The sequence below is a fragment of the Vibrio sp. D173a genome, from assembly GCF_030248475.1.
This window is the reverse complement of the sequence record NZ_JAHGAH010000136.1, coordinates 1-57,671: the sequence shown is the minus strand read 5'-3', so window position 1 is coordinate 57,671 and position 57,671 is coordinate 1. Positions and strand designations below refer to the sequence as shown.

The 57,671-nt window shown below is 42.1% G+C and carries 46 protein-coding genes and 2 pseudogenes (1 of these 48 running past the window's edge); 29 read left to right on the top strand and 19 right to left on the bottom strand.

Going from position 1 to position 57,671, the window contains the following annotated elements:
* Both KIV40_RS15140 and KIV40_RS15135 read right to left on the bottom strand, forming a co-directional pair.
* Positions 1-268 carry the 5' portion of an HlyU family transcriptional regulator gene (locus tag KIV40_RS15140; RefSeq protein WP_285350006.1) on the bottom strand. 14 nt of this gene lie to the left of the window's left edge, so only the first 268 of its 282 coding nucleotides appear in the window; its start codon is at positions 266-268; its stop codon lies beyond the left edge, outside the window.
* A gap of 64 nt (positions 269-332) precedes the next feature.
* Positions 333-701: a late competence development ComFB family protein gene (locus KIV40_RS15135; RefSeq protein WP_285350005.1), complete on the bottom strand. Its 369-nt coding sequence runs from the start codon at positions 699-701 to the stop codon at positions 333-335.
* Between the two features lie 255 nt (positions 702-956).
* On the opposite strand from KIV40_RS15135, the gene KIV40_RS15130 reads away from it, so the two are divergent.
* Positions 957-2,201, top strand: a complete 1,245-nt coding sequence (locus KIV40_RS15130) for a GGDEF domain-containing protein (RefSeq protein WP_285350003.1) — start codon at positions 957-959, stop codon at positions 2,199-2,201.
* A gap of 124 nt (positions 2,202-2,325) precedes the next feature.
* Here KIV40_RS15130 and KIV40_RS15125 read toward each other — a convergent pair whose 3' ends face one another.
* Positions 2,326-3,285 (bottom strand): diguanylate cyclase, encoded by a 960-nt coding sequence (locus tag KIV40_RS15125; RefSeq protein WP_285350017.1) that lies wholly within the window; start codon positions 3,283-3,285, stop codon positions 2,326-2,328.
* A gap of 244 nt (positions 3,286-3,529) precedes the next feature.
* Here KIV40_RS15125 and KIV40_RS15120 point away from each other — a divergent pair, with 244 nt between their 5' ends.
* Positions 3,530-3,967, top strand: a complete 438-nt coding sequence (locus KIV40_RS15120) for a DUF3069 domain-containing protein (protein WP_005427129.1) — start codon at positions 3,530-3,532, stop codon at positions 3,965-3,967.
* 85 nt (positions 3,968-4,052) lie between these two features.
* Here KIV40_RS15120 and modC read toward each other — a convergent pair whose 3' ends face one another.
* From modC to KIV40_RS15100, 4 genes are all read right to left on the bottom strand, one after another.
* Positions 4,053-5,159 (bottom strand): molybdenum ABC transporter ATP-binding protein ModC, encoded by a 1,107-nt coding sequence (gene modC, locus KIV40_RS15115; protein WP_285350002.1) that lies wholly within the window; start codon positions 5,157-5,159, stop codon positions 4,053-4,055.
* Positions 5,156-5,845 carry a molybdate ABC transporter permease subunit gene (gene modB, locus KIV40_RS15110; RefSeq protein WP_005427085.1) on the bottom strand — a complete coding sequence of 230 codons (690 nt, stop codon included), beginning with the start codon at positions 5,843-5,845 and terminating at the stop codon, positions 5,156-5,158. Before modB ends, modC begins: the two co-directional genes overlap by 4 nt.
* 12 nt (positions 5,846-5,857) lie before the next feature.
* The gene (gene modA, locus KIV40_RS15105; protein WP_285349999.1) at positions 5,858-6,610 is read right to left on the bottom strand and encodes a molybdate ABC transporter substrate-binding protein; all 753 of its coding nucleotides are present in this window, start codon (positions 6,608-6,610) and stop codon (positions 5,858-5,860) included.
* A gap of 90 nt (positions 6,611-6,700) precedes the next feature.
* Positions 6,701-8,152, bottom strand: coding sequence for a cobyric acid synthase (locus KIV40_RS15100; RefSeq protein WP_285349997.1), 1,452 nt, complete (start codon positions 8,150-8,152; stop codon positions 6,701-6,703).
* A gap of 164 nt (positions 8,153-8,316) precedes the next feature.
* Here KIV40_RS15100 and KIV40_RS15095 point away from each other — a divergent pair, with 164 nt between their 5' ends.
* Together KIV40_RS15095 and KIV40_RS15090 are read left to right on the top strand one after the other, a co-directional pair.
* Positions 8,317-8,688 carry a YgiW/YdeI family stress tolerance OB fold protein gene (locus KIV40_RS15095; RefSeq protein WP_045376716.1) on the top strand — a complete coding sequence of 124 codons (372 nt, stop codon included), beginning with the start codon at positions 8,317-8,319 and terminating at the stop codon, positions 8,686-8,688.
* 166 nt (positions 8,689-8,854) lie between these two features.
* Positions 8,855-9,391 (top strand): hypothetical protein, encoded by a 537-nt coding sequence (locus KIV40_RS15090; RefSeq protein ID WP_285349995.1) that lies wholly within the window; start codon positions 8,855-8,857, stop codon positions 9,389-9,391.
* 118 nt (positions 9,392-9,509) lie between these two features.
* Here the strand turns inward: KIV40_RS15090 and KIV40_RS15085 are convergent, their stop codons facing one another.
* The 3 genes from KIV40_RS15085 to KIV40_RS15075 all read right to left on the bottom strand — a co-directional run bounded on the left by KIV40_RS15085 (position 9,510) and on the right by KIV40_RS15075 (position 12,400).
* Entirely contained in the window at positions 9,510-10,187 is a 678-nt protein-coding gene (locus KIV40_RS15085) for an ATP-dependent zinc protease (RefSeq protein WP_134977097.1), read from the bottom strand.
* A 12-nt stretch (positions 10,188-10,199) separates the two neighbouring features.
* Positions 10,200-11,387: an amino acid aminotransferase gene (locus KIV40_RS15080; protein ID WP_285349992.1), complete on the bottom strand. Its 1,188-nt coding sequence runs from the start codon at positions 11,385-11,387 to the stop codon at positions 10,200-10,202.
* A gap of 155 nt (positions 11,388-11,542) precedes the next feature.
* Positions 11,543-12,400 (bottom strand): AraC family transcriptional regulator, encoded by an 858-nt coding sequence (locus KIV40_RS15075; RefSeq protein WP_134977095.1) that lies wholly within the window; start codon positions 12,398-12,400, stop codon positions 11,543-11,545.
* A gap of 155 nt (positions 12,401-12,555) precedes the next feature.
* Between KIV40_RS15075 and KIV40_RS15070 the strand changes: the two genes are divergently transcribed.
* Positions 12,556-13,941: an MATE family efflux transporter gene (locus tag KIV40_RS15070; RefSeq protein WP_285349989.1), complete on the top strand. Its 1,386-nt coding sequence runs from the start codon at positions 12,556-12,558 to the stop codon at positions 13,939-13,941.
* Positions 13,942-14,089: 148 nt separating this feature from the next.
* Here the strand turns inward: KIV40_RS15070 and nrdG are convergent, their stop codons facing one another.
* Together nrdG and nrdD are read right to left on the bottom strand one after the other, a co-directional pair.
* Positions 14,090-14,560 (bottom strand): anaerobic ribonucleoside-triphosphate reductase-activating protein, encoded by a 471-nt coding sequence (nrdG, locus tag KIV40_RS15065; RefSeq protein WP_285349988.1) that lies wholly within the window; start codon positions 14,558-14,560, stop codon positions 14,090-14,092.
* Positions 14,561-14,645: 85 nt separating this feature from the next.
* On the bottom strand, positions 14,646-16,766 hold the full coding sequence (gene nrdD, locus KIV40_RS15060; RefSeq protein ID WP_045376731.1) for an anaerobic ribonucleoside-triphosphate reductase: 2,121 nt from the start codon (positions 16,764-16,766) through the stop codon (positions 14,646-14,648).
* A gap of 308 nt (positions 16,767-17,074) precedes the next feature.
* Here nrdD and KIV40_RS15055 point away from each other — a divergent pair, with 308 nt between their 5' ends.
* Positions 17,075-17,938, top strand: coding sequence for an endonuclease/exonuclease/phosphatase family protein (locus KIV40_RS15055; protein WP_285349986.1), 864 nt, complete (start codon positions 17,075-17,077; stop codon positions 17,936-17,938).
* Between the two features lie 33 nt (positions 17,939-17,971).
* Here the strand turns inward: KIV40_RS15055 and KIV40_RS15050 are convergent, their stop codons facing one another.
* Genes KIV40_RS15050 through KIV40_RS15040 form a run of 3 tightly spaced genes read right to left on the bottom strand, consistent with a single transcriptional unit; the run spans position 17,972 to position 19,148 of the window.
* Entirely contained in the window at positions 17,972-18,412 is a 441-nt protein-coding gene (locus KIV40_RS15050; RefSeq protein WP_285349984.1) for a YeeE/YedE family protein, read from the bottom strand.
* A 14-nt stretch (positions 18,413-18,426) separates the two neighbouring features.
* Positions 18,427-18,828 (bottom strand): YeeE/YedE family protein, encoded by a 402-nt coding sequence (locus KIV40_RS15045; protein ID WP_050905247.1) that lies wholly within the window; start codon positions 18,826-18,828, stop codon positions 18,427-18,429.
* A gap of 26 nt (positions 18,829-18,854) precedes the next feature.
* The gene (locus KIV40_RS15040; RefSeq protein WP_005435229.1) at positions 18,855-19,148 is read right to left on the bottom strand and encodes a helix-turn-helix transcriptional regulator; all 294 of its coding nucleotides are present in this window, start codon (positions 19,146-19,148) and stop codon (positions 18,855-18,857) included.
* Between the two features lie 151 nt (positions 19,149-19,299).
* On the opposite strand from KIV40_RS15040, the pseudogene KIV40_RS15035 reads away from it, so the two are divergent.
* From KIV40_RS15035 to KIV40_RS15010, 6 genes and pseudogenes are all read left to right on the top strand, one after another.
* Positions 19,300-19,407: pseudogene (locus KIV40_RS15035) on the top strand (pyridine nucleotide-disulfide oxidoreductase); the annotation flags it as partial.
* Between the two features lie 144 nt (positions 19,408-19,551).
* Positions 19,552-21,255 (top strand): FAD-dependent oxidoreductase, encoded by a 1,704-nt coding sequence (locus KIV40_RS15030; RefSeq protein ID WP_285349981.1) that lies wholly within the window; start codon positions 19,552-19,554, stop codon positions 21,253-21,255.
* Positions 21,256-21,993: 738 nt separating this feature from the next.
* Entirely contained in the window at positions 21,994-22,743 is a 750-nt protein-coding gene (locus tag KIV40_RS15025) for a hypothetical protein (protein WP_285349980.1), read from the top strand.
* Positions 22,744-22,810: 67 nt separating this feature from the next.
* Positions 22,811-24,295, top strand: coding sequence for a relaxase/mobilization nuclease domain-containing protein (locus KIV40_RS15020; protein WP_285349979.1), 1,485 nt, complete (start codon positions 22,811-22,813; stop codon positions 24,293-24,295).
* Positions 24,296-24,654: 359 nt separating this feature from the next.
* A complete protein-coding gene (locus KIV40_RS15015; protein WP_285349978.1) occupies positions 24,655-25,425 on the top strand; it encodes a hypothetical protein in 771 nt (256 codons plus the stop codon).
* 127 nt (positions 25,426-25,552) lie between these two features.
* Complete coding sequence (locus KIV40_RS15010; protein WP_285349977.1) at positions 25,553-25,810, top strand: helix-turn-helix domain-containing protein; 258 nt, start codon at positions 25,553-25,555, stop codon at positions 25,808-25,810.
* Between the two features lie 188 nt (positions 25,811-25,998).
* On the opposite strand, the gene KIV40_RS15005 is transcribed toward KIV40_RS15010, so the two are convergent.
* Positions 25,999-26,856 carry a hypothetical protein gene (locus KIV40_RS15005; protein ID WP_285349976.1) on the bottom strand — a complete coding sequence of 286 codons (858 nt, stop codon included), beginning with the start codon at positions 26,854-26,856 and terminating at the stop codon, positions 25,999-26,001.
* Positions 26,857-26,865: 9 nt separating this feature from the next.
* On the bottom strand, positions 26,866-27,096 hold the full coding sequence (locus KIV40_RS15000) for a hypothetical protein (protein WP_285349975.1): 231 nt from the start codon (positions 27,094-27,096) through the stop codon (positions 26,866-26,868).
* Here KIV40_RS15000 and KIV40_RS14995 point away from each other — a divergent pair.
* The 17 genes from KIV40_RS14995 (at position 27,095) to brxL (ending at position 56,885) form a co-directional block, all read left to right on the top strand.
* The gene (locus KIV40_RS14995; RefSeq protein ID WP_285349973.1) at positions 27,095-28,003 is read left to right on the top strand and encodes a WYL domain-containing protein; all 909 of its coding nucleotides are present in this window, start codon (positions 27,095-27,097) and stop codon (positions 28,001-28,003) included. The two genes, KIV40_RS15000 and KIV40_RS14995, sit on opposite strands and share 2 nt — an antisense overlap.
* Before the next feature lie 9 nt (positions 28,004-28,012).
* Positions 28,013-28,612: a DUF1819 family protein gene (locus KIV40_RS14990; RefSeq protein ID WP_285349972.1), complete on the top strand. Its 600-nt coding sequence runs from the start codon at positions 28,013-28,015 to the stop codon at positions 28,610-28,612.
* Positions 28,612-29,175: a DUF1788 domain-containing protein gene (locus tag KIV40_RS14985; protein WP_285349971.1), complete on the top strand. Its 564-nt coding sequence runs from the start codon at positions 28,612-28,614 to the stop codon at positions 29,173-29,175. Before KIV40_RS14990 ends, KIV40_RS14985 begins: the two co-directional genes overlap by 1 nt.
* An 86-nt stretch (positions 29,176-29,261) precedes the next feature.
* Positions 29,262-32,960 carry a BREX system P-loop protein BrxC gene (gene brxC, locus KIV40_RS14980; protein ID WP_285349970.1) on the top strand — a complete coding sequence of 1,233 codons (3,699 nt, stop codon included), beginning with the start codon at positions 29,262-29,264 and terminating at the stop codon, positions 32,958-32,960.
* Positions 32,961-33,060: 100 nt separating this feature from the next.
* Positions 33,061-35,181: a RecQ family ATP-dependent DNA helicase gene (locus tag KIV40_RS14975; protein WP_285349969.1), complete on the top strand. Its 2,121-nt coding sequence runs from the start codon at positions 33,061-33,063 to the stop codon at positions 35,179-35,181.
* A gap of 13 nt (positions 35,182-35,194) precedes the next feature.
* Entirely contained in the window at positions 35,195-36,691 is a 1,497-nt protein-coding gene (locus KIV40_RS14970) for a DNA-processing protein DprA (protein WP_285349968.1), read from the top strand.
* Positions 36,692-36,732: 41 nt separating this feature from the next.
* A complete protein-coding gene (pglX, locus tag KIV40_RS14965) occupies positions 36,733-40,425 on the top strand; it encodes a BREX-1 system adenine-specific DNA-methyltransferase PglX (RefSeq protein WP_285349966.1) in 3,693 nt (1,230 codons plus the stop codon).
* 76 nt (positions 40,426-40,501) lie between these two features.
* Complete coding sequence (locus tag KIV40_RS14960; RefSeq protein WP_285349965.1) at positions 40,502-41,566, top strand: hypothetical protein; 1,065 nt, start codon at positions 40,502-40,504, stop codon at positions 41,564-41,566.
* 98 nt (positions 41,567-41,664) lie between these two features.
* On the top strand, positions 41,665-42,831 hold the full coding sequence (locus KIV40_RS14955) for a YecA family protein (RefSeq protein WP_285349963.1): 1,167 nt from the start codon (positions 41,665-41,667) through the stop codon (positions 42,829-42,831).
* A gap of 44 nt (positions 42,832-42,875) precedes the next feature.
* Positions 42,876-44,972: a DUF262 and DUF1524 domain-containing protein gene (locus KIV40_RS14950; RefSeq protein WP_285349961.1), complete on the top strand. Its 2,097-nt coding sequence runs from the start codon at positions 42,876-42,878 to the stop codon at positions 44,970-44,972.
* Between the two features lie 29 nt (positions 44,973-45,001).
* A complete protein-coding gene (locus KIV40_RS14945) occupies positions 45,002-46,846 on the top strand; it encodes an ankyrin repeat domain-containing protein (RefSeq protein WP_285349960.1) in 1,845 nt (614 codons plus the stop codon).
* A gap of 114 nt (positions 46,847-46,960) precedes the next feature.
* Positions 46,961-48,424 carry a hypothetical protein gene (locus tag KIV40_RS14940; protein WP_285349959.1) on the top strand — a complete coding sequence of 488 codons (1,464 nt, stop codon included), beginning with the start codon at positions 46,961-46,963 and terminating at the stop codon, positions 48,422-48,424.
* A complete protein-coding gene (locus KIV40_RS14935; protein WP_285349958.1) occupies positions 48,414-50,189 on the top strand; it encodes a hypothetical protein in 1,776 nt (591 codons plus the stop codon). The genes KIV40_RS14940 and KIV40_RS14935 overlap by 11 nt, the downstream gene beginning before the upstream one ends.
* Positions 50,190-50,304: 115 nt before the next feature.
* Positions 50,305-51,045 carry a DUF3944 domain-containing protein gene (locus KIV40_RS14930; protein ID WP_104040820.1) on the top strand — a complete coding sequence of 247 codons (741 nt, stop codon included), beginning with the start codon at positions 50,305-50,307 and terminating at the stop codon, positions 51,043-51,045.
* A complete protein-coding gene (locus KIV40_RS14925; RefSeq protein ID WP_285349955.1) occupies positions 51,045-51,923 on the top strand; it encodes a hypothetical protein in 879 nt (292 codons plus the stop codon). The genes KIV40_RS14930 and KIV40_RS14925 overlap by 1 nt, the downstream gene beginning before the upstream one ends.
* A gap of 165 nt (positions 51,924-52,088) precedes the next feature.
* A complete protein-coding gene (gene pglZ / locus KIV40_RS14920; RefSeq protein ID WP_285349953.1) occupies positions 52,089-54,806 on the top strand; it encodes a BREX-1 system phosphatase PglZ type A in 2,718 nt (905 codons plus the stop codon).
* 39 nt (positions 54,807-54,845) lie between these two features.
* Complete coding sequence (gene brxL / locus KIV40_RS14915) at positions 54,846-56,885, top strand: protease Lon-related BREX system protein BrxL (protein ID WP_285350015.1); 2,040 nt, start codon at positions 54,846-54,848, stop codon at positions 56,883-56,885.
* 70 nt (positions 56,886-56,955) lie between these two features.
* Here brxL and KIV40_RS14910 read toward each other — a convergent pair whose 3' ends face one another.
* Positions 56,956-57,147 (bottom strand): hypothetical protein, encoded by a 192-nt coding sequence (locus KIV40_RS14910; protein ID WP_285349951.1) that lies wholly within the window; start codon positions 57,145-57,147, stop codon positions 56,956-56,958.
* A 273-nt stretch (positions 57,148-57,420) separates the two neighbouring features.
* Positions 57,421-57,671 (bottom strand): annotated as a pseudogene (locus KIV40_RS14905) (hypothetical protein); the annotation flags it as partial.

The window sequence follows — 57,671 nt, the reverse complement described above, 5'->3', positions numbered from 1 at the left end:
TTTCACCCATTTGGTCGATAAACATCTGCGATTTTTTCAACATCAACTCGTTGGCATCTTGCTCTGACCCCAACAAATCCGATCGGATAAAACGGTGTGATTTCACTTCTCCGTCGAAGTCTTTTTCGATGCGTCCAGCAATGCGGTATTGACCGCCTTCTGAAAGGCTTTCTTGATAGATCAGGTAGCCTTTGTACTCTACTGGTTCGACGGTTTTTACTTCAGCAGTTTTATCACTGCCACCAAACAAGCGCGAAAATAATCCCACGGTTCCTCCTTGGGGACGCCCACTCTTCTGTATATTGATTCTTATATACGGTAGCGAACATCAATTACTTTATGTTGACGTTGAGGATCGGTTTTTCGAACCAATCCAGCTCTTTGTCTTCATCATAACTGGTATGCGACAAAATTACAGGCACATCATTATTACGATTTTTGCGTCTGTCTTCTTGAATCATTGTCGCTGCATTCTCAACAGCGACATCAACACTTTGTTTGAACTGTGCCAATCTGCGTTCCGGGAGTGCCGACAGAAAATCGATGTCATGACGAATATAAACAGGCTTCAGCTGGATCAGAGCTAAACACGCGATATCCGCCAGTTGTTCGTTGTCGAATTGAGCTACGTATTGGTCTGAAGCGAGCACCTGTCCAACCAAGGTTTCCATGTAATTGTGTACGTCTGAACTGATCTGCATCGATTTTTCTCCTTTGTTCAACACCTTGAAATTATAGCAGTCGAACTCGCTCTGCAACTCGTTGATTGCTCTTAATTTAATCAACCTCTCTCTTTTTGTCAGCGTTCGCTGTAAAACACTTGGAAAATTCCGAAATACACGTATTCTTGTTAGTTTTGAAAGCGTCTGAAATTATACTGTTTACGCACAGTATTAATTGAATGCTTAATGTAACCCTCTAGATATACTTAACTATTTTCAGGTAATTTGTAGTAGATGGCATCATCTTTAATGACCTCCCCAGGCTTCCGCTTCCTATTCCCAGTCTTGTTATTGGGCATGGTCAGTTTGGGTATGGATAACATCATTCAGATGACCCAATCTAACTGGGGAATTGCTGCAAACTTGCCCTACATTTTGCTCGGTTGTGCGTTGTTGATGTGTTACTCGTTCAAGCAAGGCCGAGAGTCCATGGTGTGTATTGCCATGTTGCTCGCCTACTTTGTGATTCAACATCGTTTACAGGTACCACTGCAAACTGGCACGGCGCTTTTAGAGCTCACTATTTTAGCAAGCCTCCTTCCCGTTTCGTTCTTGGCCGTGTTCCTCTTCAATAAAGAGGGCTTCGATTCCAAAGCGACACTCACTTATGTACTTATGTTGAGTATGTTTGTGTTTTGGTCTTACGTAACCTTGACCTACTACGTTGAGGGTAGGTTTGAAGAGTGGACCAATGGCATCTTGTTTATTGTTCCAACCGTTTCAAAGTTACCATTGGTTTTAGTGCTGTATTGCATTGGCATTGTGTGCTTTTTGGGCATTTTGGTCTTAAAGAAAAACAAGATCATTCATGCCATGACATACTCAGCCATGGTATTGGCATCAGCGACATTTATCTTCTTCGATGTTCAATACATTTCGAGCACCATGTTTACGCTTACGGGTTTGCTGATCATCATCTACTCGACATCAGCCAGCCACCAACTGGCTTTCACCGACAGTTTGACGCTCATCCCTAGCCGTCGCGCATTGGATCTCGACCTTAAGCATATGGGACGCAAGTTTACTATTGCGATGCTAGATGTTGACCACTTTAAGAAGTTCAACGATACCTATGGCCACGATACTGGCGACGATGTACTCAAAATGGTCGCTTCTCGATTGATGAAGACACAAGGCGGCGCAAAGGTTTACCGATTTGGTGGTGAAGAGTTCACCATCGTGTTTAAAGGTAAATACACCGAAGATTGCGAATCTCATTTAGAAGAAGTTCGTGAGCTTATTGCTCAGTATGAAATGATTCTACGTGACCAAGACAACCGTCCTGACGACAATAAACAAGGACGCAAAAAACGCGGTAACGCAGAATCGAAGCAGAAAACGGTATCTGTAACAGCCAGTTTTGGTGTTGCGGATAGCCGTAGCGCGCGTAACCCTGCTGATGTGATTAAGCTGGCAGATGATGCTCTATATAAAGCAAAAAAAGCGGGCCGTAACTGTGTGAAGTACTGCCACGCGTAATTCTTTCTTCCCAATTCTTTAAAGCTTGTTTTTTGGTTCTAAGACTTCTCAAGCCTTACCTTAGAAAAACACCCCCAAATAAGTGACAGTGCCACTATGATGTAGATATTTCTATCTTCATGATTTAAATAGCATTTACTACAGTGTAAGTATTTCTTCCCAAGGATTTAGACGTATATAACGCCCTGTCTGCTGTTGCATACAAATCGGCGACTTTATCTTTCCCCGTTGGTTGGAGCGCAAACACACCCTGTGACACTGTCACTCTATTTGCCACGCTTGAATATGCATGTGGGTAATCTAAGAAGTACAATGCTTCTTGAATCCTCTCCGCTTCTCTTTCTGCGGTTTGCGCGTCGGTACTATTTAGAAGGATGACAAATTCTTCACCACCATAACGGCCGACATATTCTCCAGAACGACAGAAGGTTGCTTTAAGTTGATTTGCGATGGCTTGTAGGCAGCGATCCCCTTCTATATGGCCGTAGTTGTCATTGAATGGCTTAAAGAAGTCTACATCCAAAAGAATCAACGCCATTGGCATATGATGACGTCCATGCCACGCAATCATGGTTTCTAGCTTTTGGTCTATATAGCGACGGTTATAGAGCTTGGTCAAACTATCTTCGTTGGCTTGTTCTTGCAATAGAGAGTTCATTTCCTCTAACTGTGCAGTCGCTTGCTTGAGCTCACGACGCATATGCGCAATACGCTGCATTGCCATGAGCTTAGAGTTGAGAACAAGTTTGTCGACAGGTTTGATCAAGTAGTCATCACCACCTGCTTCTATTGCTTTTGCGATCATTTCGGGCTCTTCGTGACTACTCAAGAAGATGATTGGGATCCAATCTGGGAAGGTTTCTCTGATATGAAGTGAGACTTCGAAACCATTCATGTCTGGCATCGCGATATCCAGCAGTACGAGCTCTGGGTCGAAGCTTTCATAAGTGTTCAGTGCTTCTATCCCGTTGCCAACGGCTTTTACAATGTGACCTTGCTGTTTTAATCGTATAGCCAACTGCATTCGGTCTAGTTGTACGTCATCAACCAGGAGAATGCGCATAGAGGTCCCTGTCGGTTGCATAGCGCGTTCCATTTTTTTCTCAGTCTTTACTAAACATATATCATACACGCACGGTTGTTGCATTACGCGACAAATTTCGTGCTATATTTTTTTGTTGAACGGTCACGTAATCAAATAGTTCTTATGGTAGCTATTTGATGCATTTGGTATTAATATTCCCGCCTTTTGTAGCAAGAGCCACTCGAATCTCGTTACAACATGCACTATAAATAATGTGCGCTTTTATGTACTAACAGGACTCACCATGTCAGAAGCAACTAACAACGAAAGCAAAAAAATCGATCTAGAAACTATTTCTCCAGAACTACGTAAAGTTATCGAATTTGACGAAGTTCCTGAGCAAATGTTTGAGATGGTTACCTCTATCCATGAAGTGTCTGAAGAAGCTGTTCGTGAATCTTGGAATGAAATGCCAGCAAGTGCACAAAACATTCTGGACAACTTCGAGCAATTCCACGCTCTAGTATCTGTAGGCCAAGCTTTCGCTGGTCTAAACGTAATGGAAGAATTCCCGACTCTTAACCTGCCAGAAAACATGACAGATGAAGATAAAGAAGATTACCGTGCTCAACTGCTAGACAATGTTCTACACAACTGCGTGAAAGACATGGTTAAGCAACTTAAGAAAGCACGTCGTGATCCTCTTCTTAAGCGTGAATTCAAAGAAGTATTCGTGAAGTAATTCCGAGACTCTCTTTAATAATAAAGGCCGCACCTGCGGCCTTTTGTGTATCTGTGGTCTTTTGCGTATCTGCGGTTTAGTCAATTTAATGGTGCGCCAAAGCAATATCGCGTTGTGTGACACTCACACCTTTAACTTGCGCATAAACCTTATCACCGACTTTTAAGTTCAAGTCATCCAATGCCCACGGTGTTATCGTCGCCCATAAGTGGCATTCTTCATCTAACTTAAGTGAAACGGTGATACTTTGCTTGTCGTCGCCCGTAGTCAGCTCTTCTATAGATGCAACGGTCGCTGGTAGCACGTTACGAATCGACGTAGAGACCGGTTTTTCTAACGCGATAGAAACATCGTTTGCACGCACTTGAAGCCGGATTGGCGTATCTGGCTCGCCATCGACTTTTTGCACCCACAGACAAGCGTTTGGTGCGAGCTTCACACACGTCAACGCGTATTTCTCGTGATGAGTCGCGATCTTTCCTTCAAACAAGCTACTGTGGTCCGAGAACGACTGCCAAGGGCGCATGGCATGAGAAGCCCACACCTCTTCTAATTTACCCGACGTCATGATTCTGCCTTTATCGAGAATCGACAGGTGCTGTGCTAGGCGAAGGATCTCTTGCAAGCTATGAGTAACGTAGACGATTGGAATGTTGACCTGCTCAGACAACTCCTCCAAAAATGGCATCACTTCGCGCTTACGTGGCATATCCAATGATGCCAATGGTTCATCCATCAATAGCAGGTTAGGTTTTGAGAGCAAGGCTCGAGCGATGGCGACACGTTGTTTCTCACCACCGGACAAAGAGATTGGAAAGCGTTTCAGTAGCGGTTTAATAGCGAGTAGCTCTGTCACTTTATCGAAATAATCATCATCTTTTTCGACTACGCCGTAGAGTAAGTTGCCTTTCACGGAGTAATGCGGAAACAAACGAGAGTCTTGGAATACATAGCCAATCTTGCGCTTGTGTGTCGGTAAATTAATTCCGGCATCACTATCGAAAAGAACGTGTTCACCAATCGACACTTTACCTTGCTTTGGCATCACCAACCCGCTGATAACGTTGATTAGTGTGGTCTTTCCGGCGCCAGAACGGCCAAACAACGCGCTTATTCCGTTACCCGGTAACGATAAAGCGATGTCAAAATTAGTTTCACCAAGTGATTGTTTAAATTGAATTTCTATGCTCATCGCTTAGCTCCTAGACGCGCTGAAGCTTTGCGATTTAACCATTCTGATATCATTAATGTCGAGAGAGCCAAAGCAATGGAAATGATGCACAAGCGCGCGGCTTCCATCTCTGCTCCCGGCGTTTCGATGAAGTTGTACATCGCCAAAGGAATGGTTTGGGTCTCTCCGGGAATGTTAGAAACAAAACTGATCGTTGCTCCAAACTCGCCCAAGCTGCGAGCGAAAGAAAGCATAGTGCCAGTGATAATGCCTGGGATCGTTAAAGGCAGCGTGATAGTAACGAATACCTTTAAAGGTGATGCGCCTAACGTTGAAGCGGCGTGTTCTAGTTTAGGATCAACATTATCTAAGCTAAGGCGAACGGAACGCACCATCAAAGGCAGCGCAACAACGATACAAGCGATAACCGCCCCCTTCCAGTTGAAGCTGAACACCAAACCAAAGTGTTCATAAAGCCAACTGCCAAGAACCCCCTGTCGGCCTAATGAGATCAGCAATAGATAACCAATCACCACAGGCGGCAATACCAATGGTAAATGGATCAGACTGTCGAGAATAGATTTACCGATAAACTGTTTTCGAGAAAGTAACCAAGCCAGAGCAATGCCGAGTGGTATTAACCAAACAACGGTATAAGCGCCGACTTTTAGGCTTAGTATTAAGGCTTGGTATTCAAGTTCTGTCACTCTGTGCCCTTTTTATTGAAATCCGTATTGCACAAATACTTGTTTGGCATCGTCGGATTTCAAGTATTCAAAAAACTGCTTAGATTGCGTTGAGTCTTTTACGATTGCCGCTGGATAAACAATGTCCGCGTGGGTGTTATTGGCAAACTCACCGACCACTTTTACTTTATTCGTTAAGAGTGCATCGGTTTTGTAGACAACGCCAAGTGGTGCCTCACCGCGTTCAACTAACGCTAATGCAAGACGAACATTTTTTGCTGGCGCCACTTGTCGCTCAAGCTGCTTCCAAACGCCAAGGTTGGTAAGAGATTCACGAGCATACATACCAGCAGGCACCGAGACCGGGTTGCCAAGCGCAAGGCGATTACCTGCTAATGCTTGACTCCATGCATTGGCATCTGAAAAGTTGAAAGAAGTAACCGTTGAAGCTTGTGGTGCAATAAGAACGAGACTGTTGTGAACTAATTCAGTGACATTGTCACTCTTTACTGCTTTTGATTTTACTAGATAGTTCATCCACTTAGTGTTTGCAGAGATAAACACATCAACTGGTGCGCCGTTTAGAATTTGGCGAGCGATGGATGAGGAGCCTCCGTAAACCGGCGTGATTTTTACGTCATACTGTTGCTCAAACTTTTGCGCGATATCATCAATCGCGTTAGTCATTGACGAGGCCGCGTAGACTTTAATATCAGTCGTTGCGTTTGCTGCTGACGAAACGCTCAATATTGCCGCTAGGCAAGCATGAATCTTCCATGCTTTCATAAAAACACTCCAGTGCTAGACAGGCAGAAAAAGAAAATGTAGAGCACAATGCCTACTTTTATTTATGCTTCAAACAGTTAAAAACTGGTTTTATTTGAACAGAAAGTCAAGATTCATATGTTGTTCTATCGCATCTGCAATGCGATTAATGCCCTGTTCTTTGAGCTGTTCAAAATCTTGCTGTTTGATTTGAGTGCCGTTTACCCATTCAGACACGAGGCTTAACACATCGGCCTCATCGAAGAACCCGTGTAGGTAGGTTCCCATAATTTGGCCACAATCACTGATCGCACCCTCTATCTCGCCAGAACTTAACTTCAAAGGTTGAGCGCCCTGCACTTCACTTCGTCCCACATGGATTTCGTAACCTTTCACATCCGCTGTTTTACCGTTTAAGCAAAGCTGTGCCTGTGTGTTGGTCAGTTGTTTGCTGTCGGTTAGCGTCGTAGTAATGTCTAGCAACCCAAGTCCTTCACTCTTCCCTGGACTACCTTCCACGCCATTGGGGTCGTCAATTAATTTGCCAAGCATCTGGTAACCACCACAAATGCCAATGACTTTGCCGCCCAGACGAATGTGACGTTGAATGTCTTTATCCCAGCCTTGGCTGCGCAAATAATCTAAGTCATCACGAACTGATTTGGTTCCAGGCAGGATCACTAGATCGGCTTTGTCGATCTTTTCGCCTTTGCCAACGTAGCGTAGGTTAATGTCTGGGTTAAGACGTAACACATCAAAATCGGTATGATTACTAATGCGCGTTAATACTGGTACCACAACATTGAGTTTCACTTGTGAAGACAGCTCTTGCTCTGCCGTTATGGCGTCTTCTGCCTCTAGGTTTAAACCGTGCAGAAACGGCAATACCCCCAACACTGGTTTGCCTGTCTTTTCTTCTAACCAATCAAGGCCAGATTCAAGTAAACCGATGTCACCACGGAAACGGTTAATCACAAAGCCTTTAACGCGTGCTTGTTCTGATTCGGATAATAACGCCAAAGTGCCATATAAGTGCGCAAACACACCACCACGGTCGATATCCGCGATGATAATAACGGGGACGTCAGCTTCTTCAGCAAACCCCATGTTCGCGATGTCATTTTCTCTTAAGTTGATTTCCGCAGGACTACCAGCGCCTTCAATCATGACGGATTCGTATTCATCCGTCAGTTTTGCAAATGAATCCAGAACCGCTCCCATTGCCACTCTTTTGTAATCATGAAACCCAACAGCGTCCATATTCGACAATGCTTTGCCTTGTAAGATGATCTGAGCACCTGTATCGCTGTTAGGCTTAATCAGAACAGGATTCATGTGAACCGTAGGCTCAACATTGCAAGCTTGTGCCTGAACGGCTTGAGCACGCCCAATCTCTCCGCCATCTTTGGTTACTGCACTATTGAGGGCCATATTCTGTGGCTTGAATGGGGCAACCTTTATCCCTTTTCGGACTAAGACACGGCATAAACCTGCCACAAGGACGCTTTTTCCGGCATCTGAGGTGGTGCCTTGAACCATTAATGATGGGATTGGTGATTTCATGAACGTTTAATACGAGAAAAAAGAAGGTGAACAATCATAACGTTATCTCAGCATAGGACTCAAGAAAATGAATCGAATATGAATGTTCAAATCAGTAATGGTTCAAATAAGGTTTGTTTTAATAGCACCATCAAAAACGAACACCTATATAGAGAAACCAAATTATGAAAAACACTGTTATCGCTACTATCGCTGCACTTGCTATCGCTCCTACTGTTGCAATGGCGAAAGACCACAACCACGGCCAATCAAGCATTCAATTTAATGGCCCTGTTACGGTTGAGAAAGTCGATGCACTGATTAAAGACGCAAGTATGTTCACCGAAAAAGACGTGGTTGTAGAAGGTAACCTACTTCGTCAAACGCGCGCGGATCAATTTATCTTCAGCGACGGTTCTGGAGAAATCATGGTTGAGCTAGATGATGATATTCGACTAACGACGCCAATCGACCAAACGACAAAAGTACGTCTGTTTGGTGAGTTTGAAGGTGGCAGCAAGCCTGAAATTGAAGTAGAACACCTCGTTGTTATGTAATCTGGCTTCTTAGCCGCTGAATTGAGCAGCAAAACATTGCTCAGTTAGAACTTTGTCCTAGTGCATTGGGTGACTATAAACGTCTAAAATGATATTTTGTAAATCTTGGTCTGCATTTTGCAGACCTTTTTTTTCGTTCGTATTATTTTCTTGCCCGGAGACACCCATGCTAGGTAAAGCTCTAAAGGTTGCAGCCTTTGGTTTGTGCGCTGTTTTGCCGCTTTCTGCACATGCAAACAACTTCAACTACAACATGATGGAATTCCGCATGGGTACCAGCCCTGGTACGTTTGGTGGTGAAGTCACAACTTACTTCACCGAGAACACCCATTTCATTGGTCGTGCCGACAGTGAATTTAGCGGAGATTGGGACCTTGCCGGTGGTATTGGTTTTAACGGTCCTGCTGGACAGTTTGCCGATATTTACGGCCAAATGCTGGTTCACAACATCAAAAAAGAGAGTGGTGATCTTGTCGGTGACAAATGGAAGACCGAAGTTAACATCGGTACTCGTGTTTGGTTCATGCAGAACATTGAATTGCACGGCCGTATTGGTCAGTTAATCGATAATGATGACTCTGAGACCGTCTATAACCTAGGCGCCCGCTTCCACTCAACACAACAGTTGTCACTTGGTGCCGATTTAAAAAACAACGGTACTTACGGTCAGCAACTTGTGTTGTCAGCGCGTTTCGCTTACTAAGTTTAACTGGCAAAGCTCATGCACTGATACTGAGCTAACCAATTGAATAAACTAAAAAAGCCTCTCAGTTGAGAGGCTTTTTGTTATTCGATACGATATTTAGCGTCCAAGTATTGGATTACTTACCGCTTGGTTTGTTCTGAACGTATTTCTTAGATACATCCACAACCGCAACGTCACGGAAGAAACTACGACCCAACAAGATTGGGAACTTCATATGACCACGCTCAGTTAACGTAAACTCGGTTTGTTCTTTTAAGTCGCCAACTTGGATGTAGGCAACCACAACTGGGCGCTTGTCGACGTCTTCTGAAGAAGATTGACGAATTTTAGCCCAGCGCTCAACAGGCAGTTTGAACTCTTTGCTCGCCTTACCGTTGATGTCAATTTTGAACTGAACCCAATCTTTACCGTCACGCTCAAATGGAACCACTTCAGTCGCACTGATTGAAGATGTTGTTGCACCTGTATCAACGCGGCCTTTGAAAGTCTGGTTAATAGCAGGAATGTGCACCCACTCTTCCGCACCTAGAATCAGCATGCCATCAGGTGTTTTTTGTACCTTAGCTGGCTTTTTTGGTTTAGGCTCTGGCTTCTTCTCAGGTTTCGTTTCCGGTTTTGGTTCCGGCTTCACCTCAGGTTTTGGTTCTACTTCAGGTTTTACTTCCGGCTTTTCAACCGGTTGCTCCACGACTGGTTTTTCTGGCTCAACAGGCTCAGTGGTCGTCGGTGTCGACGTACAAGCGATAAGACTACCGCTCATCATTAGCGGCAGAATCAGTTTCCAGTTCTTCATTAACTCTCCCAATTAACGTTGAGATACTTTTTGGATCGCGTCAGCAACGTAAGGAATATGAGTTTCGGTCAAACCAGCGATGTTGATACGACCATCACCGACACCATAAATGCCATAATCTTCACGTAGTTGCGCCATTTGGTTTTCACTAAAGCCTAGCACAGTAAACATGCCTTTGTGACTCTCAATGAAATCAAATTGATCTGTATTATGGTTGTTTCTCAATTCGTTACACAAAGTTTGACGAAGATTCAGCAAGCGTTGCTGCATTTCGTTCAATTCTTGTTTCCAAACTGAAGTAAGGTTGGCATCTTGAAGAATGGTTTTCACCAATGCAGCACCGTGATCTGGCGGCATAGTGTAAGTTGAACGAGCTAACGTAAGAAGCTTACCTTTTGCATTCGCCACGTCTTGCGTGTTTTTACCGATCACAATTGCAGCACCAGTACGTTCACGGTACAAACCAAAGTTCTTAGAACACGAGGTTGTGATCAGCATTTCTTCAACGTTGTCAGCCATAAAGCGGAGACCTCTTGCGTCTTCCTCTAGACCATCACCAAAACCTTGGTAAGCAATATCCACAAATGGGGTAAAACCGTTCTTTTGTGAAAGCTCTGTAATTGCTTGCCACGCAGAGAAATCAATATCTGCACCCGTTGGGTTGTGGCAACAGCCATGCAGAAGCACGACGTCAGAAGGACCTGCTTTAGATAGGTCTTCTAGCATTTTCGCCGTATCAACTTGTTTCGTTTCTGGTGAGAAGTAATGGTAGAACTTCACCTTAAGCCCAGCCGCTTCCATCACTGGCTTGTGGTTTACGTAGCTTGGGTTTGAAATCCAAACCGTCGTATCTGGTTGTGCAACCTTCATTAGGTCACCCAGCATACGCAACGCACCACTTGCACCAGGCGTTTGAATCGCTGCCACACGATCTGTTGCTGACGTGCCCGTCAGAAGTAGATCGATCATGCTTTGGTTGAATTCTTCACAGCCTGCAAGCCCAACGTAGGATTTGGTCTTTTGGTTTTCGACAACCACTTCTTGTGCCATTTGAATGGCTTTCATGATTGGCGTTTCACCAGCGCTGTTTTTGTACACGCCAATACCAAGGTCAACCTTGTTTGGACGTTCATCGCCGCGGTATGCGACGGAAAGAGATAAAATAGGATCTAATACGGGAGTTGGTAGATTAGAAAACATGAAAGTCATAACCCTTTGAAATTCAAGTATCGAACCTCACGGTAACACTTTCGTTATAAATGGCGAAATGATTTTTCACACATTTCGCCAATTAGAGTACAAAATTCTGGTGCCTAGGGAATTTTATGAACTCAATCGGTCATAAAAAGAACGATTCACTCATTGAAGTTTGAATCTAGCTTGCCGTTTTTCCTAAATTCACGTGGCGTCATGCTCGACCAAGCTTTAAATCGTGTACTGAAGTTGGCGCCCGTTGGGTACCCTACTATTTCACCGATGTGCTGAATTGACCATTCTGTTGAGCGCAACAAACGCGCAGCATACTCCATTCGCATCCGAGTTAGGTGTGCCATTGGGCTTCGTCCAAACTGTTGTTGGGTCAAACGATGCAAGTGGGGTTCAGAACATGGGTACAAGGCTGCAAGTTGTTCTACCGTCCATTCTTTATGGAGCTGTCTCTGAACCAAATCAAACACGCGGCGCAACTTTAACTGGTTGCGTGATATGGAATCTGAGTGCGGCATATTCAGCATGAGCTCTAACTGGGCAACGCTGTGTGCACCGACTTCACCGCCGTAATCGATAGGTAAATTGATACTTCGCAATAGAGTCTGAATGCAGAAATACATCACTTCTGGTGCTGGTGTAAGTTGATACTCAACCTCGTCATTCACCATTGACCATTCTTTATCTTGGGAAAGAAACACCCACGCGATTTGCCACGTTTCGTCTTCCATTCCAAAGCCATTTTCGATACCTGCTGGCACGATCACTAACGATCCGGGCTCCAGTTCATAACGACAGGCTCCGCTCTCCAACCAGCCTTTGCCACGAACCGTGTACAACAACATGTGTTTCTTCTGGTTTTTTCGATAAACGGAAAAGAACTCTCGGCAAGTAGCGATTCCACATTGAACGATGCCTCTTTCTTCAAGAGCAAGCACGCGAGTGTGGTCGATGAACTCTTGATAGGTCTTATCTGAAATAGCGTAGCGTTCTTGTTTTTCTTCCATGGGACGACAACTCACAAATGCACTCAAGGCAAACGTGTTTTATCAAAGCATCGATAAAGACTGGATAGTTTGACAAAACTTTTGGATGTCTTCGAAAAATACACCGCCAAATCATACGGATAAACTACTCACATTGTTCTTAGAGGAGAAATGCGATGCTCTTAACACGTCAATACATAGACAAAGCATTTTGGAAAAAACTGATTGCGATCGGCGTCCCTGTGTCACTGAAATCCATGCTGTTTTCACTGCTCGGCGCGGTGGACATTTTTATGGTGAGCCAACTTGGTGAATCTGCAACGGCCGCGGTTGGCGTTGGTAACCGAATCTTTTTCTTTAACCTCGCCGTGGTGTTTGGATTGTGTGGCGCAGTGACGGTTTTAGCTTCTCAGTATTATGGCTCTGGAAACCTCTCTGGTATACGCAGAACGTTAGCGCAATCTTGGTTTATTTCGCTAGTGGTGACGTTGCCATTTATTTGGCTGTATGTGGTTTATGACACAGAGATAGTCTCTTTTATGGCGGACGATCCTGAGTATGTTGGCTATGCGAGAGAATACTTAGTAGTGACTGGCTTGAGTCTCATAGGCACCGCTGTCGTCGTTCCCATTGAGTCAGTGTTGAGATCCGTCGGTGAAGCGAAGATGCCAACTTACGTCAGCATTGCTGCCATCGTTGTGAATGTCTTCCTCAATGCCGTTTTAATCTTTGGCTTACTCGGATTTCCACAATGGGGGGTGTTTGGGGCTGCTGTCGGTACTTTTATCTCACGCTTTTTCCAAACTGCGGTGCTGGTTTACTTCTTTTGTCGCCGATATTCACATCTGCTCCCTACTCGCTCAGACCGGCTTGAAGGCACAGTAAAGAAGTACCGAAACAAATATTTCAAAGTCTCAATGCCAATGCTTATCCATGATGCATTGTGGACTGGCGGCTTGATTGTCTACAGCATCATTTACGGCCAATTAGGCGTAACTGAACTGGCGATTATCTCGTTCCTATCACCCATTGAAGGTGTGTTGATTTCAACCTTTATGGGATTTGCTGTTGCAGCCTCTGTACTTTTGGGTAATGACATTGGCGCTCAAGAATATGACCGTGTAGAGAAAACCGCTTGGTGGTATGTGTTTACCAGTGCTGTACTCGCAACGATATTATTCTTAGTTGTTTGGGCATGTTCACCATTGATTTTGAACTTGCTGGAGATGAGTCCGCTTACCGATAAGCAAATGGCACTGAATGTATGCTTGGTGTTAGCACTGGGTATGATTCTTCGAGTATTCAACATGGTCGGTATTGGCGGCGTGTTGAAAAGTGGCGCTGATATTCGCTATAGCATCTTCATTGACACATTTGGTCAATGGGCGATTGGCATTCCGCTCACTTACTACACCGGGATGGTGTTAGGTTTACCGCTGCATTGGGTGTTGATGTCGCTACTGGTCGAAGAATTAGTAAAAGGCATTCTAACGACTCACCGAATTCAGTCTAAGCGATGGATTAATAACATGGTTGATGATGACGCTAGCGTGACAGCGTAACTATGAGATTATGCTATGGTTATACAACTAAGAGCTAAAATAACTCTTTGTTTTTAAGGAATAGCTTTAAAGAACTCACACCAAAAGGGCACATTCGAAATATCCGAATGTGCCCTTTTTATATTTGGTTTTTCTTGAGTTGGAACCTTTAAAGCTCAGTAAATCGATGGATGATTTGATTCGAGCTACCTCGCCATTCTAGATTGAGGTCTCGTTTATCTTGCTCGTATTTGCCATCGATTAATGTGTCGATGTATTGCGTCACTTCACGCTGCGCATCGTCTAGCTCTTCAAGCGTGTAACCTGTCCAAACCCAAATATCTTTGCCTGGGCACTCTTCTCTTACGCGTTTTACAAGCTTAAGAATGTGCGGCACGTTCGCTGGATGCAAAGGATCACCACCAGACAGAGATAAACCACGGTGTTTGATACGCGTGTCGTTTAAGTCTGCAATGATTTTGTCTTCCGCCTCTTGCGTGAAAAACACACCAGAATCCAAACGTTGCGTCGACTGGTTATAACAGCCGCGGCACTGGTGTACACAGCCCGACACAAATAGTGTGCAGCGTGTACCTGGTCCGTTAACAACGTCGATCGGATAGTATTGGTGGTAATTCATAATCGTGCCTTGTTTTGCTGGCTAGAAAAGAAAATCAACCCACGACAGGTTGATTTTCATTATTGGGTTTGAGCTTAAGTAAACTTTACAGGTGCTTAACTCGACGCTTCACTTCTTCTTGCTTACCGAAGTTAAACGGACGCGCATCTGGGCTGCCTAGGTAGCCACAAACGCGGCGTGTTACTGACACTTTGGTTGAGTCATGGTTGCCACAGCTTGGGCAAGTGAAGCCTTTACTAGTACAGTCAAACTCGCCGTTGTAGCCACACTCGTAACACTCATCAATTGGCGTGTTAGTACCGTAGTAAGGTACGCGGGTGTAACTGTAGTCCCATACGTTTTCTAGTGCTTCAACGTTACGTTGCATGTTTGGGAACTCGCCGTAACAGATAAAGCCGCCGCTTGAGATTTCTGGGTAAGGCATCTCAAAGTCGATCTTGTCATATGGGTTCACCTTCTTCTCAACATCTAGGTGGAAGCTGTTGGTGTAGTAACCTTTGTCTGTTACGCCTTTAATTACGCCGAACTCTTTAGCGTCGATGCGGCAGAAACGGCTACATAGGTTTTCACTTGGCGTTGCGTATAGGCTGAAACCGTAACCAGTATCTTCTGCCCAACCGTTTACTGTGTCTTTCAGGTGCTTGATGATTGCTACTGCTTTTTCACGCAGAACAGCGTCATCGTAAACGTGCGCTTCTGTACCGAATAGCGCGTTGATTGTCTCGTGTACACCGATGTAACCAAGAGAAATAGACGCACGACCGTTCTTGAAGATATCTGCGATTGAGTCGTCTGCTTTCAGACGAACACCACACGCACCTTCCATGTAAAGGATCGGAGCAACACGTGCTTTCACGTTTTCTAGACGAGAGATACGTGTTTCTAGTGCTTTACGTGCAAGGCGTAGGCGATCGTTTAGAAGCTCGTAGAATTTCTCTTCACTGCCGTTTGCACGAATAGCGATACGAGGAAGGTTCAAGCTTACTACGCCAAGGTTGTTACGACCTTCGTGAATCAGCTCGCCGTTTTCTTCGTAAGTACCAAGGAAGCTACGACAGCCCATCGGTGTTTTGAATGAACCCGTTACTTCCACTACTTTGTCGTAGTTAAGAATGTCTGGGTACATACGCTTAGACGCACACTCAAGCGCAAGTTGCTTGATGTCGTAGTTTGGATCTTCTGATTTGTGGTTCAAGCCATCTTTGATGCCGAATACAAGTTTAGGGAATACCGCTGTTTTACGGTTCTTACCTAGACCTGCAATGCGGTTCTTCAGAATCGATTTCTGGATAAGACGTGATGCCCAGCTTGTACCAAGACCAAAACCGAACGTAACGAATGGTGTTTGACCGTTCGCCGTGTGTAGCGTGTTTACTTCGTATTCTAGAGATTGGAACGCGTCGTAACACTCTTTCTCAGTGCGTGCTTTTGCGAACTCTTCTGGCTCAGCAATGTTCCACTCTTTTGCGATCTCTAGGTGTTTCTCGTAGCTTGTGATTACGTACGGTTCTAGAACTTCATCAATACGGTTAATGGTTGTACCGCCGTAAATGTGGCTCGCTACTTGAGCAATGATCTGTGCCGTTACTGCTGTTGCAGTAGAGATTGATTTTGGCGTATCAATCTCAGCGTTACCCATTTTAAAGCCGTGCGTTAGCATGCCTTTAAGATCGATAAGCATACAGTTAAACATTGGGAAGAACGGTGCGTAATCCAAATCGTGGTAGTGAATGTCACCTACTTCGTGCGCTTGAACCACATCGCGAGGAAGGATATGTGTCTTCGCGTAGTGTTTCGCAACGATACCAGCCAACAAGTCACGTTGAGTCGGAATTACTTTACCGTCTTTGTTCGCGTTCTCGTTGATTAGGTCTAGGTTACTTTCTTCAATCAGGCCTTCGATTTCGCGAGTGAGTGCGCTTTGCTTCTCACGAGCGATGTCGCGATCGTGGCGGTATTCAATGTAAGAACGTGCTAGGGCTTTGTAAGGACCTTGCATGAGTTCATTTTCGACTAAGTCTTGAATCTCATGAATGTGAACCTCATCGTGATCCTGAAGCTGTAACTCAACTGCCAGAGCAACATTTAGTGCATAAATGGCGACATCTTTGTCTTTGTTTTCCGCTGCGGCTTCTACTGCTGCTTGGATACGATCCCTGTTGAACGGAGCTCTTGAGCCGTCACGCTTGATTACGATTGGTTTCACTTTTTCTCCTTACCCCAAAATACTCACAGACTTATCCACAAATACACTATATGGGGTTGTTTCTTATTCTGATGACACAATATATTGTGGCGTATTTAACGAGAAGCACCAATTGAAAACATTGATTTTGATCAATAAAAAATGGGTAGCGAACAAGAACAAATCGATCTTATTGGCGTTGATCTCAGTTGCGAAGAAAACTGTGAAAATTGCAAAATTGGAGCGAAATCCACTTGCTTTTTTTCGAGGTCTTATAGGATAAAGGATGGAAAGGAATGCGCTAAATAATAGGAGTGCAACAGACCAAAATGCGATCACTTTTTGTCACGACGATATTACTTTTTAGTTCTTTTTCATTTGCTCAAAATTCCGTCAACTTAACCAGCTGGAATATTGAATGGTTATCTATAGATGGTGGAAAAGTGTCGAGAACACCACAAGATTTTGAAAAGCTGAACCACTATGTGGATAAAACACAAGCCGACATTCTCGCTTTTCAAGAAGTCGAGAGTGCCGCTGCTGTCCAAAAAGCCGTTGGCAATGACTTCACTATTTATCTTTCCGATCGTTCAAACGCCTCTAACCGACACCTTCAGTTCAATGACACCAATCAATACACAGGTTTTGCGGTACGTAATGGTACGAGCATGTTGGACAAGCCAGACTTTTCTATCACACGAGGTAACAGCAAGCTCCGCTTCGCTAGCTACCTTGTTTTGAATCCAGACCAAGATAACGAAACTCACCTACTCTCTGTGCACCTAAAAGCTGGTTGCAGTGGTGCGTATCGCAATAACCGCGATTGTAAGATAGTGAAACAACAGGGACAGGCACTAGCCAAATGGATAAAAGCGCGTGAGGACAACAAACAACAATATGTAGTGCTTGGCGACTTTAACCACAATTTGGGTTATCGAGGAGATTGGTTATGGGAAGTGCTATTGGACAATACCGATGCAAAGCTAGTGACCAAAAATACCAAAGCGGAATGTAAAGTGCGTTCTAATCGTAATCCGAAGAAAACTCACCAATTCCGCTCTGTGATCGATCACATCATTGTGAGTGGTGACTTAAAGGCGTCGTCTGGTGTTCAAACCGTTTTCAAAACACAAGATGTGCTCGACTACAAACTGAGTGATCATTGTCCGGTTTCTACGACACTCACTTTTTAGAATTGAAGTACTCTTTTTGCGTTGAAGAACTCTTTAGCCGCGAACAATTGTTTTAGCGGTGAATGACCCAACCAACATTGCCGCTATAAAGAGCAGAACTTGTGTGTTGCCAGTAAAGAGGCTGGCAACCGCAGGACCAGGACACACGCCAAGTAAGCCCCAACCAATACCAAACATTGCCGCACCGCCAACTAACCTTTTGTCTATCGCTTTAGAAGTTGGACAAATAATCTCATTACCAAACACAGATTCACTTCTTGGCTTTATTAATAACAGATAAGCAGGACCGAACACCGCAAGTGCTCCCCCCATAACGAAGGCTAAGCTTGGATCCCATTCTCCGGTAATATCTAGGAAGCCAATCACTTTTGCCGGATCAGCCATACCGGAAATCACCATACCAATGCCAAAAAGCGCACCAGAAAATGCGACAATGAAAATTTGTTTAATACTTTTCATTACGTGAGTTTTCATAACGACCCTATTCCTCACGATACCAGTAAGACGGTTAACATGGCTGTGGCCATAAAAGTACACGTCGCAACGACGGAACGGACAGAGAAACGCCCCATCCCACAAATGCCATGACCACTTGTGCAACCATTACCAATACGCGTACCCACCCCAACAAACAAACCAGCTACTACAACCAAACCAAGATTGCCGCTGTACTCAGTTGGTACATGCCCGCCAAGAACATAAACGGCAAACACACCACCCAATGCCATCGCAATTAAAAACACAATTCGCCAAACTCTGTCGGCATTCTCAACAGCGCCATTTAATATCCCGCTGATTCCCGCGGTCTTGCCATTGAAAAGCATCAATACTACCGCTGATGCGCCAACCATGACCCCGCCCAAAAGCGACACCCAAGGAACTTCAAACATAACAACCACCTGTATAAAGTTTTGAATTACTGCTTACAGAAAACTTGGTTAAACGCTTCGATCAGCGGAGCGACTCTTCCATCAGAAATCGAATAGAACACCTGCTGAGAAACCTTTCGAGCTTTGATGATGTCGTGTTTTCTCAATACGGTGAGGTGTTGTGAAAAGGCTGATTGGCTTAATGTTGAGCCTTCAAACAGTTCACCGACCCCTTTTTCGCCTTCAATTAGCTTGCACATCACGATTAAGCGCTCCGGATGAGCCATAATTTTAAGTAGCTCACTCGCTTCGGTCGCGCTTTGTAGCATACTGTCGCCCATTCTTATGCCCCTTCATCAATACGTTAAGTTTCATTAGATATTACTAATTAACATTATTAAGTCAATGCTAATGTAGTTAAATTAACATTAGACATAGCTAAATTAAATAAGTAAGGTGTAGGCGTTTTCGATCATTCAGTAGGAGAAGTCCATGAGCAAAATCGTGATTATTGGTGGTGTTGCTGGCGGTGCATCTGCAGCAGCTCGCGCTCGTCGTCTTAGTGAAGACGCAGAAATCATCATGTTTGAACGCGGTCCATTTGTATCATTAGTTAACTAGATGATGGACGACATAGAAGTTAATTTTAAATTGCTCTTAATATCATCTTAAAAACAAACAAAAGTTCACTTGTTTTTGAGTGTATTGTTATTTGTTTTTAACTCGCTTAGTTGGAGTGTCTATATGACCAAAATTATCATTGTCGGTGGTGTAGCTGGCGGTGCATCAGCAGCAGCCCGCGCTCGTCGTTTAAGTGAAGATGCAGAAATTATTATGTTCGAACGAGGAAGTTTTGTGTCTTTTGCTAACTGTGGCCTTCCCTACCACATCGGTGGTGACATCAAAGATCGCAGTAAATTATTGCTACAAACACCAGAAAGCTTTTTAGCACGTTTCAACGTTGATGTTCGTGTAATGAATGAAGTGGTATCGATAAACCGACAAGACAAAACTGTCATAGTAAAAAACCTTCTTGATGGCTCAGAATACGAAGAAACATACGACTTCTTATTACTTAGCCCAGGTGCAGGCCCGATCGTTCCACCAATTCCTGGACTAGATAACCCACTAACGCACTCACTACGTAATATCCCTGATATGGATCGGATTATTGAAACGATCCAGATGAACAAGCCAGAGCATGCCACCGTTGTCGGTGGTGGTTTTATTGGCTTAGAAATGATGGAAGCTTTCTATCAACTAGGCATCAAAACTTCGCTAATTGAAATGGCTGACCAAGTGATGACACCTGTGGATCGTGAAATGGCAGGATTTGCGCATGCCGAAATTCTTCAGAAAGGCATCGACCTAAAACTTGGTGTCGCCCTTGAAGCGGTTGAATATATCCCAAACAAGCACATGGCAACCGTTGAAGCAGGTGAAAGCGAAATGCACCAACGTATTGAAGGCGAGTTAAAGCTCAAGCTTAATAATGGTGAAGAGCTGACAACAGATATCTTGATCATGGCGATTGGTGTTCGTCCTGAGACAAAACTTGCGCAAGAAGCAGGGCTTCAAATTGGTGCTCTAGGTGGTATTTATACCAATGAATACATGCAAACTAACGATCCTACAATTTATGCCGTTGGGGATGCCGTTGAGGAAAAAGACTTTGTTACGGGCGAACAAACACTTGTTCCATTAGCAGGCCCTGCTAACCGTCAAGGCCGCATGGCGGCAGACAACATGCTAGGTCGTCAAGAAACTTACCAAGGTACGCAAGGCACAGCTATATGTAAGATCTTTGATTTAGCCGTAGCATCTACTGGTAAAAATGAGAAACAATTGAAACGTGACAACATCACTTATGAAAAAGTCTACGTGCACACAGCAAGTCATGCGAGTTACTACCCTGGCGCAGAAATTGTTTCATTCAAAATGCTGTTTGACCCAACAACTGGCAAAATCTTTGGTGCACAAGCCGTTGGTAAAGATGGTGTCGATAAACGCATTGACGTAATGGCGGTAGCTCAGCGTGCAGGTATGACTGTGGAACAGTTACAACATCTAGAGTTAACTTACGCGCCCCCTTACGGCAGTGCAAAAGACGTAATAAACCAAGCTGCATTTGTAGCAAACAACATAATCAAAGGTGATGCAATTGCAATTCACTATGATGAAATAGATACCTTAACTGAAGACCAAGTGCTGCTTGACGTTCGCAACCCAGGAGAACTTGAAAGTGTTGGCTCTATAAAAAATGCAATTAACATTCCTGTCGATCAATTGCGTCATCGTATGCACGAACTTCCAAAAGACAAAGAAATCGTGATTTATTGTCAAGTTGGATTACGTGGTAACGTTGCGTATCGCCAACTTGTCAACTCAGGCTTTAAAGCTCGCAACCTGCTTGGTGGTTACCGTACTTACAAGTTTGCGAGAGCTTAATACCACCGAGAACGCTATTCATTTTTGAGTGGAACACAAAACAAAGTCTTAGAATTAAAAAAGCGAGCCTCAAGGCTCGCTTTAATTTCTTTATTTGATAGTCATTGAATTTAAAGTCTACCGTCAATTAGGCGCACTCCGACTCTAAGTTTTTATTAAACTTCAACAAGCCTAAAATAAGAAGTTAATTTTGGCATAACCAGCAATGACTCCGCAAATAATTTAAATACAGCCCGCATTACAAAAAATATTAATAATATAAACAACCCAACATCGTTTTATTTATAAATAAAATTCAATCGATTCCATCTTATTTATACCATAAGAATAATTTTACTTAACTTAGTTACGATCTTTAAATAACTGATATATATGCACTAATGCTGCATGCGTAGGTAAGTGTTGTCACTGAACTAAAAATTATGAAGCGATAATTTAATGTTTTAGGCAACATTTGCACTGTCTCCGAACGCATTCGGTATATTGTTTTGGGTTTAATTACAATTTATTTTATGTATAAAGTAAATTTAGATATAGCGCAGATTTATAATAATGGTTATAATATAAAAATAAGTAACAAGCGGATACTACAATCCCCAATTTGTCCCAAATAGTAGATTTCCGCAACTTAAGCCTCCCCCTGGGGGTACGTTGCGCTAACATGCTCCGCAGTTAGCGCTAGAATCCAAAGATACTCGCTGTGACTTAAACCTAAAATAATAATAAGAGTCATATAAAATGAATAATTATGAAAAAGAACTAGAACATCTAATTGTAGCTATAATTAAAAAACTAAATAGGAATAACAAGCAAGAATTAAAGAAGTTAATAAACATCACTAAGCTTGAACCTGACACTCTTAAGGTTGTGATCTCTATACTTATGCCTAGTTATGAAGAATGTCAGAATTTAGCTACTGAAGAATTCTACAATGATGCAATACAACTCATTACATCTTCGATCTACATTGCTCGCAACCCTGATTTATTTGAAGAAAAAAAGTGTCTTGAATATGCGTTCAAGACAACTGCATTGATCATTGCTTCAATTAAAAAAGATCGCAAAGCAACTGAAGATTTATACGTTAAGTCAGTCAAAACAAATTTGACTCAAGCTGAATACGACAAACTCCAACATCTACGTAAATCTCTAAATTACTCATCAATAGCAGCATTCATAAGAGACGCGGCTATACAAGCACTAGATGTAAAACCTCAGCAAGACAACGCGTTTCAACAGTACTTTGAGGAAACATCAAAGCTATCTAAAGCAATACGTGACATCGCAGAAAATCTTGACGATAAGCAGTCTACTAACAAACTACACGCACAGCTTAAAGCTTTAAAGAAACAAATAGACAGCACACGTAAACTAGCGGTTGATTCTCACTCTTCAGTAACTGCAAAGATACTTGCTAAAAAACACCTATCCGCTCGTCAACTGGAAATCTTACTTAAAGAAAAGCTAGAAGAAGAAAAGAACCAATAACCCTTTATATACCCTCTCTATGCAGAGAGAGGGTTCTCTACTTATAATAATAACGAGAACTCTAAACATGATTATTACAGAACTTGAATGTACAAGAAGCAAACAAACAGAAAAAGACGTAGAACACCTTGTAGAATACGGCGCTAAACAAAATGACGTAAAGAACCTAATCAGATATGGCGCTGGCAAAACAAAAGACGCCCCTGCCTCTGAAGGTGGCTCCTTTTTCATCTGCGCCAACGAGATCGACTGCATTGACGCAGATCTAGGCGATGAAGCAACAAGCATCGATTGGCACGACGCTATTACAGAGCTGCAAAGTAGCTACAAGCACAACCCTGCTGTTAAACACCCATTCCGCCACTTCGTAATCTCTATTGGTGAAAATGAGTCTTTAGCAGATAAGCAATGGCGAAGAGTAGCAAGAGAAACAATGTCTCATCTCGGCTACAACAACGCACGCTACATCGCTTTCAGACATGCTGATACTGAAAACAGTCACATTCACATCACCGTAAGCACGCAAGATTTGTCAACAAACAAGGTGATATCTAACTGGTTTTCTATAGAAAGAGCCCAGGAGATGATGAGAAAATTTGAGAAAGAATTTGGCCTCAAGGAGCTAGAAAATTCACGAGATGCAATTTCAAACAATAATGTGCTAGTCAGCGACTTACATACTCCTGAAAAAGTCAAGATGATGATGAGACGACTCGTAGATAATGCAATTGGCAACATGGAAAAGCGCATACTAGCTTTTGAAAAACTGCCCGCAATTCATCCCGTCAAAGCAGATAACGAAAAGCATATCTGTCGCTCTCTGCCACTTTTTAAGTCTTATTTAATGTGTGAAGGTATAGAGATTACACTTAAAGAAGATGTAAAAAACGGTAAGTTCATCGGTCTCATCTATCACTTCAAAGACTATTCAATTCCAGCAGGAAAGCTACGCTCTGGCAATAAATATACAATTGGCGGACTCATTAGAAGGGGCGTGCTGGACGAAAGCTCTCATTTAATTTCTAGCTACGATGCTGAAATGACAGAACAAATGAAAGCACAAATAGATACTGATTACGAAATTTTCATTGCAAGAAGAAAAGAAGCTGAACATAAAGCTGAGAAAGTGAAGAACACCATGAAGGATTGGGATAAACAAGAACACGCTTTACTCATATTTTCAGCTCATAAACGCTACGAAAAAGAAGTGCAAGAAGCCCTCGACTACTGGCTATATCACGGAAAACAAATCAAGAACAAACGAATGCGTCCTGTTTTACATGCCACTTACGAGATGGAAAAAGGCATACATAAAGGCTCAGGCAAACTTACTAAATTCCTAGAGTTACTTTTGATTATTTTTTTTGAAATGAGCAAAAAGCAAAGATGGGATTTGCGCATTACCGTAATTAAAGCTGATGATGACATTGACAGTTTGCAAGATAGATTAGATGTCGAAATTCACAACAACGATCATGTAAATATGATTTTGGCGCATGAGGAACACATGAAAAAGGCATCTAAAGAGAGAGTAAATAATCTAAGCTTATAATCCAAAAGAACACAGCTCCCAGCATAAGAATCACAGGGAGTTATGTTGGCAAGCAAGTTCATCACAATTCATCATTAGTTAATGAAAAGATTATCTAATGCCACACGCCTTTTCTCAAAAAGAAAAAATCGCAAACAAAACAACCATTTAAAACAAACCCATCGTCATGTTCATTAAGAATCATCAAGAAATAATGAAAAGATTTACTTATACATAAGTTTCTTATTTAGATTCTCATTGTGTAATCAAACATCTAAGCTTTAAAATAAAAGAGACATCAAAAACTATATTGCAAATCTAAATATAATGTTATAATTTAATTATAAGTTAAAAATAACCATAATAATAAATATAATAATATGAACATTTTTAAAAAAATAAATAATGAATTAACTGATAGCCTTACAGTTACACCTAAACGGAAAAAACACCCTATTCCGCGCTTTCAAAAAAATAAAAGCGGCAAGATGCTTTACATCATTGTTCGAGATCCCGAGTTGAAAAACTCTAGCGGCAATGCAACGCATATAACATTAATAAAGCTACCTATCAACGCCCCCACATGCCCACGCTCTATAAAAGACTTAATTGCAAATTACGGCACGGAAGAAGCCAGATCTGGAAAGTACGAAATAACTGGGCATAACTTTGAAGAAATTATGTCTCACTTCAAGCCCGCTAATTCGCTATACAAGAAGTACAGAAAAGAAGAATTGCATGAAAAGCAAAGTGTTGTTGTCAATTCAAAAGAAGAGCAAGTCTGTAAGATTGCAGCATTGATACATCAGGCATCAGATGCTTTTGACGCTCTGGAGAGTGAAGATGAGATTGATGTTCTCGAAGCACAAGAAATTCATCAAGCTTTATATAGAGTGCAAAACAGACTTAGAGCAGTAAGAATGACTGATATGTTTTACAACGAGTTTCTCTTTAAAGAAGATGATAAAAAAGCTATTGAGCATATGTGCAGTAAGCGTAAGTTTAATCTTGAAGACAAAGCAAGCTTGATGAGATTCGTTAATGTCGTTTCTAAGCTGACCCCTTTAAAGCATCGTAGCTCATCGAAAACTGCAACAAAAGCAGTAGCAGTAAGAAGAAAGATCGAAGAACTTAAACAAAAAGAAGAATAGAGCTAACAGCCCCAGGGCTGTTATTTTGTGCTTTGGCCCAGCTCGACTTACTAGTGCACAATGAAGTTACCCTTGACTGCGGGTAAATGCAAAACTACCCTTTCTCGGGTGTAAACGAGGAATTATTATGTTGATAACATCATCTAAACAGTTAGCAATTCATCTACGTGACGAAAGAAAAAGCAAGAATCTGTCTCAAGTCAAAGTTGCCGACCCTGTAGGCCTAAAACAAGACACTGTTTCTAAGTTTGAGGTTAACCCAGAGACCACCAGAATTCAGACGCTATTTCGCATTTTATCGTCGCTAAATTTGGAAATGCATATTGTTCAGAAAGGCGAAAGCATCTATTCAAACCCTGATGATGATAACGAAGAGAAATGGTGAGTGAAGCAATGTCTTGTTTAACATTTAACTTGTCACAGTTTTGATTGTACTTGTATAAGAAAGAACAAGCGCCCAATTTGAGCGCTTCTCATTTTATGTTTTATAAGTTATGCAAAGATTTAGATGCCCTATTAGTTGTAGTGAAGACGATGGCGTGTTTAAAACCTTCCCAGACACATTATATCTACCTATGACGATGAAATCGTATACTTACCTAAAGGGCTTCCCTCTTCGTATCTTGGCATGATGCAAACTACAAATATGTTTGGAATACTGTTTTCAATTTCTTCTAGCTTTTCATATACAAGCGTTTGTTCTTCTTCACTACACAATACATCTGCATTCCATACGTCTTTGAACTCACCTAAGCAGTTTTCTTTGAACATTATTGATGCTACTGCTGTTTTCTTCTGAGGTGACTTATCTATGTTTATAAAGAACTCACGATGTAAGTCAATTTTCTCATATGTACTCAGTTCTGTATTGTTTTCATAGTCGTCAAAGTGATCAAAATCATCAACGTCAAATTCATCATCACACTCTAAATCTTCATAGTCATAATCAGGTTCAAAGCGAGAGAAAATTCCTGTTACAGCCATAAACACTGCTTCTTTCAATTCTTCATCAGTTGCATTTTCATATTGCGTTACAACTGGGTTTACAGTCCCATCAAGAACTAACTTGAGCATGATTGATAGCTGTAAACTTTGCCATTGTGGTACGTACTTTCTAAGGTATTCAACCGACTTTGCCGCAGCTTGTTTTTGGAATTCTCTTGTCAAGCCCTCTGTACCACAACCTAATTGCCCTGCTTTAAACATATTATGGGTATATAGAAATTGGTCATAATCCCAGATCCCCTGTAAGTAAAGAGCGGCAGCACATGTACGACGTGCATACCAATAAGCCATGAACACTTCAGGTTTTGGCTGAGGGTTATCATCAATAAAAACGCCTAAATCGTTGTATGCGTCAACAAAAGCAAAGTCTGTGTGGTGTTTTCGCTTAACCAGCTTAGCTAGATCTTTTTTAAAAAATGAGAACATTTTCGTACCTTAAAATTTGGACGCGCGGATAATACGCTCTTTTTTAGAAAATGCTACTAAATGCCTATAGCTAATTGTTCCCATTGTTTCTCTATTCTTACGGCCAATGGGTGCGACAACCACGCTGGCCTGATACGTTAAGCTCTTATCAAGAACTCCCCAATCACAATTCACTTTTAATTGATACCTGACCCAAAATGGTTCATACTTCGCCCAAATAAAAAATAGTAATAATTTCATGGATAATCTCAACTACGCACAAAAGCAGAGACTCGCCTACATTGACTTTAAGTTAATGTTTGTTGGTCACTTTATGCGCTCAGAAGTCGTCGAGCACTTTAAGATGGGGCTATCTAACGCGACTCGTGACATCAACCTCTATAAAGAATTAGCGCCCAACAACCTCGTCTACGACAACGCTGAGAAACGCTATTTTCAAACCAATACGTTCAGCCCGTTGTTTAACCACAATGCAACAGAAACGCTCGGTAAATTGGCAAATAAACTGGCAGGTGAAGACAGCGTGATCAACGGCTTAGGCATCCCGTTCGAAACGCCTAGTCAACTCAATGTTCCTAACATCAACATTATCTCTGTTCTGACGCAAGCAGCACTGAACGGTAAAGCCATAAAAATTAACTACGTATCTATAAGCAGTGGTGAGAGCAATCGAACCATCATCCCACACTCGCTTATTGATAATGGGCTACGTTGGCATATCCGTGCTTACGACTGCCATAGCAACCAATTTCGTGACTTCGTGATATCACGAATTACCAAGGCAGCATTGCTAGACCAAGAGATTAGTAATGAACAAACCATGCTCGCTGACAAGCAATGGCTGCGATTTGTTCCACTAGAGCTAGTGCCTCACCCTAAAAACATCGTGCATCCTAAAGCTATTGAACTCGACTATTCGATGAATGGCGGGATGTTAAAGCTTGAAGTTAGGGCCGCACTTACTGGGTATCTGTTACGTCGCTGGAATGTAGATTGTTCGGAAAATGCTACTCAACGAAGTGCTGAGCATCAATTATGGCTTGCAAACAGACCAACATTATATGGTGTCGATAATCTCCACCTTGCATCTGGTTATAATGACGAAACCACCCCGACTTCCAAAAATGAAGCAATCCAACTCAATTAGGATACGAACATGACTGAATATAAAAAATATCTTGGCGATCTGATCGGTGGCAGCCTAATGATAAAAGAGAGTCAGTTGATTGCGGATTTGCTGCTTACTCAACCAAGTAAAGAACAGTGGGATGATGCGATCGTGAATCAAAACATCTTACAAAAACGCTCCCCAGCTTCAGCCAAACGTAATGCTTCAACCATCAAAAAACGCATTGGCTCCCTGAGTAACGAGTTTTTGTCTGCCTTAGCAAATGCCAACCATGAGGCAGCAGCCCAATTGATGATGGCGGCCACTCTTATTAATTCGCCTCTCTTAGCGGATTTCATGCGAACCGTCGTTATGGACGCGAAACGCATGTATAGAGAAAGCATCGACAGCAAAGATTGGGAATACTTCTGGGAAGATAAATGCCGCCTCTATCCAGAGTTTGCTGAGATGTCTGAATCATCGACTTATAAGATTGCACAAGTCGCATTTAAAGTTATGACTGACGGTGGTTTTCTGGAAAGTACAAAATCTAAGGTTTTAACCAATATCTACATAGAGCCTGATGTTCGTTCACTCCTCATAGAAATGGACCAAGAAGACATTATCCAAGCGATGGAGGCTTACTGATGAAGCAATTACAACAACGACTCGATTCCATCCAAGAACGTTTAGAGAGCGAAGGCTTTCTTCAAAATAAAGAACTTGGCGGTGAGATCGGTTTCTACATTTTCGATTACAAACCAGAGCATGAAATCGCCGTGCGTGAACATATCGCCATACTCGAAAAGAAACTGAGCAATCGTGGGTATACGTTCGCGAGCATTAACTTATTCGAAATGATCGTGAAACTTTTAGAGTCGCGCCGCCTCCTTGATAAAGCATTTAAAATGCAGTTTGAAAAAGGTGATGATGCCCTTTTCAAAGCGCTAAAAGGTCCTTTAGAACAAAACCGAGTCGCAGAGTTTATCGTCAATGAAGCAAACATCGACAACTGTGATTTTATCCTACTTTACGGTTTAGGCAGTGTATGGCCTATCGTTCGCGGGCACGGACTACTCAATGCTTTACACGCTAAAGTTGGTCAAGTGCCTACCGTCATGTTCTACCCAGGAGAATACGATGGTGCTGCGCTAAAACCATTCGGGCGCGTCGAATCAAATAACTATTATCGCGCTTTTAAGCTCGCATAATTCAATTAAATAATGTGCTACTGGTTACAAAGTGCCGTAACCCATCACACAACCAAATTAAAATAAAGTTTAGCTAGGAAACCATCATGCAGTTACAGAAGCTATTTACTAAAGATATTACCCGCCCTATCAATGGCGTGGTAAAAGCCGATCAAGTTGAAAATGATACCGTCTTTGTCGAATTAGACGAATACGTGATCACTGCCGAGCTTAAGGGTCATATTGAGCAGTTCTTCAAATATTACATGCCATCAGTCGATGATCCTAAAAAAGCATCAATGACAGGCAAATCTGGCATTTGGGTTTCAGGCTTCTTCGGCTCTGGTAAATCGCACTTCATTAAAATTATGTCCTACTTGCTAAAGAACGTAGAGACAAACCATGATGGCGAAAGCAAACGTGCAATCAACTTCTTCGAAGAAAAACTTGAAGAAGACCAGATGCTACTTGGTGATATGCGTCGTGCAATCAACAAGGAAAACAACGTCATTCTATTTAACATCGATAGCCGCGCCGATACCGATGATAAAGAAGATGCCATCCTGAAAGTATTCCTCAAAGTATTTAACGAGAAAATGGGATACTCAGGCGATCACGCTCATATAGCCGATCTTGAACGAGATCTGGATGCTCGTGGCAAACTACAAGAATTTCACCAAGTATTTGAAGAGTTGTCAGGGTCATCATGGCTAGAAGAACGTGACTCTTATGACTTTTACCGCGATGACCTTGCCGCAGCCTTTGCCCAAGTGACAGGACAGTCCGAAGAAGCAGGTCGCCAAGCTATCGAGCGTCTAGAGAACAACTTCAGCCTAGACATCCAAAATTTCTGTAAGTGGGTAAAACAGTACCTTGACGGCAGCCCAGAGCGTCGTATTCACTTCTTCGTGGATGAAATTGGTCAATATATTGGTCAGAACACGCAGATGATGCTAAAGCTACAAACCATCACAGAAAACCTTGGCACCATTTGTGAAGGCCGTGCATGGGTTGTGGTTACATCTCAAGAGGATATGGATGCTGTACTGGGTAAAATGCAAGAAGGCTCTCGTAAGAATGACTTCTCGCGAATCCAACAACGTTTCGACCGCATCTCTCTTTCAAGTTCAAACGTTAACGAAGTGATTGAAAAACGTCTGCTCGACAAAACAGAACCAGCCAAAGCAGCGCTGGCGCAATTGTATAATGAGAAAGGCGATATCATTCGTAATCACCTAAGTTTTGAGCGCACAAACAAAGCGGAATTCTCTAACTTCACAGGAACAGATAACTTCATTTCAAGTTACCCGTTTGCCCCGTACCAATATAACCTTGTTCAAAAGGTATTTTCTGGCATCAGTCAAGCTGGTGCAGCAGGTACACACCTTGCTAAAGGTGAACGTTCACTTATTGAAGCGTTCCAAACCGCAACAAATCAATTTGTGTCCGATGATATTGGTCGTTTGATCCCGCTATACAGTTTTTACCCGTCGATTAAGAAGTTCCTCGATACCGCTGTAGTACGCGACATTAACCAAGCGGCTGAAAAAAGCTCAATCAATACTTTTTCTGTTCAAGTTCTGCAAACGTTATTTATGATCCGCTACGTTGATGAGATGAAATCCACCATCGACAACATTATTACCCTATGTATTAATGAGGTAGATCAGGATGTACGTGAACTTCGTGTAGACATCACTAACAGCCTAGATGCACTAGAAAACAACAACCTGATTGCTCGTCAAGGGGATGAATACATCTTCCTGACCAATGAAGAAAAAGAAATCGAGAAGGAAATCCAAAATACAGAGATCGAATCCTCTGACGAAACAGCAGAGTTAAGCAAAATCCTTTTTGAAGAGATCTTAAAAACGAACAATAACTACCGTTACCCAGAAAACAAGCAGGACTTCCCTGTTTCACGCTTCTGTAATGGTCAACCATTTGACCGCACGACGGATAACGACCTGTTATTGAAAGTGATCTCACCTATCGATTCTAGCTATTATGAAATGAACGATGCGGTTTGTGGCAACGAGTCATCCGACTCCATTCTACTCAAACTTAAAGACCAAACTCGCCTGTTCGGTGAGCTAGGCACTTACATCCGTACTGCGAAATACACCAAGCGCAACGCAGGTCGTGACGCAGAGATGGAAGTTTTGATTCGAGCAAAAGCGGCGGAAAACAGTGCTCGTCGCAAACAAATCGTTTCAGAACTAGAAGAACTCATCAAGCAATCAGATTTCTACGTTTTAGGTCAAAACTACACCACGAAAGGTACAACCCCAAGTGCCATTGTTGATAACGCCTACTGCCATGTTATTGAGAATACGTTCAGTAAACTAAAATACGTTAAACCGTATAACGGTGATATTCGCCAGCAAATTCAACAAACCCTAATTGTCGACGATCTAAGCCAGATGAACATCGATTTAACTGACGTTGAAGCCAACCCTCGTGCCATCGCTGAAATGGAACAACATATCGCAATCAGTGATGAATATGGTCGCCCTATCACTGCGGGTGACATGGTGAAGAAGTTCTCTCGTCGTCCTTATGGTTGGAATGATAACGAAATCATTCTAATGATTGCCCGTTTAGCTGTCGCAAACAAGTTGACACTGCAAGCGAACCAACAAGATGTGGCTCTACGCAGTGCGTTTGAGCATCTCGATAAAACGGCAAAACGAGCAAACCTACGCATTCGCCGAGTTCAACAACAATCGGAAGCCAACCTAAAGAAAGCGGCAGGCCTTTATAAAAGCATTTTCGAGAAAAATGCACCAACAACAGAAAAAGAGTTGTTTGAACAAGCAAGCGTTCTTTTGAAAGGCAAGCTAGCAAAACTCAAGGATTTCAAAGCAAAATCAACCACAGGTTACTTCCCTGGCACAAACGAAATCGAAGATGGCATTATGCTGCTCTCTGCCCTGCTTGAACAACAAGGCAGCTACAAGTTCATTGATGAGTTACTTCGCAAAGGTAACGACTTAGAAGATTTTGTCGAAGATTTCGAAGATCTCGAAACGTTTTACGAAAAGCAATTCTCAACTTGGCAAACACTCGCAAACGCGTTGAATGTCGAGTTCGCAAAAAACCGCTACCTACTAGAAACTTCTGAGCAAGCAAAATCTGCACTGGATAAGCTAGAAGCGATTTACAAGGATAAGCGCCCTTACGGCAAAATTCGCAATGTTCAAGGCTTAATTGAAGAAGTACAAGCAGTAAATAGCGAGCTTCTTGCCAATAGCCGACGTGTTGCCGCAACCAAACTACAAACGGCAATTGAAGATGTTCAACAACATATTTCTGAAGCAAAAGCACCTGACACCATCAGTAATAATGCGCTTCGACCGCTTCAATTGTCTCTTCAACGTTTGGACAAACTAACGAGCATTGCAGAAGTTAATGAAGAAGTACGTAATTCAGATGAGTTAGTCGAACAAGCTGAGCAGATCATTAATGCTTACATTGACCAACAAGCGAAAGCAGCAGAGCAAGCTAAACGTGAGGCAGAAAAAGTAACAACAGCCACTAATGGTAACGGCACACTTGATTTACAGCCAAGCGATGCCGATAGCTATGGTGCAACCACGGCTACTGATACGCTAAAGGTTGCTGAGCCATCAATAGCAAAACCAAAAGCTAAAAAAGTTGTCACTTTTGATACAGGTTCAATCTTCAAAGAGCTTGGCGATAGCAGCTACCTTGAAACAGAAGCGGAGCTAGAAGCCTACCTGTCGGCACTAAAAATACAATTATCCGACTTAATTGCGTCTAATCACAAAGTTCGAATTAAATAGCCTAGTAATAATTAAGGCTTATTAAACAGGATTACCACACTCTCTAAGTGTGGTAATCCTTATAATTTAACGTCAATTGACTACTCAAACGATAAACAACATGAATAGTGCTCAATCGCCATTACTAAATTTAGGCTTAGACTACCTAAAACAAATGACAAATGCCTCCAACGCAACGTTTCATGACGGTCAATGGGAAGCAATTAGTGGGCTTGTAGAAAGACAAAATCAGCTACTCGTCGTTCAAAGAACTGGTTGGGGTAAAAGTGCGGTTTACTTCATCGCGACAAAACTACGCCGTATGCAAGGTCACGGGCCTAGTATCATTATATCGCCGCTTTTATCTTTGATCCGAAACCAAATTGAAAGTGCGGCTAAACTCGGCCTCAATGTCGTCTCATACAACTCTTCCATGAATCAGTATGAGAAAACCCATGCTGAGCGTCAGATCCTATCTCGCACAGTGGACGCAATCATCATTTCACCTGAGCAATTAGGTGATACTAAATTTGGTCAGGAAATTCTGCCTCAAATCGTGAATAACATTGGCTTGTTCGTGGTAGATGAAGCTCACTGTATTTCCGACTGGGGACATGATTTCAGACCTGATTACGGGCGAATTGTGCGTGCAATCCAGTTTATGCCGCGCAACATGCCTGTGCTTGCAACGACAGCTACCGCCAATAACCGAGTCGTCACCGATGTCCAAAGCCAGCTCGGAGATAGACTCCAAGTAATTCGTGGATCTTTAATGCGAAGCTCCCTTAATTTACAAACCGTTCGTATTCGAAGCAAATCCCAGCGTTTAGCGTGGCTGGCAGAAAATCTGAACCGTCTAAATGGTTCAGGAATCATCTATTGTAAAACAACCAAAGATGCCAATATCGTTGCAGAATTTTTACAGGCTCAACATATTAATGCACAAGCCTATCACAGTGATATTGAAAGCCAGAATAAGCCTATTTTAGAACAAGCGCTGCAACAAAATCAGATCAAGGCCCTTGTTGCAACATCTGCGTTAGGAATGGGATTTGATAAACCCGATTTGGCATTTGTTATACACTTTCAAGCACCTGGTAATATCGTCGAATATTATCAGCAAGTAGGTCGTGCAGGTCGTGGGATCGATAACGCTCTAGGCATACTCATGATTGGCGAAGATGACGCTCGCATTCAGCAGTTTTTCATTAAAAATGCCTTTCCAAAAGAAGAACAAATTAACGCTTTCCTTACACTAGTGGCAAGCCATAATGGCATCAAGCTCGCAGAGCTAGAAAAGCACATGAACTGCTCAAAAGGCAAACTGGAACACATCATTAAGTTTCTAACCTCTGAGTTCCCATCTCCAATCATGAAAGATGGCACGATGTACTATCGCACAGCTTCTGATTACAGTTTGCCTCATGATAAAATTGAGAGATTAAACAGCCTTAAAGAAGATGAGTGGGAACGACTGCTTACTTACTTCAATGGTTCACTAAACCGCTGCTTAATGCAGATTCTAGGTGCAGAGCTAGACGACCATGACATTCAAGCATGCGGAAAATGTGAACATTGCAATCCGACAAGCAAATTACCTGAAACGGTAACTCAAGATTCAATCATAAAAGCAGCCGACTTTCTACGTAACCGCTATATCAAGCTAGAGCCAAGAAAACTTTTCGGCGCATCAAGCGATTCAGTCCGAAGCGCTTTTCCCATCTATCGTTTTCCGTATAGAAACCCCAACCTTTTATGTGATAGAGGTTGGGCAATGTCGACTTGGAGAGATGGGGGCTGGGGCGATATGGTTGCACAGGGCAAGTTTAATGGGGCGTTCAGTGATGAACTCATCGCCCCAATGGTAAAAATGCTCAATACCGTTCCCTATGAGCTAAGGCCAACATGGATAACGTACGTGCCATCACTTAGACACCCTACTCTAGTGAAAAACTTTGCCCACAAGCTGGCTGCCGCACTTGGAGTACCGTGTCAGGATACCGTTTCGATATCCGAACTTCGACCTGAGCAAAAAACGATGGAAAACAGCTATCACCAAAGTAGAAACCTAGATGGTGCATTTCATATAGATTCAAGTAAACTGTATGGATCACCAGTATGGCTACTCGATGATGCAAGTGACTCTGGCTGGACCTTTACCGTTATTGGAGCACTATTAAGAAGACTTGGCGTACCCAAAGTGGTTCCGATTGCTCTAACTAGCACTAAAAACAACCAATAGAATGAATGATAATATGCAACCTAGCCTCTCAGAAAACACCAAAGCGATGCTAATGCTCACGCATTATTTTAATCGTTCAGATAGAAAGCAATGTAAACCTCTTACAGACAACGGCTTTGGTTATTTAGCTCATTGGATGAACGCAAACGACTATCAGCCACATAGTTTGTTGGATAACGAACGACTAGAATCTTTCTTTGCCGATTTTGCCGATGAAGCGACGCATTTCACTTCAAAAAGTGCGCTTTCTGGCTTTATGAGAGGCTTAGATAAAACCGTTTCTGAGATGACTAGAGAACGATTCGAGTCATTACTGTCACGAGGTATGGCTCTCTCACAAGCGCTAGAAAAATGGCAAAGTGCTGGCATTTGGATTCTAAGCCGAGCGGATAAGGCTTACCCTATTCAGATCAAACGCAATTTAAGAGAAAAAGCACCAGCGATCCTATTCGGAATAGGTAATATTGATTTACTAAATTACAAAGGTATTGGATTTGTTGGTTCTCGTAATTGTGGCAAAAGTGATGAAGCTGCAGCGACTCATTATGTTGATGAGATCAACCGTCACGGATTCCAAGTAGTTTCTGGGGCTGCTAAAGGCATCGACAGCATCGCCATGCACAGATCACTATCGAAGAACAATAAGGCAATCGGTATTCTAGGCGATAGCTTATTCAAAGCATGTGGCGACAGCCAATGGAGAGAATATTTAAGAAATGGGCAACTCCTACTACTCTCTCCTTTTGATCCAGAAGCGAGTTTTGGTCGTGGTGAAAACGCAATGCAACGCAACAAATACATCTATTTCCTTTCCGAGGCAGTGGTTGCGATTTGTTCTGGAGTTGAAGGCGGGACAATCAATGGCGTAAAAGAGAATTTAATTGCTGGCTGGTGCCCACAATTCGTTTCTTATCATGATTCTCCAAACATCGCTGGAAACACAGAAATATTGAACGGTTTTCCAAGCAGTAAGACACGAGTAAAAACGATGGCACAGGCAAAAGCTATAACACCTGAAGAGTCACTAATTTCATTGATTGCCCCAAGTGATAACGTGGCAGAGGTGCAACTAGTGCCCGAAAATGAAATGACAACTGAAGAAGTAACAGCGATACATAACCCCACGGAAGTGCTCGATAGCGTAGATACGTATGCTGACAATAACTTGCAAGTAGCCGCTGAAGTATCCCAAAATGAATTGAATCCAGCTGAAAATCAGACTGGTAACGATCAACTATCCGATCCTGCATTCTCAGGCTCTGAAACACTGGTGTTCTTCTACTATGAGTTGCTTGACCTATTCAAAGCAAAACAAACCAACGATGAAGAGAAAGTAACTTTAACAGAAGCTCAACTCTTAGAAGGGTTATCTGTGTTAGTTAACATTATCGGCAACGCCGCCGTGAAAAAGTTGCTCACACACTTTCAGGATCACGAGCTACTGATTCGTCAAGGACGCGCAAAAAGCTATCAAATCATTGATATAGAAAACAATGATCAAACAGTATAGATACTCTATTCAAACGAAATATAATCATTAAGAGTGATATAATGAACACCAATAAATTAAAAGCTTACGCTCCTAAAGCCCGTTTGGCTTTTATGGAAGCCGTAACAAAGCGTGCTGCATTCCTTGGCTTATACGCAGATCGCATTGCAGAAATGACTATTGACGGCGATAGTGCCGTGATTGAAGGTCGGGTCTTTACTCGTCAGCAAGGTCAACAACGTGCCCAACTCGTTAAACGTATCGAAGCGCTAGGCACGAACAACGGTAAGTTCGTATTAAAAGACGGTTTTAACCAATTCATTAACGAAACTGCTTTTACGTGGTTCAACCGTTTAACCGCTATCCGCTACATGGAAGTCAACGAGTATCTCGATCATGGCTACCGAGTATTGAGCAATGGTGACAACGCACAATTTGGTGAAGGCTTTGAGATTTTAGGCTCAGCGGCAGACGTAGCCAACGACCTAGGCTTAAACAAAGAAAGCATCATTGACATGGTGCTAGATGGCAACAAAGAAGAAGAGCTTTACCGTGCTCTTCTTCTTGGTCAATGCCACCAGCTTAGTGAAGCGATGCCCTTCATGTTTGAAGCACTCGATGACGCAACTGAGCTACTCCTGCCAGATAACCTGACCAAAACCGATTCAATTTTGAAAGATTTGGTTAACGACATCCCAGAAGATAACTGGCAAGAGATTGAGGTCATTGGTTGGCTATACCAGTTCTACACCTCTGAGCATAAAGATGCGGTTATTGGCAAAGTCGTTAAGCGCGAAGACATTCCTGCTGCCACTCAGCTATTTACCCCAAACTGGATTGTTAAGTACCTTGTTCAAAACTCACTGGGTCGTCAATGGCTTGCTACCTACCCTGACTCTGAACTGAAAGAGAAAATGGAATATTACATCACGCCTGCTGAGCAAAGTGATGATGTTATCGAGCAACTAAAAGCCATTACGCCAACCAGCATTGACCCTGAAGAGATCAAAGTGCTCGACCCTGCTTGTGGTTCAGGCCACATCTTGGTTGAAGTCTATCAAGTGCTGCGTGAAATCTACCTAGAACGCGGCTATCGCCAACGTGAAATCCCAGAGCTTATCCTTACCAAGAACATTTATGGTTTGGATATTGATGATCGCGCGGCGCAAATGGCAGCCTTTGCAGTGATGATGAAAGCGCGTGAGGATGACAAACGCATTTTCAACCGTGATATTAAACTGAATATCCACTCCATCCAGTCTACTGAAAACCTTAACATTCACCAGCTATGGGCAGACTTGGATTTAGATGGCAACCAAAAAGCAGGTTCTATGGGAGACTTGTTTGCAGAGCCACAACTCGACATCAGTGAAGTATCAGCAGAGAACAAGGTGTACCTTGATTTGTTGCGTTACCTGAAAGAACAGTTTATTGATGCGAAAAACTTAGGTTCATTGATTGAAGTTGATAGCAAATACCTTGAACCACTGAATGCATTGCAAGCAAAACTAGCTGATAAAGCACAAGGTAGTGAGCTAACGGCAAAAGAAGCAGCGCAAGCACTAATTCCTATTGTGGAACAAGCTATTGTATTGGCTATTAAGTACGATGTAGCGGTAGCAAACCCTCCATATATGGGTTCAAAAGGCATGAATGCTGCTTTGAAGGACTTTGCTAAAAAGTCTTACCCTAACTCTAAGTCTGACCTTTTTGCTATTTTCATGGAGCGTGTTTTTCACTTCTTAAAAGAAGATGGGTGTAACGCTCAGGTCAACATGCAATCTTGGATGTTCCTATCCAGTTTTGAAAAGATGCGCGAATCACTGCTAGATACAAAAACGATTATCACAATGGCTCACCTTGGTGCTCGTGCATTTGGTCAAATTTCTGGTGAAGTCGTGCAAACTACCGCCTGGGTACTAAGCAAACACCATATTAGTAAATTTGTCCCGTCATTTTTCCGTTTAGTGGGAGGAAAAGAGGTAGATAAAAAAAATTCGCTACTTAAGAAAGACTATTTATTTGCATCGACAACACAAAGTGATTTCAAAAAGATTCCAGGAAGTCCTATTGCCTATTGGTTAAACAGAATAATTATAGAAAGCTTCTCAAAAACAGGGGCTTTAGGTGATGACCTTCACGTTAGAGGGGGAATGACTACTGCTGATAACGATAGATTTGTGCGACTTTGGCATGAAGTTAATAATTCAGAACAACATAAAAAAAAGTGGGTTCCTTATAACAAAGGTGGAGAATACAGAAAGTGGTATGGAAACCAAAACTGGGTTGTATTATGGAAAGACGACGGTGCGGAAATTAAAGCCACAGGTCGAGCATCTGTAAGATCAGAAGAACTGTACTTTCATGAAATGATCGGGTGGACTGATATTACAAGCTTTTCGCAACTTGGTGTTCGTTATTACCCTAAGGGTTTTATATTTGACGCAAGTGGACCATCACTTTTCCCTAATGACTCGCGTCAAGCGAAAATTACTTTAGGGTATTTAACTTCAAAGGTTGCCGCGGAGATTGTACATGCTCTGAACCCAACATTGCATGTCCAAGCTGGTAACATAGCTTCACTTCCAAGTGTTAAAAACATTGATGAAAATCAAGTTATTTCACTGGTTGAAAAATTGGTCGAGATATCAAGGGCTGACTGGGACTCTGCTGAAATGTCTTGGAACTTTAAAAGACACCCCATTGTAAACTCTAAAGATGGTTTTTCTTTAAACTCTAAACTTAATGAGTTCCTTAAAGAATCGAGAACAAAGACCACTCTTTCAAAAGAACTGGAAGAAAAAGTTAATGATCTATTCATAGAACATTTCGGCTTGGGCAACGAAATTTTGTCAAGCACACCAATCAATGAAGTCACACTATTATGTAACCCTGCTTATGTATATGGAACAAAACTAACTAAACAAGACCAATCTAACCGTTTTATTTCTGAAACTTCAGCAAGCCTCCTAAGCTATATCATCGGCTGTATAATGGGCCGCTACTCTCTCGATCGCGAAGGCCTAGTCTACGCTAACTCAGGCAACAACGGCTTCAAAGAACTTGTAGCAGAAGGGGCATACAAAACTTTCCCTGCAGACGACGACGGTATCGTGCCTTTAGCAGATGAAGACTGGGTGTTTGAAGATGATGCTACTACCCGCTTCCGTGAATTTGTGAAAACGGTTTGGGGCGGTGAGCACCTACAAGAAAACTTAGATTTTGTGGCTGAAAGCCTGTGCTTGGATGCGATTAAGCCCCTCTCTTCTAAAAAGGGGCAAGGCGAGAAATCTATCGATACCATCCGTCGTTATTTCTCAACACAGTTCTTTAAAGACCATTTAAAGACATACAAGAAACGCCCTATTTACTGGCTATTTAGCTCAGGTAAAGAAAAAGCGTTTGAATGTTTGGTCTATTTGCACCGTTACAATGAAAGTACCCTATCGCGCATGCGTAGCGAATACGTTACGCCGCTCATGGGTAAGCTAGAAAGTCGTAAGAACATTCTTGAAGACTCAAAAGCAACGGCAACGGGCGCAGAACTACGTGCGATTGATAAAGAACTGAAAACCATCGATAAGAAACAAGCAGAGCTTGTTAAGTTCGATGAAGAACTGAAGCACCTTGCTGAAATGAAGATCAGTATCGACCTCGATGATGGCGTTAAGGTAAACTACGGCAAATTTGGTAACTTACTTGCAGACGTGAAAGCCATCCACGGTAAAGCATCTGAGAAAATTACAACCAAATAAACAATTGGTTGCGTCTCTATTGATAATGCACAGCCTTCGGGCTGTGCTTTTTGGTTCTACAGCAACAGTATTCCGCATGAAAAGAACAAGTATTCAACAATTAAAAAAAGACTTTACCGTCTTTCCATTCCCAGGACTTGGAAAAAACGCTTTGGTAAATTTCGAGTTTGAAATCTATGACACCAAACTCAAAAAAGCAAAAGCAACAATAGCTCAAATTCCTGATGTCGTTAAAAATTACAAAAAGATAATTTCAACAGGCAAAGATCATCATGAATCATTTGCGAAGTTAGAAGACTCCCTTGGTTCGTTGAAAAAATCACTTAATGAAATAAAAGTTGTTGTGAGTAGCCAATATAGTGAAAATAAGTTTCAAGGTTTACTTGTTGGTTTATTTGTTACGCTAATTCTGGCTTTGTTCGCTCCTTTCTTAATCATAGGAGTATTTGCGGTATTTTCTTACCTTGCATTTATGGGCGTTGTGTCTTTCATAAAGAAAAGCTTAGATTTGAAAAACACGCTGGGGCATGTTTCAGCGGTATCAGGCAATCGTATCTTCATAAATAACAAAGGCACCGCCAGAGAAGAGCGAACGATTTCTCATGAGCACTGCCATTTAATGCAGTTTAACAACAGTAAATTGGTCAACCTTGTCTACGATACCAATCTTAACTTAGAAAAACTGGTTCTGGACAACTCGCCAACAGATCACGAACGCTACCTTTTTTCAAAAATCGAACTTGAGGTTAGAGTTCATGAATTCATCAGAACGGTTTATTACAAAAATGGCAAAATACCGACATCACGGGATGATTTTTATCATGATGCGTACTCTTTCATCAGAAAAGAATTTGCACCTGATGCCCTTGGCAGCGATCTAATCGCTTGTTCTCATACAATCAGCCTTTCTGCACATGACTATTTGCATAAATTAAATGCAAACCAAATATCAGAAAGTGAACTGTTAAACCTTTGGGGGCAAAAAGAAAAGGAACTAACAGACAAGTATATTTGCGAACTGTTATTTATTTGTTACATAAATCTAATGCGTTATTACGGTTATATCGATTTATCAAAAAAATTAGGTTCTGAAATCATGGGGCCAAATTTATATAACTTCACTTATGAATCAAATTTGTAACACCAGTATGATTGGAATAGGCGAATAAAGCTATCCTGTCGCGATTATTTTTTAGTCTTACACCCATTAACACCTTATAAATTACTTTTAAGAAAAACATGACCACATCAATAATCCAACCTTGTGCAGTAAGGCTCTTCAATACTTACTCTCAACATGCTCGATCATCCAGCCTAGAAAGCCTGCAATACCTTGTCGAAGAGGCGTATAAGCTGCACGAGCGTATGCGCAAGAATACCGCTTGCAAAACAGGACTACTCGACTTAGATGAATTTTTGCTGTTAAAAGCCTTACGTAATTATTCCGTCCATCAAGGAGAGTTTTTAGGCGAAGCGTATTACATCGATACTGAGTTTGCGAAGAGCATGCAACTGGAGCTGCTGCGTGTTTGCTTAGTAAAAAGGTCTACTGTCAATCTCGCTATCAACCACGAGCCAACACTAGAACACGGTGAAGAAAATAAAATCAACCGCATCCGTGGTCAACTGGTCGATTTTGGGGACTTTTTCAACCTTGAACCTGTTATCTTCAACTTCATGGTAAAAGTTTACGAAAAGCTAAAAGCCATGAACCTTGCTATCCCTGGTCAAGGCTATGCTGATATTGATCAGGCGTACCTACGTGAAAAGCACTTCAACTATCCTCACTATTTATCATTGCACCCTTCTAATTGCGATGCAGAGGAGATCAATCAACACTTGGTCCCTCTGAATAAATCGACGACTCTAGATCGAAGTGGGTTACCTGCTCCTGACCAAGACCCTTTCCATCAGTTTTCAACTCTTGAACTAAATTATCAAGCTCTCAGCCCTATAGACTACGAGGGCGATGATTATGAAGCTATTCATCAGTCTCTAACTCATCAAATTCAGGAGAAACCTGATAGTTTACTCATCGCTAAGGCATTACCAACCCACCAAGGTATGGCCATCATCGCTTCTGAAAATAGTATTGATGTAACATGCTTTAACATCACAGCCCAAAAAGAGCTATTTGAGAACCATAATATTAAGTTAGACCCGTTCTTCTATCAGCCATCTATCAATGAACTGCTAGCATTGTTTATCCATAACAATAAGATTTTCCCTGTCATTCTGCATAAGTCAGACTTTATCACTACCCCGAAATCTATGGCGATGCCGAGCAAAACGGAATGGGATGAGCTAGTCGCGTCGATTAAAATACCAGCCAGTTCGCATAAAGTAGGCAGAAACGAGCCATGCCCTTGCGGTTCTGGTAAAAAATATAAAAAATGTTGTGCGTAATGCGATAAGAAATAATAAATACGAATTAACTTCAGTTGGTAACTATGAAAGCAACAGAAAATAGATTATTCAAATTTTTACAAAAGTCAGCTCAATTTATAATTCCAATTTACCAGCGTCAGTACAGCTGGACTCAAGATCAATGTGAGCAATTATGGAAAGATATCGTTCGAGCTGGAACTACTGACCTAGAGGCTCATTTCATTGGCTCAGTAGTTTACGTGGAACGTGGCTTATACAGTCATAGCGATGTGCCTCAACTACTCGTTATTGACGGGCAACAGAGACTAACCTCTACAACCCTATTAATCGCTGCGTTAGTTTCAGAACTAAATGTACGTAGCGCAGAAAACACATCCGTTATTGAAGGTACGAATGCTAAAAAACTGGCAAAGTATTACCTTTGTAATGATGCCGAAGAAGGCGACCTTTATTACAAGCTTCTACTGACTAAAGCTGATGACAAAGAGCTAAGGGCCATCATCGATGGTGAAGTCACGCACGACGATGATGCAGCATCTCGTGTTATTCAAAATTACCAATTCTTTAAAGAAAAGTTAGGTCGCCTAAGTAACGATCAAGTATCAGAAATTTACCTTGGCCTTCAAAAGTTACTTATCGTAGATATCGCTTTAGATCGCGAGAGAGACAATCCCCAGCTTATATTTGAAAGCCTCAATTCCACAGGCTTGGATTTGAGCCAAGCAGATCTCATCCGTAATTTCGTACTCATGGGACTTGAGCCAAAGCAACAAAACGCCCTTTATGAACGATACTGGTTCCCAATGGAAAGCGACTTTGGAAACGGTGAGTACAGTTGGTTGTTTAATCAGTTCATGCGTGACTATTTGACGCTTAAAACTAACAAGCCGCCAAGAATCAATGATGTTTATGAAGCATTCAAGAAATACGTCAGCGGCTCGCATCTTGATATCGAAGATGTCGTGGCCGATGTGCGCAAACATGCCCAGTTCTATATCGCTTTTTCTTTAGAGAAGGAAAAAGAACAAAAGTTGCTTGAAGCCTTTCAGGATCTAAACTCGTATAAAGTTGATGTATCTTATCCTTTAATACTAGAGCTGTATCATGATTACGATAGCCAGATTCTAACGCTCGATGAATTTATTGAGTGCGTACGCCTAATTGAGAGCTATGTGTTCCGACGCTATGTATGCGACATTCCAACTAATTCGCTTAACAAAACATTTGCGAGTTTCGCTCGTTCCATTCGTAAATCAAGCTATTTGGAAAGCTTTAAGGCTGAGCTAGTCAGTTTAACCTCTTATCGTCGTTTCCCATCAGATTCTGAGCTAAATCGCTGCCTACAACACAAAGACATGTACAATGTTCGCAGCAGAGCCTATTGGCTGCGTCGTTTAGAGAACTATGATAAGAAAGAGCGCGTAAGTGTTGAAAATTACACTATTGAGCACGTATTACCTCAGAACAAAAACCTGTCTTCTCAATGGCAACTAGCGCTAGGTGATGATTGGCAATCAATTCAAGAAGAGTACGTTCATACTATTGGTAATCTCACGTTAACAGGTTACAACTCTGAACTTAGTGACCGATTCTTTACTGAGAAGCGAGATATGGAAGGCGGTTTCGCAAGCAGCCCCCTGGCCCTTAACCAAAGCTTAAGAAGCCATGAAACTTGGAACAAAGATTCAATTCAAGCTCGCTCTAAGTTACTCGCGGATAAAATGCAGACGGTATGGCGTTACCCGAACTTAAGTGCAGAGATTTTAGAGAAATACCAAGCTCAACCAACCGAGAAAGCCGCTTATACAATTTCAGATCATCCATATATCTCAGTTGGGTCTTCAAAAGAACTATTCCAAGTATTTAGCCAGAAAGTCATGTCGCTCGATGAAAATGTGAAACAAGAATTTTTGAAGCTCTACGTCGCTTTCAAACTGGATACCAACTTTGTCGATGTTGTCCCTCAAGCTTCTGGCCTAAGGCTATCTCTCAACTGTAAATTCACTGAAATTCATGATCCAAAGAAGCTATGCCGTGATGTGACTAACCTTGGCCGTTGGGGGAATGGAGACGTTGAATACAAAATCACTGAATTATCAGATATCCCCTACGCTATTCAACTAATCCAGCAAGTCATTGATATGCAGGTTGAGGGTTAAGAGCGACTAGTTTTGAGCAAGCACTGCGCTTGCTCTTACTAAAACAACAAAGAGTGACCATTATGCACAAAACTCTCCCCTTCATAGGCTGGATAGCATCATTAGGGCTATCTACTACGGCTCTCGCAAGTGTTCAGCCCCCAGTATGCCAAGTACTTACGCAAGAGTTAAACACGATTTATTCAAGTGCGCTGTCTGACAACTATTCTCTAAGAATGGCAAGCGATGTGAGCCTCCAAGATGATAATCAACTGACAGTAAAGCCACCATTTGTTCGAGATGATTTTGTTTGGACTAGTTGGTCTCTAAGTTCTGCTAAATTGACGTCACCGAAATCCTTGTATTTCGAACCAAGCGATAAATCAAACAACCAAGATTTACAGCTCCACATAAGTGGGTTTGAATGGTGGCGCGGTCTTACTTACCAATATCTGACAGAAGATAAAAAAGCACTCCAGGGTAATTTTCATAATGCAGGGCCATTTGGGTGGTTTAATGGTTCATTTTGGAACATCTTTCTTTTCCAGGGTCAACCTTATGTCATGGCAACTTCGGGGCTATATAGACCCATTTCAGTGTATTCAATAGAAAACAGTAGGGGTCAAGAAGTCTGCCAAGTAGAGCCACCGATATCTGTAGATGTTAGAAAAGAAAACCTCGACTTAGCTTATCTTCATGCTCTGCAATATTTTATGACTAACATCGACGGCAACTTTGGGAGTATGGGAAGTCGCTACTACTCCTATACTCATGATTTGATGCTGGATGTCATCTATCGCCCAACGGTTCATACAGAGAAAGCTGACAGCGCTAAAACGTTGGATAGCTTAGCATATCTGGCTCAAAGTGATGCTTGGTCGGCAAGAGAGCTTGGGGCTGCGAAGAACATAGCATCTATTAATCGCTCATACTTAGAAGGTTACTTCACTGATATCTCTAATCAGCTAGATGCCAATAACCTCGCATCGCTGGTCTTGGAGCAAATTTACGCTGATTATGACCGAAAACAGCTTGATGAACATGGCCGTAATCAGTTAAAGCAACTAAAAAGCGCCCTTTCAGACAATGATACCGAATCCATTTTGAAAAGCTGCCAAGAGAATATTAATAGTGAGTCATTCGATTACTATCATGATAACCAAAGATATATGACCGATTGCCTCTCTCTAGCACTGGATAAGTCAACGGTGCTTGAAGATTTGGTAGCACAATGTGCAGAGCCTAACCCGAAATGTGCGCTATCTGAGGTAAATAACTTTGGTAAAAACCTCCTAATGTACGCCGCACATATGAACAACCCGAACGCAGTATCATTTCTGCTTAACAACGTTGATATGATCAATACAACAACCATAGATACCACTCGCTTGGATTTTCCGCTTGCAGAGAACCTGACTACTCATGGCAGAACACCTCTGATGTATGCCGCTGAGAATGCGAACCAAAGAACAATCCAATTACTACTTGATGCAGGCGCTAACCCTAAACTGAAAGACAGTAAAGGCAATGACTATTTTAGCTACATGGATAAGAATTGGCGCTTCAACTCAAGTAAGGCTCGCACTTATCTCTCTCAGTCGGGGCCGAGCTTCAATTGCGAGTTAGCAGCAAGTGCCATAGAGAAAGCCATTTGCTCTGATGCCATGTTATCTGAATACGATAGAGAGCTGAGTTACTTGTACCATGAAGCATATGCTGAATCTTCTAACTCTAATGCTCTAAAGGCTGACCAGAGAAAATGGTTAAAGAACATCGACCAATCATGCATGCCCAAATCTAATATTTTCGAATGCTTATCCCGTGAATACCGCGAACGCATTAGAGCTTTTGAGTTCATTGTTTACTCTCCCTCTTTGAAGCCTAATGGTGCTTAGTACCAAAAGTTACTTGAAAGATAACAGTGAAATTAGCCACCAAGTGACTGATATCAAAGTATACAATATGCAACTAGGTAAACTAGCTGCACAACAAGATTGAGGAATTTTTAATTGAGTAGTGAAGCCGTATTGTCTCACATTGAATCACAAGATTCTTTAGCAGGCGTAAATACTATTTTGACCGACTGCATGGCAAATCAATCTATTCAAGGTGTCATTAAAGGCGATAACCTTCACCGAGTACTTGATGTGGTCATTGATTTTGCTACTGAAGATACTGACCCTCTAAGTCCACTGCGATTAAAAGCAGCAGCTTCGCTTGGCCGACTTGCTGCTGTCGCTCGCAGTCGTCAAAATGAAGTTTATCAGTACCTATCTCAACTGTTTAATGATGAGCCTTGTGACTTTGATATGTTAACAGATGGGGACGAGAAACATTATGCGGCGCAATCTATAAGCCACATTCAAGACTCTTGGGTCGTAGACTACTGTTTAAGGCAAGCAGTTCTCGCTGATACCGCAGAAAATGCTCGCAGAACACTGATTCAGAATGCTTTGGTTGGCAGCGGAAACCTCAGCGACCTGCTTCTACTTGGAAAAGAATCATTTACTTATCTATCCATTATCGAGTCAGCCGAGACTCGCATGAGGCGTGCCCGTCGAATAACAAGAGCTTGGAATGAAATAATAAGAGATTGGAATGGTGATGTGGGTAGCAATGTAGGTAAGTCTCTTGCTGGATGGCTTCACTCCATTCTTATGCACTCTGCCCCTTCAGTTGAATCAACGGTAATGATTGATATCGTAGACGATGCTCTCGCGATTCTAATACGCACTATTGAGCTAAGGTTTTCAAATGCCTTGCTAGCCGACACGTATCAAGTACTAGAGGTATCTAGGAATGTACTGAGTAGTAGTCTTTGGGGGGAAGTCAATCGAGATTCAGAGTTCTTACCTAGAGTTAAAACTAATTTGAAAGAAGCAGCCCTTGTTCTCGCTCGTCAAAATCGAACAGACAACAACATAATGAAGCAATTATCCAAAGCATATTACTCAAAAGCTCAAGTTATCCCCGCTCTCAAGCGACATTTTGATGACAGCCAAGAGCTAGATCCGCAAGTCAAAGAGTGGTGGCTAAACGGAGGTAAACAAGTTGCCTCAACAAAAGAGCCTGTTCACACTCTTGGAAATTCAGAAGACCAGCAGATCGGCTCACTGCTTATTCAGGTGGAAACGAGTCAAAACACCATGGAGAAGCTCGAGCGGGCCGTTGTTCCTTTCTTAGAAATTTCTGATCCTCCATTAGCATCTACAGTAAAGAAAGCATCAAGCGGCTTTGGTGATATGTCTAGAATAGCTCGGCAACTTGCTCGTATGAGAAAATTGACCCATACAGACAATCTAGGGCAAGTCCTTGAGTACAACCCTATGCAGCACGAAATGCTTGGTGGTCACAAATACGGAGTTCGCAAAGTTCGTGTGGTCAGAGACGGCATTCAAAAAGAATTTGGTGGAAAGATAAAAACACTGGTTAAACCATGGGTTGAGGCGGTAGAAGATCAAGATGATGAATAACCTAGAATCACAAATTTTACTCCAAAACCTACTGGAGAGATTTAAGCCTGCACAAGGCGGTGGGTATGTTCTACCTGGTGAACTGACGGAACGAGAATTTCGTGCATTAACACATGCATTAGAGCACTTAAAGCCGAAGGCTGAACTTCCACTGGATATAGATGAAGGTGAAGGTGCGGTGTCCATTGATGTAGCAGTTTCTGTAGAAAAAAGAGAAGAAACCATCAACTCAGAACCAGAACCTGTCACGCATAAATTAACGCCAGAAAGCGATACAAAAATTGACAACCCCGAATCCGCTCATGAAGAGACAAAACCCTCAATTAACTATACCCCAATAAATATGAGTTCTATGTCCCTTCCATTACCAAAGAATAATGTTCGCGTCTGTTTAGATTTTGGTACTGCAATGTCTAAAGCTACTCTGATTTCTGAAGAAAATGGTGACGATTCGATCGAAGATATCGAAGTCATCTCACTTGGAATTCCTGGGGATCAAGAAGAAATAAGCGAGAATATGCTTGTCTCATCGGTCTTCATTGATGACTTAGGCAAAATTTGGTTCGGGCAAGCCGCTGTCCACATGTCGCATATTCAGCCTCCAGAAGCTCATAGGCAGCGACTTGATAACATTAAGCGATATCTTTCTGAAGAAGGGCTATCCACAACGGTGGGGCAACAGTTCAACCCAACAGATTCAGATATAACTTATGAAGATATGGTTTTAGCTTATCTCAGCTACTTCACTTGGACAATGAACCAAGCAACTGCATTACGAGGGATTGAGAAAAATGTACTACGCCGCTTTGCGATGCCCTGCTTCGATAGAATGAAGCATGTCCAAGTTGTTAACAAGCTAAAACAACTATTAGGAGAAGCCCAAGTCCTTGCTGATACGTTTGACTCTCAATTTGCGTCTGGGATTGTTCTGAGTGACTTCCTCAATGCTATTCAACAAATCAGAAAGAAAAACTTAAAGTTTAATTTTATTCGTGAAGATGTTACTGAGCCTCTTGGTGTGGCTGGTTCATTGATTTCATGGGAAGAGAACGTTAATTCATTGGTTATGGTGATTGATATTGGTGCAGGCACTAGTGACTTTAGTCTTTATCGCATGAGATATGATGAAAAGTCGAAAAAAAGTGCGGCTCTAGAAATTAAAGACTCCAATCGAGGCATAACAGAAGCAGGCAACCACCTAGATAAACTCCTCCAAGGAGTCATCCTTAGTAAAGCAAACATACGCCGAGATAACCCTATTTATCTGAATACGTTTGGGGCGTTGAATCTACATTTAAGGGATTACAAAGAAGCTCTTTTTAGGGACGGATTTATCTCCGCAACACTCTTCAACGGGGATGTTGTCGAAATAACCCTTGATGAGTTCATGGTTTTACCTCAAGTTAGGTCTTTTTCAGATTCACTCAAAAATTGTATGCAAGAGATCTTGAACAACATCTCTCCAAGTTTTGTACACGCTGCTCCCAACAACGCTCTTGCTGTCGCCTTGACTGGCGGTGGTGCTCAATTGCCAATGGTTAAAGTACTGGCAAATGGAACTATTTCAGCTCATGGAAGAACACTGAAGTTAGTACAAACACAAGAATTTCCTCGATGGCTAGCCGCTGAGTACCCAGAATTAGAGCAAGATTACTCACGTATTGCTGTATCTCTAGGCGGAGCGAGAAAAAACATTCTCCAAGCATCTGGGCCAGCGAGTATCACATGTGATCCTGTAGGAGAATATGCACTCGAAACATATTGAGAAAACGACTTATTAGGAACAAGACCCTTAAGCATCATCAATCATATAACATTGGGCACACTAGAGTTGTGCCTAATAAGATCAACTTCAGTACAAGGCTTTAATACGATATCAAATGAGTAATACGTACAAACAAGATAAAGACTTAGAACTTCTGCGTTACGCAAATAACGATATGTTAGGCGTTTTAGTTAAATACCTCACCACAGACAAAGATGGAAAAGCTCGTTACACAGAAACGTTAACAGGAGACAAGCAGTTCCAAGCTGCAAAAGGTGATTACCAACAAGTGTGGCAGCAAATCGCTGGTGAACTACAGCATTTTGGCGGTGATACCCTGGTTAACTTATTCCGCCGTTCAGGGGTTAACTACAAGGAAATACTAGTTGATGTTTGTAAGAAGCTTGGCATCAAAACAGACTACAAAGCCGAAGCGGTTGATATTGAGCAGGCTCTTCTAGCAAAGTTATTTGCAGATTCTTGGGAAAACATGACCAAATCCCAACGAGTTGAATTGCAAAAGGAACTCAAGATAGACACCTCTTTAGCGAGTAATGCTGCTCTAACATCAATAATCGCTGCAATTCGCATAGGAGGAAATATGTCCTACAGAGTTTCTATGCTTTTAGCCGATGGTGTCGCCACAACAATATTGGGTAGGGGGCTCATTACGGCAGGAGGCGCAACGTTCGGACGTACTATCGGTGTTTTGGCTGGCCCTATAGGCATCGCAATTACTGTACTTTTAACCGTACCAGCTATTAGCGGCCCTGCATTTAGGGTTACATTACCTGCGGTCATACAAGTAGCCGCAATGCGCCAACAAATGTTGAATGAAGAGGAGCTTATTTTCTAATGGATACCATTTTTACTTTTGATTGGCTAAAAGTTAAACCAGAGGTGCTTGAAGGCATTCAAAATGGAGCTATCACACTTCGTGATGGTGTTGCTTACTGGGCAGAAGGGACAGGGAAAGCAGGTATTGCACAGCATATGCCTTTAAAACAAGTGCCGTTTGATCCAGACAAGCTCAACGATATAAGTAAGCTAGTTCAAGCTTCACAAACCACTCAATTGGCTGCTATTGGTTTATCTACAACCATAATTGTGGGGGCTATCGTTGTACAAACCATGTATCTAGCAAAGAAAATAGACAAACTCCAAGAAACAATGGATCTAATTTCTTCAGAAATTAAAGTTCAAAATATGTTGTTTTATATGGAAAAACTATCTAAGTACTTTGGAGCTGTCGAGGCGGCGCGAGTGCTCCTATTAGATAAATCGTTGGTTTCGGAAACTCAAGACATCGCTGCGAACCTCATTTCTCAACTTTCAATTGAAAGAAACGAGGTTCTTTCGTTAGTTGATAACCTTATTTCGTTTGCTGATCAGGTCACTGATACTCACCTAGAACAGATGCTTGATTTTATTACCATGGTGCTTGATATTATGCCTAAAGCCATATATCTGGAAAGCCAGCTTTGTGACCGCTACGGAAAGTTCAATTTATCCGAGCATTTGATGCGAGAAAACGCTAAACGCTACAATATCACTCTTCAACACTATCGAGACTGGTGCATCGCGAAAAAAAGAGCGACGATCCGTGGAGGCGCAGCTCCTGTGGCCGAAGTCTTCCACGATAAAAAAGACGAGTTAAAAGCTCTTTTTGAATCTAGCAACAACAACGCCCTACTCCAACAACTTGTCAGTCCGTCTTTGGAGCTAGCCAAGTAATGTAACAATTTGATGCTTGTTCGGCCGTTTTTACACCTCGTCGTTCAGGCATCGAAATAGAGTCTCACAACCTTCAGTACACAGCGATTTTTACATCGTAAAGTGGTAAACTCCCACACAGTTAGCACTTTTTCACAGCCAACACTCAGGCGACGCAAAACAACAATGAATATTGACCAAATCACTAGTGGGCTATTAGCCAAATTTGAAAAAAGCAGACTTGTCTTTTGGCAGGATACTGATAATGAGTTCAACGACCATATCGGGTCGCTTTCTCTGGATTCATCATACAAAAATACAGAAATCATTCATTTAGACACTCTGTCACACCTCGAAGTTAAATACCGTGTTGAACTGCTAGAACCAGAGACGGCTTTTCTGCTTTATAGCAATAAAGCACCGAACGAACCAACACGTGACTGGTTATATGACATTCGCCTATATGCGCAAGAATTCTATGCCGACAATAGTTCAATGATCCTGAACGACATTGGCATGAACATGGAATTTCGCCCTGTTATTGCCAAATTTAAACGTTTCTTTAAGAGCCAACAGCGCGTTACACGACTTAAGAAATTACTTCCTAAGTCCGCTACAGAGCGTGAACTTGAGCTAGCGCTTATCGCTGCAAGCCTAAAACTAGAAACGCCAACATTTGCCAATATTCTCCAAGTATTGCTGGCGCAACTCGCTAACGATTTTGAGTCTAGATCACTACTCGCTGAACTAGATAAATACAATTTAACCTCCTCTTTTTGGACGATTGTTTATGAAGAGTTCGGATATATTGTTGAAACCAGCAAGGACGAAAAACGCCAACCATCTTTGCAAGAACTTGCGACAAAGCTGTTGTTCACAGAGTGCTTCCAAGCACTGCTCAATAGTGGGTGTTCATCCGATGACAGGGTATTGGAGAGTTTTACCCCTCACCTACTACCGATGCTCACTTCTGAACAAGTTGAAGCGGGATACAGTATTGACCGTATCGGTATGAATTCCGCACGCCGTGCTCATGTTGTCAGCTTTATCGTACAGCTTCGCGAGAGCCGTACCTATCAAGGTAGCTACAACACCATTGCTGCCCAGATTGAAGCAGACTTCGAAATCCACAATAAGCTGTCTCAAATCACTCAGCCTGAAAAACTTATGTATGTCGAAACATTTGAGTTTGCCGATAAACAGCTGGCTATCCTTCTTGCCAAAAACATTAACATCATAGAACAGCAAGAGATTAGTACCATTACTTCACACCGATTGACTACTCATTGGTGCCAGAAACAACCTAGTTTTGACGGAACAAAATATTCTTGTGTATACAAAGCCTTGAGGGCAGCTAAGCAACTCCTTGTCCTAAGAAACAAATACATCGACGGATTTGAATTCGATTCGGCAAGAGCAATATATCGAGCTTACGAGGCTGAGTTATTCCTCTTTGATTCTGCATATCGAGTATTTTGTGAAAACGCTAATCAGGTTTCTCACCACGGATCTGATATCTTGAAAAAAACACAACTTGTGGCAGATATCGAAGCGCTTTATGTGGACTGGTATTTACATGACCTCGCTATTGCATGGGGTAAGCATGTCGATAATGAAAACCTACTCGATAAGTGGAAGTTTGACGGCATCATTAACCAATATAATTTCTACAACCACGAAGTCGAGCGTATCTTCCAGTCAAAACAAGTGAAACGTGTTTTCGTCATCATCAGTGACGCTCTTCGTTACGAAGTCGCGCATGACATCCACGAGCAAATCAACAAAGAGAAGCGTTTTAAATCGACGATTAAATCACAGTTAGGCATTGTTCCAAGCTATACGCAACTTGGTATGGCATCTTTACTTCCTCATCAAGAGTTAACGGCACACATTAGCAAGGACGTAACCTTTAAAGCTGACGGCTTGAGTACCCATGGTCTTGAAAAACGCAACGCTATTCTTGAGAAGTACCATGGCATTGCGGTGAAATCATCGGATGTATTGAACTGGACAAATGAGGAAGGTCGAAAGGCGATTGCAGATACTCGCATCGTGTATATTTACCATGACCAAATTGATGCTATTGGTGATAAAGCAGCAACTGAAAACCAAACATTTGAAGCGTGTGCTGATGGCATTAAGCAAATTAAGTTGTTGGTAGAACGTATTATCAATAAGCTCAATGGCAATCGTATTCTGGTCACCGCTGATCATGGATTTTTGTTTAAATCAAGCGATGTCGTCGACTCCGATAAAACGGCTTTATCCGTTAAGCCTCAAGGCTCTGTCGAAGGCAAAAAACGTTACTTGATTGGGCAACAATTGCCTAGAGATGATTTTTACTGGACAGGAAACATGACGGTTACTGCTAATTTATCGTCAAACAGTGACCAAGCCGAGTTCATGATCCCTCGAGGCTCCAACCGATTCAACTTTGTTGGCGGTGCGAAGTTCATTCACGGTGGCATAATGCCACAAGAGATTTGTGTACCTGTTCTTCGTATCGAACATTTAAAAACGGCGAAACAAAAAACTACGGCGAAACAAAAAGTGGGAGTTGTGCCTCTAAGTAACCCGATTCGCCTTGTGACGCTGACCGAAAAAATTGAATTCCTACAAACCAATGCGGTAGGCAATGATTTCAAAGAACGTAACTTAAGCATTTGGATTGAAGATCCTGAAGGCACTATCGTGTCGAATAAAGCACAAGTGCTATTTGATTCAGAATCCAGCAATTCTGATGACAGAAAACGTAATGCTATTCTTTCTCTCAATGGCACTGGTTTTGACCGCACTACCAGCTACAAATTGGTTATGTTGGATACCGAGAATAATGATCGCTTTGCAAGTCATTCCGTCACGATAGACTTAGCGATTCAAGATGACTTCGACGACCTTTTTTAACGGATACTAATGATGATTAACGATAATATTGCTCAGGAAATTAAAGAGATACGAGATATCGATCTCGACGATCTCATGACATCTGAATTTAAAGGCCGCGTTGTCCGTAAAGATTTAACTAAACAGTTAAAAGAAGGTGCGAACGTTCCTGTTTATGTTCTGGAATACCTACTTGGTATGTACTGTTCAGCAACCGATGATGATTTGATTCAAGCTGGTATGGAACGAGTTAAGAAAATTCTCACTGACAATTACGTAAGACCTGATGAAGCTGAAAAAGTAAAATCGATGATCCGTGAGCGTGGCACACACAAGGTTATCGACAAGATTTCGGTTAAGCTCAATCAGAAAAAAGACGTGTATGAAGCAAGCTTATCAAACCTCGGCATCAAGGATGCCGTAATACCTGCCAGTATGGTCAAAGAGAATGAGAAACTACTTACTGGTGGTATCTGGTGTATTGTGACGTTGAGTTACTTCTTTGAAGAGGGGCAAAAAACTTCACCATTTTCTGTTCTTGGACTTAAGGCTATCCAAATGCCATCCATGAACATGGATGAGGTGTTTAATGCTCGACGTAACTTTACGATGGATCAATGGCTCGATTTGCTACTTCGCTCTATAGGTATGGAGCCAGCTAACTTAGAACAACGAGCCAAGTGGCATATTCTCGCTCGAATGATCCCATTTGTAGAAAACAACTACAACGTGTGTGAACTTGGCCCACGTGGTACAGGTAAATCACACGTATATAAAGAATGTTCTCCAAACTCCCTTCTGGTTTCTGGTGGCCAAACAACAGTAGCCAACCTTTTCTACAATATGTCTAGCCGTCAGGTTGGACTTGTTGGCATGTGGGATATCGTTGCTTTTGATGAAGTCGCTGGGATACGTTTTAAAGACAAAGATGGCGTGCAGATCATGAAAGACTACATGGCATCAGGCTCTTTCAGTCGTGGACGTGACTCTATCGAAGCGAAAGCTTCAATGGTTTTCGTGGGTAACATTGACCAAAGCGTAGAGACATTGGTAAAAACCAGCCACCTACTTGCGCCTTTCCCTGCGGAAATGATTGATTCAGCATTCTTTGATCGTTTCCATGCCTACATTCCTGGCTGGGAAATACCTAAAATGCGCCCAGAATTCTTCACTAATCGCTTTGGTCTGATCACCGATTATCTTGCTGAATACATGCGTGAAATGCGCAAACATGCGTTTGCAGATGCGATTGATAAATTCTTCAAACTGGGAAACAATTTAAACCAGCGTGATGTCATAGCCGTTCGTCGCACCACATCAGGCTTACTCAAGCTTTTAGTTCCACACGGTGAGTATTCCAAAGAAGATGTTCGAACGTGTTTGACTTATGCTCTTGAAGTTCGTCGCCGTGTTAAGGAGCAGTTGAAAAAAATTGGTGGGATGGAGTTCTTTGACGTTAACTTTTCTTATATTGATAACGAAAGCCTAGAAGAGTTCTTTGTCAACGTCCCTGAGCAAGGTGGATCCCAGATCATTCCACCTGGATTGCCAAATGCGGGTGTTGTTCATTTCGTTAGCCATGGTACTGCTGGAAAGCTAGGTGTATTCCGTATTGAAACCCAAAAAACAGCAGGCAATGGCAAGTTAACGACTTCTGGCTTAGGCTCAGATTCTGAAGCAAAAGAACAGGTGAAAGTAGGATTTGAATATTTCAAAGGTAACTTGTCACGCATTGCTGCAAACAACCAGTACTCTGATCACGAGTTCCATTTACACTTTGTCGATCTACAGATGTCTGGCAACTCACATAGTTCTAGCCTCGCATCATTGATCGCAAACTGCTCTACTCTTCTTGGGAAACCAATGCAGGAATCAATGGTTGTGCTTGGCTCTATGACATTAGGTGGAGTACTAAATCCTGTTCAGGATTTAGCTGGTTCTATGCAGGTGGCTTTAGAGGCTGGTGCTACCAAGATCCTTATCCCGATGACATCAGCTACAGATATTCCTACGGTGCCAGCGGAGACATTTACGAAGTTCCAAGTGAGCTTCTATAGTGATCCCATCGACGCAGTGTATAAAGCTCTTGGGGTTAGTTAAGCTAACCTACAAAAAGAAGCGATCATTTTGATCGCTTCTGTATCTCATCTAATTAACTTAGCGAAATATATCAATCGTACTCACAATCAACCATTTTCTTATACATCTGTAGTGCGAAATTCCCATCATTCCAAAATAGCTGACGTCCGTTAATTTCACTACACTCCTCTACATATTCGTCGTATTCTTCTTCGCTATCAAACACTTTGGTACGATTGATCATGAGATCGCCGTTTGCTTCAGAGTCGATTGCTACGAGCACAAACTTATCTCCACTGACTTAAAAATCGACAATCAACCTGAATGGTTACCATGATTGGTATCGCAAAAAATATAGACTCTAACACGGAAACAACAGATTGAAGTCACAACCACGATTAACATAGGTACGATACACATTGGCACCGTCACTATGGAAAACACGATAAAAACCTTCTGCCATAATAAACAGTATGGCTAAAGCCATACTGTTATATTTACTATTTGAAATCGAAGTGAATACTTACCCAATAGCGTACTACTAGTGCGATGCCTGTTATTGTTTTCCAATAAAGTCAGAGAAATCACGTACACGGCTTTTTAGTGGATGAGCTTTTTTTGCGTTTATATCATCGACAACACAAAGGCCATACTTAGTTTGGGTGCTGAATTGGGACGATAAACAACGAACTTCGATATTGATTACTCGCTGCTCATTTTTCTGTTGTAATGTCAATACGGACGAAGATTGGTCATAGTTCACAAAATCATAAGACATGATCATTAATCCCATCCCCACAAAGAAGT

Excerpts from the sequence above, each read along its gene's own strand:
- KIV40_RS15135 (WP_285350005.1), bottom strand. The coding sequence starts at position 701 with ATGCAGATCAGTTCAGACGTACACAATTACATGGAAACCTTGGTTGGA.
- KIV40_RS15130 (WP_285350003.1), top strand. The coding sequence starts at position 957 with ATGGCATCATCTTTAATGACCTCCCCAGGCTTCCGCTTCCTATTCCCA.
- KIV40_RS15125 (WP_285350017.1), bottom strand. The coding sequence starts at position 3,285 with ATGCAACCGACAGGGACCTCTATGCGCATTCTCCTGGTTGATGACGTA.
- KIV40_RS15120 (WP_005427129.1), top strand. The coding sequence starts at position 3,530 with ATGTCAGAAGCAACTAACAACGAAAGCAAAAAAATCGATCTAGAAACT.
- modC (WP_285350002.1), bottom strand. The coding sequence starts at position 5,159 with ATGAGCATAGAAATTCAATTTAAACAATCACTTGGTGAAACTAATTTT.
- modA (WP_285349999.1), bottom strand. The coding sequence starts at position 6,610 with ATGAAAGCATGGAAGATTCATGCTTGCCTAGCGGCAATATTGAGCGTT.
- KIV40_RS15100 (WP_285349997.1), bottom strand. The coding sequence starts at position 8,152 with ATGAAATCACCAATCCCATCATTAATGGTTCAAGGCACCACCTCAGAT.
- KIV40_RS15095 (WP_045376716.1), top strand. The coding sequence starts at position 8,317 with ATGAAAAACACTGTTATCGCTACTATCGCTGCACTTGCTATCGCTCCT.
- KIV40_RS15090 (WP_285349995.1), top strand. The coding sequence starts at position 8,855 with ATGCTAGGTAAAGCTCTAAAGGTTGCAGCCTTTGGTTTGTGCGCTGTT.
- KIV40_RS15085 (WP_134977097.1), bottom strand. The coding sequence starts at position 10,187 with ATGAAGAACTGGAAACTGATTCTGCCGCTAATGATGAGCGGTAGTCTT.
- KIV40_RS15080 (WP_285349992.1), bottom strand. The coding sequence starts at position 11,387 with ATGTTTTCTAATCTACCAACTCCCGTATTAGATCCTATTTTATCTCTT.
- KIV40_RS15075 (WP_134977095.1), bottom strand. The coding sequence starts at position 12,400 with ATGGAAGAAAAACAAGAACGCTACGCTATTTCAGATAAGACCTATCAA.
- KIV40_RS15070 (WP_285349989.1), top strand. The coding sequence starts at position 12,556 with ATGCTCTTAACACGTCAATACATAGACAAAGCATTTTGGAAAAAACTG.
- nrdG (WP_285349988.1), bottom strand. The coding sequence starts at position 14,560 with ATGAATTACCACCAATACTATCCGATCGACGTTGTTAACGGACCAGGT.
- KIV40_RS15055 (WP_285349986.1), top strand. The coding sequence starts at position 17,075 with ATGCGATCACTTTTTGTCACGACGATATTACTTTTTAGTTCTTTTTCA.
- KIV40_RS15050 (WP_285349984.1), bottom strand. The coding sequence starts at position 18,412 with ATGAAAACTCACGTAATGAAAAGTATTAAACAAATTTTCATTGTCGCA.
- KIV40_RS15045 (WP_050905247.1), bottom strand. The coding sequence starts at position 18,828 with ATGTTTGAAGTTCCTTGGGTGTCGCTTTTGGGCGGGGTCATGGTTGGC.
- KIV40_RS15040 (WP_005435229.1), bottom strand. The coding sequence starts at position 19,148 with ATGGGCGACAGTATGCTACAAAGCGCGACCGAAGCGAGTGAGCTACTT.
- KIV40_RS15030 (WP_285349981.1), top strand. The coding sequence starts at position 19,552 with ATGACCAAAATTATCATTGTCGGTGGTGTAGCTGGCGGTGCATCAGCA.
- KIV40_RS15025 (WP_285349980.1), top strand. The coding sequence starts at position 21,994 with ATGAATAATTATGAAAAAGAACTAGAACATCTAATTGTAGCTATAATT.
- KIV40_RS15020 (WP_285349979.1), top strand. The coding sequence starts at position 22,811 with ATGATTATTACAGAACTTGAATGTACAAGAAGCAAACAAACAGAAAAA.
- KIV40_RS15015 (WP_285349978.1), top strand. The coding sequence starts at position 24,655 with ATGAACATTTTTAAAAAAATAAATAATGAATTAACTGATAGCCTTACA.
- KIV40_RS15010 (WP_285349977.1), top strand. The coding sequence starts at position 25,553 with ATGTTGATAACATCATCTAAACAGTTAGCAATTCATCTACGTGACGAA.
- KIV40_RS15005 (WP_285349976.1), bottom strand. The coding sequence starts at position 26,856 with ATGTTCTCATTTTTTAAAAAAGATCTAGCTAAGCTGGTTAAGCGAAAA.
- KIV40_RS14995 (WP_285349973.1), top strand. The coding sequence starts at position 27,095 with ATGGATAATCTCAACTACGCACAAAAGCAGAGACTCGCCTACATTGAC.
- KIV40_RS15000 (WP_285349975.1), bottom strand. The coding sequence starts at position 27,096 with ATGAAATTATTACTATTTTTTATTTGGGCGAAGTATGAACCATTTTGG.
- KIV40_RS14990 (WP_285349972.1), top strand. The coding sequence starts at position 28,013 with ATGACTGAATATAAAAAATATCTTGGCGATCTGATCGGTGGCAGCCTA.
- KIV40_RS14985 (WP_285349971.1), top strand. The coding sequence starts at position 28,612 with ATGAAGCAATTACAACAACGACTCGATTCCATCCAAGAACGTTTAGAG.
- brxC (WP_285349970.1), top strand. The coding sequence starts at position 29,262 with ATGCAGTTACAGAAGCTATTTACTAAAGATATTACCCGCCCTATCAAT.
- KIV40_RS14975 (WP_285349969.1), top strand. The coding sequence starts at position 33,061 with ATGAATAGTGCTCAATCGCCATTACTAAATTTAGGCTTAGACTACCTA.
- KIV40_RS14970 (WP_285349968.1), top strand. The coding sequence starts at position 35,195 with ATGCAACCTAGCCTCTCAGAAAACACCAAAGCGATGCTAATGCTCACG.
- pglX (WP_285349966.1), top strand. The coding sequence starts at position 36,733 with ATGAACACCAATAAATTAAAAGCTTACGCTCCTAAAGCCCGTTTGGCT.
- KIV40_RS14960 (WP_285349965.1), top strand. The coding sequence starts at position 40,502 with ATGAAAAGAACAAGTATTCAACAATTAAAAAAAGACTTTACCGTCTTT.
- KIV40_RS14955 (WP_285349963.1), top strand. The coding sequence starts at position 41,665 with ATGACCACATCAATAATCCAACCTTGTGCAGTAAGGCTCTTCAATACT.
- KIV40_RS14950 (WP_285349961.1), top strand. The coding sequence starts at position 42,876 with ATGAAAGCAACAGAAAATAGATTATTCAAATTTTTACAAAAGTCAGCT.
- KIV40_RS14935 (WP_285349958.1), top strand. The coding sequence starts at position 48,414 with ATGATGAATAACCTAGAATCACAAATTTTACTCCAAAACCTACTGGAG.
- KIV40_RS14930 (WP_104040820.1), top strand. The coding sequence starts at position 50,305 with ATGAGTAATACGTACAAACAAGATAAAGACTTAGAACTTCTGCGTTAC.
- KIV40_RS14925 (WP_285349955.1), top strand. The coding sequence starts at position 51,045 with ATGGATACCATTTTTACTTTTGATTGGCTAAAAGTTAAACCAGAGGTG.
- pglZ (WP_285349953.1), top strand. The coding sequence starts at position 52,089 with ATGAATATTGACCAAATCACTAGTGGGCTATTAGCCAAATTTGAAAAA.